Raw genomic sequence first — 57,671 nt, 5'->3', positions numbered from 1 at the left:
TGGCGTTGGCTGAGCTGTTCATGCCGATCAAGCTGGTACCGAAGCAATTCGAAGGCCTGGTTGAGCGTGTTCGCAGTGCCCTTGAGCGTCTGCGTGCACAAGAGCGCGCAATCATGCAGCTGTGTGTGCGTGATGCACGCATGCCGCGTACCGACTTCCTGCGCCAGTTCCCGGGCAACGAAGTTGACGAAAGCTGGACCGACGCACTGGCCAAAGGCAAGGCGAAATACGCCGAAGCCATTGGTCGCCTGCAGCCCGATATCATCCGTTGCCAGCAGAAGCTGACCGCGCTTGAGAACGAAACCGGTCTGACGATCGCAGAGATCAAGGACATCAACCGTCGCATGTCGATCGGTGAGGCCAAAGCCCGCCGCGCGAAGAAAGAGATGGTTGAAGCCAACTTGCGTCTGGTGATCTCCATCGCCAAGAAGTACACCAACCGTGGCCTGCAATTCCTCGACCTGATCCAGGAAGGCAACATCGGCTTGATGAAGGCTGTGGACAAGTTCGAATACCGTCGTGGTTACAAGTTCTCGACTTATGCCACCTGGTGGATCCGTCAGGCGATCACTCGCTCGATCGCCGACCAGGCCCGCACCATCCGTATTCCGGTGCACATGATCGAGACGATCAACAAGCTCAACCGTATTTCCCGGCAGATGTTGCAGGAAATGGGTCGCGAACCGACCCCGGAAGAGCTGGGCGAACGCATGGAAATGCCTGAGGATAAAATCCGCAAGGTATTGAAGATCGCTAAAGAGCCGATCTCCATGGAAACCCCGATCGGTGATGACGAAGACTCCCACCTGGGTGACTTCATCGAAGACTCGACCATGCAGTCGCCAATCGATGTCGCCACCGTTGAGAGCCTTAAAGAAGCGACTCGCGACGTACTCTCCGGCCTCACTGCCCGTGAAGCCAAGGTACTGCGCATGCGTTTCGGCATCGACATGAATACCGACCACACCCTTGAGGAAGTCGGTAAGCAGTTTGACGTGACCCGCGAGCGGATCCGTCAAATCGAAGCCAAGGCGCTGCGCAAGTTGCGCCACCCGACGCGAAGCGAGCACCTACGCTCCTTCCTCGACGAGTGATACCAAAACCCCCGGCCCAGGCCGGGGGTTTTGTTTTGTATGGATTTCTTTGTATAGATTAACTGCCCGCGCACCTCCCCTCCCCGCAATGCCCGTCTACACTCGAAACATTCCCCGTGCCATAACGAGACCGTTATGCCCAGATTGCCGACTGTGTTGCTGCTGTCGCTGCTGACCTGGACCGCAACGGCTGGCGCGTTGACTCTTACCGATGAAGAGCGGAGCTGGCTGGCGGACCATCAGGAGCTGAGCCTTGGGGTGGATGCCTCATGGCCACCGTTCGAATACCGTGATGAGGAAGGCCGCTACCAGGGCTTGTCGGCGGATTACGTGCGCCTGATCCAGGACCGCCTGGGCGTCAGGGTCAAGCTGATCGAACCGCCAAGCTGGGGCGCCGTGCTGGAAATGGCGCGCAGCAACCAGCTCAATCTGATCCCCAGCGTCATGTCGACCCCGGAACGGCAGAATTACCTGGCCTTCACCCGGCCTTACATCGACTTCCCGATGGTGATTCTGGCCCACGAAGGCGGGCCTCGGCCGCGCAACCTCAAGGACCTTTACGGATTGAAGATTGCCGTGGTGGAAAATTACGCCCCCCACGAACTGCTGCGCACCCACCATCCGGACCTCAACCTGGTGGCACTACCCAATGTCAGCTCCACACTGCAAGCCCTGGCCACCGGTGAGGTGGATGCCGTGGTCAGCGACCTGGCGTCCAGCGTCTGGAGCCTGCGCGAACTCAAGCTCGACGGCCTATACGTCAGCGGCGAGACGCCCTACCGCTACCAATTGGCGATGGGCGTGCCGCGCGACGACAAGATGCTGGTCGGCATTCTGGACAAAGTCCTGGCCGACCTCAGCCCGGAAGAAACCAACGCCATCCAGCAACACTGGGTCGGCAGCGTCACCGATAGCCGCACCTTCTGGACTGATTTGCTGACCTACGGCCTGCCCGCCGTGCTGTTGCTGAGCACCGTATTGGCCATCGTGATCCGCATCAACCGCCGGCTCAGCTCGGAGATTTCCCGCCGCGTCGCCCTCGAACAGGAACTGCGCAGCAGCGAATACCATTACCGCGGCCTGGTGGAGAGCCTGTCCGCCATTGCCTGGGAAGCCAGCGTCACCGACTTCACCTACAGCTACGTGTCGCCCCACGCCGAAGACTTGCTTGGCTACCCACGCTCCCACTGGCTGATCCCCGGCTTCTGGCGCAACATCATTCACCCCGGCGACCTGATCCGTGCCGAAGCCTATTGCTACCGCGAAACCCGCGCCAACCGCGATCACAGCATTGATTACCGGGTGATCACCGCCGACGGTCGTTGCCTGTGGGTGCGCGACATCGTCAGCCTCATTGAGCACGGTCATGAGCCCGTGCTGCGCGGCCTCATGATCGATATCAGCGAGGCCAAGCGTACCGAGGAAGCGCTGCAGCTGTCGGAGCAAAAGTTTGCCTCGGTGTTCCAGCAATGCCCGGACATCCTGGTGATCGCGCGCCTGTCCGATGGCTGCCTGCTGGAGGTCAACAAGGCGTTTGAAGACCAGATCGGTCTGTCAGCTGAAGACGTCGTGGGCAAAACCGCCACCGAGCTGAATATCTGGGGCATCGAAGGCGCCGGCCCCGACCTGCTGCAACGGGTGCAGACCACCAGCATTCGTAACCTGGAGATGCGTTTCCGCCGCAGCAACGGCCAAGCCTTCACCGGGCTGATTTCCGCCGAGCCCTTCCAGCTCGATGCGGTCGAGGCCATCGTGGTGGTGGTGCGCGATATCACCCAGCTCAAAGAAACCCAGCAGCAACTGCAAACCTCCGAAGAGAAATTCGCCAAGGCCTTCCATGCCTCTCCCGACGGCCTGCTGTTAAGCCGGCAGCGTGACGGCCTGCTGATTGAAGTCAACGATGGTTTCAGTCGCATCACCGGCTTCAGCGGTGCCGCCTCCCTGGACCAATCCACCCTGGACCTCGGCATCTGGGTCGACCTCAACGAGCGCCAGCACATGCTCGAACTGATGCGCCGTGACGGCTTTGTACGCGACTTTGTCTGCCACATCCGCCGTGCCGACGGCATGATCCGCCTCTGTGAGCTGTCCAGCCGCCCGCTGCCCATTGGCGACGACGACTGCATGCTGACCATCGCCCGCGACATTACCGAACGCCAACAGATGCAGGAAAAACTGCAACAGGCCGCCACAGTATTCGAGAGCACCGCCGAAGGTGTCTTGATCACCGACACCCGGCAGAATATCAGTGCCGTGAACCGCGCCTTCAGCGAAATCACCGGTTACAGCGAATCCGAAGCCCTCGGCCAAACGCCGCGCCTGCTCGCCTCCGGCCTGCATGACAGCGCGTTCTACGCAGCGATGTGGCACCAGTTGACGGCCCATGGCCATTGGCAGGGCGAGATCTCCAACCGACGCAAGAACGGCGAGCTGTACCCTAGCTGGTTGACCATCAGCGCGGTGCGCAACCGCGACCAGTTGATCACCCACTTTGTCGCGGTGTTTGCCGACATCTCCAGCCTCAAGCTGGCCCAGGCCCGCCTCGACTACCAAGCGCACCACGACCCGCTGACCGGCCTGCCCAACCGCACCCTGTTCGAAAGCCGACTGCAGGCCGCGCTCAATGGCCATCAGGAAACCGGCAAACAAGGGGCGGTGCTGTTTCTCGACCTGGATCGTTTCAAACATATCAATGACAGCCTCGGCCACCCCATCGGCGACCTGCTGCTCAAAGACATCGCCGTACGCCTCAAGGACCAACTGCGTGACATCGACACCGTCGCGCGCCTGGGCGGCGACGAATTCATCATCCTGCTGCCCGGCCTGCAACACGCCACCGATGCCGAGCACTTGGCCAACAAGCTGCTGGCCTGCTTCACCCCACCGTTCCAGGCCGGCGAACACGAGTTTTTTATCAGTGCCAGCATCGGCACCAGCCTCTACCCCCAGGACGGTACCGACGTCGCCACCCTGGTCAAAAACGCCGACGCCGCGATGTACCGCTCCAAGGCAAAGGGCCGCAACCGCGTCGAAAGCTACACCCAAGACCTCACCGCCCAGGCCAACGAACGCGTGGCCCTTGAACACGAACTGCGCCGCGCCATCGAGCGCAAAGAACTGACCCTTTACTACCAACCCAAACTGAGCCTGAGCACCCACGAACTGATCGGTGCCGAAGCGCTGATCCGCTGGCGGCACCCCACCTTTGGCGACGTGCCCCCCGAACACTTCATCGCCCTGGCCGAAGAGAACGGCATGATCCTGCAGATCGGCGACTGGGTACTGGAACAGGCCTGCCGGCAAATGCACGCTTGGCAAACCACCTTCGATGACTTCGGCCCACTGTCGGTCAACCTGGCCGGCGCGCAACTGCGCCACCCGGGCCTGCTGGCGCGCATCGAACAGCTCCTGCACGACTACCACCTCGAACCTGGCTACCTGCAACTGGAGATCACCGAAAACTTCATCATGAGCCAGGCCGAAGAAGCGCTGGAGGTCCTGCACCAACTCAAGCGCCTGGGCGTACAACTGGCGATCGACGATTTCGGCACCGGCTACTCATCCCTCAGCTACCTCAAACGCCTGCCACTGGACTTCCTCAAGATCGACCAATCCTTCGTCCGCGGCCTGCCCGACGACCCCCACGACGCCGCCATCGTGCGCGCCATCATCGCCCTGGGCCACAGCATGCAATTCACCATCATCGCCGAAGGCGTGGAGAACCCCGCACAGCAAGCCTTCCTCGCCGCCGAGGGCTGCGAACAGATGCAAGGCTACATCGTCAGCCTGCCCCTGCCGCCGGAGCTTTTTGCTGCGACATTTCTTCGTACAAGCATTGAGGATTTTTCGGATGGCACAGCGGGGAAACCATCGTTATAATCCGCGACCTGTTACAGGGCCTATAGCTCAGTTGGTCAGAGCAGAGGACTCATAATCCTTTGGTCCACGGTTCAAGTCCGTGTGGGCCCACCAAACAAGAAAGCCGCGCATTGCGCGGCTTTTGTGTGTCTGGAAGTCTGTAACATACCCCTCCACCGCCGCCCGCACTGGAGCTTCCACCTTGCCCGCCCTAGACGAAATCGACCGCCAACTCATCGCCGCCCTGCAGCTCAACGCCCGTGAAAGCGTGGCCATGCTCGCCCGGCAGCTGGGTATCGCGCGCACCACGGTCACCTCGCGCCTGGCGCGGTTGGAGAAAACCCAGGTGATCACCGGTTACGGCGTGCGTCTGGGTCAGCGGGTGGTCGATGGGGGGTTGCAGGCGTATGTGGGCATCACCGTGCAACCGCGCTCGGGTAAAGAGGTGTTGCGCAGGCTGAGTGCCATGGCTCAGGTGCAACAGTTGTGTGCGGTGAGTGGCGAGTTCGATTACGTGGCGTGGCTGCGCACGGATTCGCCGGAGCAGTTGGACCAGTTGCTGGACCAGATCGGCAGTGTCGACGGTGTGGAAAAAACCACCACGTCGATCATCCTCAGCAACAAATTGGATCGCGGACAGCCGATCTGACCCGCTGATTCGTCATATTGACTAAAACCAATCCAATTCGACGACACATTGCGTCTTATTAACGAGCGCAACGCTCCCTAAACTGGCTGCCATCTTTTCCTATACTCAGCGGGTCGCTTCCCGCCGAGTCGCCAGTAAGGTCAGCCATGAGCATTCCGTCCAGCACCTTCAGCAAGACCAATCGCCACCCGCCGGCAAACGGTAAGAAACCCATCACCATCTTCGGCCCGGATTTCCCGTTTGCCTTTGATGACTGGATCGAGCACCCGGCTGGCCTGGGCAGCATCCCCGCCGCCAACCACGGCGCCGAAGTGGCGATCGTCGGCGCCGGGATCGCTGGCCTGGTGGCCGCCTACGAGCTGATGAAGTTGGGCCTCAAGCCGGTGGTGTATGAAGCCTCGAAGATGGGCGGGCGCCTGCGCTCCCAGGCTTTTGAAGGCGCGGAAGGCATCATCGCCGAGCTGGGCGGCATGCGTTTTCCGGTGTCGTCCACGGCGTTCTATCACTACGTGGACAAGCTGGGCCTGGAAACCAAACCCTTCCCCAACCCGCTGACGCCGGCGTCCGGCAGCACGGTGATCGACCTCGAAGGCCAGACCCACTACGCGCAAAAGCTTGCCGATTTGCCGGTGTTGTTCCAGGAAGTCGCCGACGCCTGGGCCGATGCGCTGGAAGCCGGTTCGCAGTTCGGCGATATCCAGCAGGCCATCCGCGACCGGGACGTACCGCGCCTCAAAGAGCTGTGGAATAAGCTGGTGCCGCTGTGGGACGACCGCACCTTCTACGACTTTGTCGCCACCTCCAAAGCGTTCGCCAAGCTGTCGTTCCTGCACCGCGAAGTGTTTGGCCAGGTCGGCTTCGGCACCGGCGGCTGGGACTCGGACTTCCCCAACTCGATGCTGGAAATCTTCCGCGTGGTGATGACCAACTGCGATGACCATCAGCACCTGGTGGTCGGCGGCGTCGCCCAGGTGCCCATGGGCATCTGGCGTCATGTGCCGGAGCGTTGCGCCCACTGGCCGGCGGGCACCAGCCTCAGCTCGTTGCACCGCGGTGCGCCACGCGCCGGGGTCAAGGCGATTGCCCACGCGGCCGACGGCCGTTTCGCCGTCACCGACAACTATGGCGACACCCGCGAATACGCCGCCGTGCTCACCACTTGCCAGAGCTGGTTGCTGACCACCCAAATCGAATGCGACGAAACCCTGTTCTCGCAAAAGATGTGGATGGCCCTGGACCGCACGCGCTACATGCAGTCATCAAAAACCTTCGTGATGGTCGACCGCCCGTTCTGGAAGGACAAAGACCCGGAAACCGGCCGCGACCTGATGAGCATGACCCTCACCGACCGCCTGACCCGTGGCACCTACCTGTTCGATAACGGCGACGACAAGCCCGGCGTGATCTGCCTGTCATATTCGTGGATGAGCGACGCGCTGAAAATGCTCCCGCAGCCCATCGACAAACGCGTGAAGCTCGCCCTCGACGCGTTGAAAAAGATCTACCCGAAAGTTGATATCAAGGCGCGCATCATCGGCGACCCGATCACTGTGTCGTGGGAAGCCGACCCGCATTTCCTCGGTGCCTTCAAGGGCGCGCTACCTGGGCACTATCGCTACAACCAGCGTATGTATGCGCACTTTATGCAGAAAGACATGCCCGCCGAACAACGTGGGATTTTTATCGCCGGCGATGACGTGTCCTGGACCCCCGCGTGGGTCGAAGGCGCGGTGCAAACCTCGCTGAATGCGGTGTGGGGCATCATGACCCACTTCGGCGGCAGCACTCACCCCGAGAACCCGGGGCCGGGTGATGTATTTGACGAAATCGGCCCGATCGCCCTGGCCGATTAAGGAGTTGCACATGCGCGTCGCCCTTTACCAATGCCAGCCTATGCCGCTGGATGTGGCCGGCAACCTCAAGCGCCTGCATCAGTTGGCGCACGAGGCGTGCGGCTCTGCCGATTTGCTGGTGCTGCCGGAGATGTTCCTCAGCGGCTACAACATCGGCGCAGAGGCGGTGGGCGCCCTGGCGGAGGCGCAGGATGGGGACTCGGCGCAGGCGATTGCCGAACTGGCGAAAAGCGCCGGCCTGGCGATTCTGTACGGTTACCCGGAGCGCGCCGACGACGGTCAGATCTACAATGCCGTGCAGTTGATCGATGCCCAGGGCCAGCGCCTGTGCAACTACCGCAAGACCCATCTGTTCGGCGATCTGGACCACTCGATGTTCAGCGCCGGGGGCGATGATTTCCCACTGGTGGAGCTCAATGGCTGGAAGCTCGGATTGCTGATCTGCTACGACCTGGAGTTCCCCGAAAACACTCGGCGCCTGGCCCTGGCAGGCGCCGAGCTGATTCTGGTACCCACGGCCAATATGGTGCCGTTCGACTTTGTCGCCGACGTGACCGTGCGGGCGCGGGCCTTCGAGAACCAGTGCTACGTGGCCTACGCCAATTACTGCGGGCACGAAGGCGAAATCCAATATTGCGGGCAAAGCAGCATCGCCGCGCCAAACGGCCAGCGCATCGCCCAGGGCGGCCTGGATGAAGCCTTGATCGTCGGCACGCTGGAGCGCCAAACGATTACCGACGCCCGCGCCGCCAACCACTACCTGCAAGACCGTCGCCCCGAGCTCTACGGCGCGCTGCACAAGCCCTGATCCAGCCGGTTTGTTAACATGGCCACTTCCTACGTTTCGGAAGTGCCCATGCCTGCGCCGGCCCACCCTCATCACCTTCACATGACCCTGGCCAACGGCCTGCAGGTTTCCCTGCGCCATGCGCCGCGCTTGAAACGCAGTGCGGCAACTTTGCGCGTGGCTGCTGGCAGTCATGATGTGCCGCTGGCGTGGCCGGGCCTGGCCCATTTTCTTGAGCATCTGTTGTTTCTGGGTACCGAACGCTTTCCTACGAACGAAGGCCTGATGACCTACGTGCAACGTCACGGCGGCCAGGTGAATGCCAGCACCCGCGAGCGCACCACGGATTTCTTCTTCGAGCTGCCGGTATCGACCTTCGCCGCTGGGCTGGAGCGGCTGGCAGACATGCTCACCCACCCGCGCCTGAGCCTGGAAGACCAACTGCGCGAGCGCGAAGTGCTGCAGGCGGAGTTTGTCGCCTGGTCCCAGGATGCCAAGGCGCAAGAGCAAGTCGCCCTGCTGGAAGGGTTGGCGGCCGATCACCCGTTGCGCGGCTTTCACGCTGGTAACCGCGACAGCCTGCCGGTGGAGCGTGAGGATTTTCAGCAAGCGTTGCAGGAATTCCACACGCGCTTCTATCAGAGCGGGCAGATGACCTTGAGCCTCGCAGGCCCGCAGCCATTGGCAGAACTGGAAGCCCTGGCGCAGCAGTTCAGCCAGGCATTGGCCTCCGGCCCTTACCACCCACAAGCTGCCCCGCCGGCACTGATGCCAGGTCAGGCACGCACCTATCAACACAGCGCCAGTAACCATTTGCACCTTGTATTCACCGGTGAAGCCCCCCGTGAAGCCGTCGACTTCCTCTGCATCTGGCTCAACAGCTCGGCGCCGGGCGGGCTGCTGGCTGAACTGAAAACCCGGAAGCTGGCGACTGCTGTGCAGGCGAGCGTGCTGTACCACTTCGCCGGGCAAGCGTTGCTGGATATCGACTTTTCCCTCGACACCCAAGGCGATTCGGCGACGCAGATCGAAGCGTTGCTGTACGACTGGTTGAGCTTTTTCGCACATAGCGATTGGAGAACTCTGCGCGAGGAGTTCGCTTTGCTGAACGCGCGCCAACAGCAGGTCCAAGGCGCTTTAGCATTGGCCCGAAACGCCACCGAAGACTTGTCGGAACAAAGCATCGTCGCCCTCAAGTCCCTGCTGGACGCGCTGCAACTGCCGCCTTCCCGGCACGCGTGGCAGCTACCCTCGCCCAACCCGTTCCTGCGCCCACCCGCCAAGGACGAACGCGCCGGCCTGATTCGCGGCCAAACCAGCGCCCATCGCGGGTTGCGCACCTTTGCCCAGGATCGCTCGCGAGGCCGGCGAGAGCTGCCCGCGCTGACATTCAGCCAAGCCCTGTCGGATAGCGCCGATGAAGGCGCGCTGTACCTGCACTGGCGGTTTGATGCTCCCGCACCCACAGGCCTTGAAAGCCGGTTACAGCCATTGCGCGAGCAGGCCCGTCAGGCGGGTGTGGAATTGTCTTTCGATGCAATCGGCAATGACGGACTGGTGAAATTGGTCGGGCTGCAAGAACCCATGCCCGCGGTGCTGGAAGCACTGGCGCTGAGCTTGAATCAGCCGCACGCAACGCCCCTCACCCAGACACCGATGATCGCCATCCGGGAACTGCTCAAGGCGTTGCCCGCGTGCTGTGCCGGGGTTATCCCCGACGCCGGCGAGGCTTCGTGGGCCACTGCACGCTGGCAGGGGCTGGGGGCCGGTTTCTCCTCTGCCATGGAAGCGGCGATCAAAACAGCCGCCGCACGCCTGCCCGGGCAACCCGCGAGCTTTCAGCCCGAATACCCGAGCCTTGGCGAGCAACGCCTCTGGCACACAGTGAAGACAGACTCCAGCGACGCCGCCTTGTTGCTGTTTTGCCCCACGCCCAGCAAATCCCTGGCGGACGAGGCCGCCTGGCGACTACTCGGACACGTGCTCCAAGGGCCGTTCTACCAACGCCTGCGCGTCGAGTTGCAATTGGGCTACGCGGTGTTCAGCGGCGTCCGACAAATCAACGGGCAGACCGGTCTGTTGTTTGGCGTGCAGTCGCCTGACGTTTCCCTGGAAGGGATCATCGATCACCTGCAAACCTTCCTGAAGCAATTGCCAGCGCTGATGGACGGCAATGAAGACTTGGGCAACCAGGCCCTTGCGCAACAGTTCGCAATACACGCCTTGCCCATCGCCCAAGCGGCCGAGTTGCTGTGGCAGGCGCACCTGGCGGGCCATCCGTCGGATTACCTCGCGCAGCTGCAAAAGGCGATCCACGCCTGTTCACGGGAAGATATGCAGCACGCAGCCCAACAACTGAACGCCGCTGCAGGCGGCTGGCGCCTCCTCGCCAACGGCCCGCGCATCAACGATTCCTGGCAGGCGGCCGGCTGATCATTGCCGCCCCTGCAAAAGGCTTTTTCCATCAAGACAGCGCTAACTTGAAAAGAATTGCGTAACATTCCCACGCACACCTCTGAACATCTCCGACTGGAGGTGGACTATATGTATTGCTTGGTAGTGAACGTCCCATCCCTTGGTAGGAGTAAGAATATGACCTGGTCCAAACCTGCTTACACAGATCTGCGCATCGGTTTCGAAGTCACCATGTACTTCGCCAGCCGTTAATCCGCTGGGTAATACAACGCCTCGGTTCGCCCGGGGCGTTTTTGTTTTGAGCTTTGCTTGGGAGCTACCATGTTTGTCCAGATTCTAGGTTCCGCCGCCGGCGGTGGTTTCCCGCAGTGGAACTGCAACTGCGTGAACTGCGCAGGTTTTCGTGACGGCAGCCTGCGGGCGCAGGCGCGTACCCAGTCGTCCATCGCGATTTCCGACGACGGCGTGAATTGGGTGCTGTGCAATGCCTCACCGGATATCCGCGCGCAGCTGCAAAGCTTTGCACCGATGCAGCCCGGCCGTGCCCTGCGCGATACCGGCATCAGCGCGATCATCCTGATGGACAGCCAGATCGACCACACCACCGGCCTGCTGAGCCTGCGCGAAGGCTGCCCGCACCAGGTGTGGTGCACCGACATGGTCCATGAAGACCTGAGCACCGGCTTCCCACTGTTTACCATGCTCACCCACTGGAACGGCGGCCTGGCCTGGAACCGCATCGAGCTGGACGCCAGCTTCACCATCCCGGCCTGCCCCAACCTGCGCTTCACCCCGCTACCGCTGCGCAGCGCCGCGCCGCCCTACTCGCCGCACCGCTTCGACCCACACCCGGGCGACAACATCGGCCTGATCGTCGAAGACCTGCGCACCGGCGGCAAACTCTTCTACGCCCCGGGCCTGGGCAAGGTCGACGCGCCGTTGCTGGAGATCATGGCCGGCAGCCACTGCCTGTTGGTGGACGGCACAATGTGGGATGACGACGAGATGCAACGCCGTGGCGTCGGCACCCGCACCGGCCGCGAAATGGGCCACCTGGCGCAGAATGGCCCCGGTGGCATGCTCGAAGTGCTGGAACAGTTGCCCGAGCAGCGCAAGGTGCTTATCCATATCAACAACACCAACCCGATCCTCGATGAAGATTCCCCCGAGCGAGCGGAACTGGTGCGGCGCAATGTCGAAGTGGCTTACGACGGCATGAGCATCGAATTGTAGGAGCAGCCGAAATGACTGACACACCGTTGACCACCACCGAATTCGAAGCCGCCTTGCGCGCCAAGGGCGCCTTCTACCATATCCATCACCCGTATCACGTGGCGATGTACGAAGGCCGCGCCAGCCGCGAGCAGATCCAGGGCTGGGTCGCCAACCGCTTCTACTATCAGGTGAATATCCCGCTCAAAGACGCGGCGATCCTGGCCAACTGCCCGGACCGCGAGATTCGTCGCGAATGGATCCAGCGCCTGCTCGACCACGACGGTGCGCCGGGCGAAGACGGCGGCATCGAAGCCTGGCTGCGCCTGGGCCAGGCGGTCGGCCTCGACCCGGACCAGCTGCGCTCGCAAGAATTGGTACTGCCGGGCGTACGGTTCGCGGTAGACGCCTACGTCAACTTCGCCCGTCGCGCCAGTTGGCAGGAGGCCGCCAGCAGCTCGCTGACCGAGCTGTTCGCGCCGCAGATCCACCAGTCGCGCCTCGACAGCTGGCCGCAGCATTACCCGTGGATCGACCCGGCCGGTTACGAATATTTCCGTACCCGCCTGGGCCAGGCCCGTCGCGATGTGGAGCACGGCCTGGCGATCACGCTGGCGCACTACACCACCCGTGAAGGCCAGGAGCGCATGCTGGAAATTCTCCAGTTCAAACTCGACATCCTGTGGAGCATGCTCGATGCCATGAGCATGGCCTACGAACTAAAACGCCCGCCGTATCACAGCGTGACCGACCAGCGGGTGTGGCATAAAGGGATCCCCCTATGAGCTTTGATCGCAGCAGAACACCGACCTGGCGCCCAGGCTATCGCTACCAGTACGAGCCTGCGCAAAAGGGCCATGTGTTGCTCTACCCCGAGGGCATGATCAAGCTCAACGACAGCGCCGCGTTGATCGGCGGCTTGATCGACGGCGAGCGCGACGTGGCGGCGATCATCGCCGAGCTGGATAAGCAATTCCCCGGCGTGCCTGAGCTGGGTGATGATATCGAGCAATTCATGGAGGTCGCCCGTGCTGAGCACTGGATCACCCTTGCCTGAAAAGCCGGCTATCGGTTTGCCGCTGTGGCTGCTGGCCGAGCTGACTTACCGCTGCCCGTTGCAGTGCCCGTACTGCTCCAACCCGCTGGATTTTGCCGAGCAGGGCAAGGAGCTGAGCACCGAGCAGTGGATCAAGGTGTTTCGCGAAGCCCGCGAGATGGGCGCCGCGCAGCTGGGGTTTTCCGGCGGTGAGCCGCTGGTACGCCAGGACCTCGCCGAACTGATCGCCGAGGCGCGCAAACTGGGGTTCTACACCAACCTGATCACCTCCGGCATCGGCCTCACCGAGCAGAAGATCAGCGACTTCAAGAAAGCCGGCCTGGACCACATCCAGATCAGCTTCCAGGCCAGCGACGAACAGGTGAACAACCTGCTCGCCGGCTCGAAAAAAGCCTTCGCGCAAAAGCTGGAAATGGCCCGCGCGGTAAAGGCGCACGGCTACCCGATGGTGCTCAACTTCGTGACCCATCGGCACAATATCGACAAGATCGACCGCATCATCGAGCTGTGTATTGCGCTGGAAGCGGACTTCGTCGAACTCGCCACCTGCCAGTTTTACGGCTGGGCGCAGCTCAATCGTGTGGGGTTGCTGCCGACCAAGGAACAGCTGGTGCGCGCCGAGCGCATCACCAACGAATACCGCGCCAAGCTCGAAGCCGAAGGGCATCCGTGCAAGCTGATATTCGTGACACCGGATTACTACGAGGAACGCCCGAAAGCCTGCATGAACGGCTGGGGCAGCATCTTCCTTACGGTCACGCCGGACGGCACCGCCCTGCCCTGCCACGGCGCCCGGCAGATGCCGGTGCAATTTCCCAATGTGCGCGACCACAGCATGCAGCACATCTGGTACGACTCGTTCGGCTTCAACCGCTTTCGCGGCTACGACTGGATGCCCGAGCCGTGCCGTTCCTGCGACGAAAAAGAAAAGGACTTCGGCGGCTGCCGCTGCCAGGCTTTCATGCTCACGGGGGATGCGAGCAACGCCGACCCGGTCTGCAGCAAGTCCGAGCAGCACGGCATCATTCTGCAAGCGCGCGAAGAGGCCGAACACGCCACCCAGACCATCGAGCAACTGGCCTTTCGCAATGAGCGCAACTCACGGCTCATCGCAAAAGGCTGAAGGTAACGCGGTCTAAATGTGGGAGGGGGCTTGCCCCCGATAGCGGTGGTTCAGTGAGTGCATGTGCTAACTGATACCCAGCCATCGGGAGCAAGCCCCCTCCCACATTTGAAAGCCTCAGCGCTTGGCGATGATGTACACCGCGTGGATGATGCCGGGGAAGTAACCGCACAGGGTCAGCAGGATATTCAGCCAGAACGCGCCGGCGAAACCCACTTGCAGGAACACACCCAGTGGCGGCAGCAGAATAGCGATGATGATACGAATGATGTCCATGGGTCAGCTCCAAAAAATCGGCTCGTGTGAGCCGTGTAGCTAATCGACCCTGGCCGTTCGTGAGGGTTCAGTGGAATCTGGCACTGGGCCATCCTGAAATGAACAGACAAAAAAACGCCCCCAGCCAAAAGAATCAGGCTGGAGGCGCCGCGTATGCCGCGAGACGGTTCAAGAAATCGGGGGTTAAACGGCGATGCCCTTGCGGCATTGCAGTTGTGCGGTGCGCACGCGGGAGAAGGCGCGGGCCAGGCGCAGGAGCATTTCGTCGATGTTGCTTTTGCTCACCGTCAGCGCGGGAGTGAAACGCAGGCCGTTGGGTTGCGGGGCGTTGAGGATCAGGCCTTCGTGCAGCGCAGCTTTTACCACCGCATCTGCAGAATCATCCGACAACGTGAGGCCCCACATCAGACCGTGGCCGCGCAGTTGGCCGTGGTCGTAGCGGTAGGCCAGGCGGGCGAGGCCTTCGCCCAGGTAAAGGCCGGATTCACGTACCTGGTCGAGGAAGCCGTGCTCCAGCACCGTATCGAGTATCGCCAGGCCGGCCGACGCCATCAGTGCGTTGCCATGATGGGTGCCTTCCAGGTCGCCCACCTCAAAGCAGCAGGCGGTGCCCCGCGCCAGCAGCGCCGCCAGCGGTACGCCACCGCCCAGGCCTTTGCCGAGGGTGATGATGTCGGCCCGCACGCCGTATTGCTGTTCGGCAAGCAGAGTGCCGCAACGGCCGACGCCGGTTTGGACCTCGTCGAAAATCAGCAGGATGCCCAGCTCACGACACAACCGCTCCACACCCTTTAGGTAGTGCTCGGTCGCGGGGATCACGCCGGCTTCGCTTTGGATCGGCTCCAGCAAGATGGCGACGGTTTGTGCATCGACGGCAGCATGCAGCGCCGGCAAGTCGTTAAAGGGCACGTGGCTGAAGCCCGGCAGTTGCGGCTCAAAGCGCGTACTCGCCGACGCGGCCATGGCGGCGAAACTGCGCCCATGGCAGCCACTGCTGGCACTGATGATGCGGTAGGCGCCGCCGCGATGCAGCTGGCCCCATTTGCGCGCCAGTTTGATCGCCGCTTCGCAGGCTTCAGCGCCGCTGTTGAGCAGGTAGGCCTGGTCGCTGCCGGTGCGATGGCACAGGCGCTCGACAAGGTTGAGCTGGGTGCGGTTATGCAGGCCCATCCCGGGGTTGATCAGTGCCTGGGTCTGTTCGCCCAAGGCGTTGATCAGCACCTGCGGACTGTGGCCGAGGCTATTGGCGGCGTTGCCCTGGCTGAAATCCAGGTAGGCGCGGTCATCGCTGTCCCACAACCACGAGCCCTGGCCGCGTACAAACACCTGGGCTGGCTTGGCCACGGTGGGCATCAGCGATTGGCTGGACGGATCCCCCTGCGGCGCATCCAGGATCAGATCGTCAAGGCTCGGGGCGGGGCGACGGAACAGGTTCACAGGCTGCCCCCAATGGCAAGCGGACCTTGGTAGGCCCCCACCGCACACAGTGCCTTGAGGTTTTTTGTGTTGCCTATGTAAATGCCATCAACATAAACGCTATTCATTGCCCGATCCGGCCCTGTAAGCCCTGCGAATAGGCGCTAGACTAGGCGTCCCGGGGGCCAACAGCCATTTCGATTTTCCAGCTTTTTCGATAAGTAAGTCTTATGGATTTCAAGCAACTGCGTTATTTCGTCGCGGTGTATGAAGAGGGCCACGTAGGCCGCGCGGCGGAGCGCCTGTCGATCTCCCAACCGGCCTTGTCCCAGCAGATTCGCCAACTGGAGCAGAACCTGGATGTGAGCCTGTTCGAGCGCAGCAGCAAGCGCCTGTTGCCGACCCTGGCCGCTCACACCTTGTACAACCATGCCTTGCCGCTGATCGATGGCATGCAGCAGGCCGTCGAAGCCTTGCGCAACTTCAAGGGTCAGGCCATGCGCACCTTGGCCATCGGCGTGCTGCAAACCGTGCACACCAGTTTGGTGCCGCAAATGCTTGAGCGCGTGCGCAAGGCGCAGCCGCACTTGGTGGTGCAGATCTACGAATTGACCGGGCTTGAGATTGAACGGCGGCTGCTCAATGGCTCGCTGGACATCGGCATCAGCTACCTACCGCCTCGCCAGCCGGGGCTGACCGGTGCGCTGCTGTATGAGGATGAGTTGAAGGTGGTCATCCCCGAGGACCATCCCCTGCGGGAATTCAAGAAAGTCTCGCTGAAGCAGGCGGCCGAGTTACCGATGTTGCTACTGGGGGAGGAGTTTCAGGTGCGCCAGATCTGGCAAGGGCAGTTGGCCAACCTCGGGCGTCGGCCGCAGGTGCAGGCGGAGCTGAACACCATGGCGGGGATCCTCGACAGCCTGCCCCACACCAAGCTCGCCACCGTATTGCCGGGCCGTTCCCAGGATGAACACAACAGCAAGGCGTTGCTATGGAAACCCTTGAGTGAACCCCGGGTGCCGCTGAAAGTCGGTTTGGTGTGCCGCGATGTGCAGCGCCAGCAGGCGACGGTGGCGTTGCTGCGCACCTTGCTGGAAGACGTGATGAATGCCCCGCAGGCAAGCGCCTGACTTTTTCGCGGGCAAAAGAAAACCCCGCCGAAGCGGGGCTTTGCAGACTGTTTCCCTGACATCCATTTCACTCCGCCATCCTGGCAGAATCCTACGTGTCCCTGTTGTTGCTTTGCGCTTCCTGCGCGACGTCCATGTGAAGTAGATTATCCGTGGATCCAATTTGGCGATAGAGGACGAATAGCAGCACGTGATGTAAGAGAATGCTTACACGGCCTCCAAGCCCTTAGAACAGTGCCTCATCGAGCAAAAACAGCGATTCGCTACCGGCTTTTACCGACCCACTCAGCGAATGAATACGCGGCAACAGGCGCGCAAAGTAGAAGCGCGCGGTGCCCAGCTTGCTGGCGTAGAAGTCTTCCTCAGCCTCTTTGCCCAACGCGGCCTTGGCCATGCGCGCCCACATATAGGCATAGGCCATGTAGCCAAAGGCGTGCAGGTACTCCACCGAGGCGGCGCCGATTTCATTCGGGTTGGTCTTGGCGCGGTCCAGCACCCAGGCAGTCAATTCGTCCAGGTCATCCACCGCCGCGCTCAGCGGCTTGGTGAACTCGGCCAGCTCGGCACCTGAGGCCGCGATGAACTCGCGGATCTCGTCGGCAAACAAGGTGTAGAACGCGCCGCCGCTGCCGACGATCTTGCGTCCCATCAAGTCCAGCGCCTGGATGCCGTTGGTGCCTTCGTAGATTTGCGTGATGCGCACATCACGCACCAGTTGCTCCTGGCCCCACTCGCGGATGTAGCCGTGACCGCCAAACACTTGCTGGCCAAGCACGGTGGTTTCCAGGCCCAGGTCACTGAGAAACGCTTTGGCCACCGGCGTCAGCAACGCCACCAGGTTGTCGGCGCGCTCGCGGGCCGCCGGGTCTTCGCTGAACTTGGCGATGTCCAGTTGCGTCGCCACGTAGGTGGAGAACGCGCGGCCGCCTTCGTTGGCAGCTTTCATGGTGAGCAGCATGCGGCGCACGTCCGGGTGCACGATGATCGGGTCGGCGACTTTGTCCTTCGCCTGGGCGCCTGTCGGCGCGCGGCTTTGCAGGCGGTCGCGGGCGTACTCGATGGCGTTCTGGTAAGAGCGCTCGCCGGACGCCAGGCCCTGAATGCCAACCCCCAGCCGCTCGTAGTTCATCATGGTGAACATGGCCGCCAAGCCACGGTTGGGCTCGCCCACCAGGTAACCCACGGCGCCGTCGAAGTTCATCACGCAGGTGGCGGAGGCCTGGATACCCATCTTGTGTTCGATGGAGCCACAGCTCACCAGGTTGCGCGCGCCCAGGCTGCCATCGGCATTGACCATGAACTTCGGCACCAGGAACAGCGAGATACCCTTCGGCCCCGCCGGCGCGTCCGGCAGCTTGGCCAATACCAGGTGGATGATGTTGTCGGTGAGGTCGTGTTCGCCACCGGTGATGAAGATCTTGGTGCCGCTGATGGTGTAGGACCCGTCCGCCTGAGGCTCGGCCTTGGTGCGGATAATCCCCAGGTCGGTGCCGGCGTGCGCCTCGGTCAGGCACATGGAACCGGCCCACTCGCCGGAATACATCTTCGGCAGGTAGGTGGCTTTCAGCTCTTCGCTGGCGTGGGTGTTGATTGAAACGCAGGCGCCGGACGTCAGCATCGGGTACAGGCCAAACGCTAGGCTCGAGGAGTTGATCATTTCTTCAACCTGGGCCGACACCGCCTTGGGCATGCCCATGCCGCCGAAGATCGGGTCGCCGCCGACACCCACCCAGCCACCTTCGGCGTAGGTTTTGTAGGCCTGTGGATAACCGTCCGGGGTGAACACCGCCGTGTTGTCCCAGCGGCAACCCTGCTCATCGCCACCACGGCTGATGGGGGCGATGGATTTTGCAGTGACCTTGCCGGCCTCTTCGAGGATTGCCTCTACCGTTTCGGCGTCAACGGTGTCTGCCAATGCCGGCAATTGGGCCCAAGTGGTGGCGACCTCAAAAACTTCGTTGAGGACGAAGCGCATATCACGCAGCGGCGCTTTGTAATCAGCCATGGCAAACCTCGTGAGAACGTGAAAAGTAATTCGGTAGGGTCGGTTTTACAGGCTCCGAGTGTACCCGAACAACTTTTCAGACACATAGGGTCCACTTGTGACTGATTGGTATTTTTAAGTCATCACAAGGCAAATGCCTCCGCCGGCAGACTCATCAGGCATTCGCTGCCCGCCTCCACGGCCGCGCGATGGGTTGCCGTGCGCGGCAGCAGGCGCTTGAAGTAGAACTCGCAGGTGGCCAGCTTGGCCTTGGCGAACTCGACATCGTCATGGCTTTGCGCGGCGATGGCCATGCGCAGCCACAGGTAGGCGAGGATGATGTAACCGCTGTACATAAGGTAATCCACGGCGGCGGCGCCGACTTCGTCAGGGTTTTTCATCGCGGCCATACCGACCTGGGTGGTCAGCTCGCCCCATTCCTTGTTCAGCGTGTTGAGCTGCGCCACGTAACCCTTGAGCTGCGGATGCTCGGCATTCGCCTCACAAAACTTATGCACGATTCTGGTAAACCCGCGCAGCAACTTGCCCTGGCTGCCCAGCACCTTGCGCCCCAGCAGGTCGAGGGCCTGGATGCCGTTGGTGCCTTCGTAGATCGGCGCAATTCGCGCGTCGCGGGCCAGTTGCTCCATGCCCCATTCGCGAATGTAACCGTGGCCGCCGAACACTTGCATGCCGTGGTTGGTCACCTCCAGGCCGGTGTCGGTCATAAAGGCTTTGCAGATGGGCGTGAGGAACGCCAGCAGGTCTTCGGCTTCCTGGCGTTGCGTGGCGTCGCTGCCCAGGTGCGCGGTGTCGAGCAGTTGCGCGGTGAAGTAGGTCAGCGCGCGGTTGCCTTCGTTGAAGGCTTTCATGGTCAGCAGCATACGGCGCACGTCGGCGTGCACGATGATCGGGTCGGCGGCTTTTTCCGGGGCCTTGGCACCGGTGAGCGAGCGCATTTGCAGGCGGTCGTTGGCGTACTTGATCGCGCCCTGGAAGCTCGCTTCGCCATTGCACAGGCCCTGCATGCCGGTGCCCAGGCGCGCGTGGTTCATCATGGTGAACATGCAGTTGAGGCCTTTGTTCGCCTCGCCAATCAGGAAGCCTTTGGCGCCATCGAAGTTCAGTACACAGGTGGCCGAGCCCTTGATGCCCATCTTGTGTTCGATGGAGCCGCAGTGCACCGCGTTGCGCTCGCCCGAATCGGCGTGGAACTTGGGCACGATAAACAACGAAATCCCCTTGGTACCCGCCGGCGCGTCCGGCAGCTTGGCCAGCACCAGGTGGATGATGTTGGCGCTCATGTCGTGCTCGCCGGCCGAGATGAAGATTTTGCTGCCGGTGAGCGCGTAGCTGCCGTCCGCCTGGGGCACGGCGCGGGTCTTGATCAGACCCAGGTCGGTGCCGCAGTGGGCTTCGGTGAGGCACATGGTGCCGGTCCACTCGCCGGCGGTGAGTTTGTTCAAGTAGGTGGTTTTCTGCTCGTCGGTGCCGTGGGCGTGGATCGCCGACATGGCGCCGTGGGTCAGCCCTGGGTACATGCCCCAGGAGGTGTTGCTGGAGCCGATCATCTCGCTGAGCACCAGGCCCAGGGATTGCGGCAAACCCTGGCCGCCGTAGGCCGGGTCGGCTGCCACGCCGTGCCAGCCGCCCTCCACGTACTGGGCGAAGGCTTCCTTGAAGCCTTTGGGCGTGGTGACCACGCCGTTATCGAAATGGCAACCTTCTTCATCGCCGCTGCGGTTGAGCGGCGCGAGCACGTTTTCGCAGAATTTGGCGCCTTCTTCGAGGATCGCCGCCACCATGTCCGGGCTGGCGTCCGTGGCGCCCAGGGCGGCGTAGTGGCCGTGGAAATCAAACACGTTGTCGATCAGAAAGCGCATGTCGCGCAGGGGAGCTTTGTATTCAGGCATGACAGTTTCTCCGGCAGCAGATGGTTCCAACCTACTGCCGGCGGCTGCCGCGAACAATCACTGTAGAACCGCTGAATACACCACCATCACTCAACCGGCAGCGCTTTGCATGCGCACCGCGCCACGCCGGGTTTGCCCGGCCGCAACCACGCAGTTACGCCCGGCGCCCTTGGCGGCGTACAGCGCCTGGTCGGCGGTCTTGAGGACTTCTTCGGGGCTGCGCTGCTCGACCTGGCGCTCGGCCACGCCGATGCTGATGGTCACCGACACACTCGACGCCCCGCTGCCGGCGCGGCGCTGACGACCTTGCTGATCGTCCTGCGGGCGGTCCGAGTTACGCAGCTTGATGTCGTAGTCGGCGATGATCTCGCGGATTTCCTCCAGGTGCGGCATGCACTCCTCAAGGGTCTTGCCGGCGAACACCACGGCGAACTCCTCACCGCCATAGCGGTACGCGCGCCCGCCGCCGTTGACCTTGGACAGCTTGCTCGCCACCAGGCGCAGCACTTGGTCGCCGACGTCGTGGCCATGGGTGTCGTTGAAGCGCTTGAAGTGGTCGACGTCGCTCATGGCCAGCACATAGTTGCGCCCCAACCGCTGCATGCGTTCGTTGAGCGCGCGGCGCCCCGGCAGGCCGGTCAGCTCATCGCGAAAGGCCATTTGATAGGCCTCGTGGGCCACACCGGCGGCGATCATCAGCATCACCTGGCTGCACATGATGTTCAGGGTAAACGGCAGGATGAAGGTTTGCGGCAACATCCAGAACAAACCCAGCAGCCCCACCAGTTGCGCCGCATGCAGCGGGCGCGGCTGGTACCAGTACTGCGCGGCCAGGGTGAGGAAGCCGATCAGGAACATAGGGTACGACAGCTGGATCAGGCTCATCCAGGTGCCGTGCAGGGCCGGCCAGCGGATCTCTGCCAGCCAGTTCAGTACGGCCTCGGGGTAACTTTGCTCCAGCGCCAGGGCGACGCTGCCGATGGCCAGCAACACCGCGCCGCGTGCGACGAAGTCGCGAAACAGGTGGGTCTTTTCCTGCCACAGCGCGTAGATGCTGAACAGCAGCGGCAACAACAGGCAACACAGGTGAAACACCACCGCCGCGTCTTCGCGCACGCGGCCGTTGTCGCGGTAGAAGTCGGTCTGGGTATCGAGCAGAAAGTAGACGACGTACACCGTGATCATCAGGAACAGCTCACGCTGGCGCCGATACACCGCGCAATACGAACCGCCGAGCAACAGCACCAGGGTCGGCAGCACGTTGAACAGCGAGGTAAAGAAGACGTTGAGATCCTTGACGTAGGCAGCCGAGAGCCCCGCCAGCAAGAGCAGTAACGAAGGGAAAAAATGACTGAAACGTACAGCGGACACGCGTGACAAGGGTAAAACTCCGACCCGCAAAAAATAGTGGCACAGTGCCTTTATTCGGACAGTTAAGCACACCCTGCCCGTCATGTATCACATTGCCATCACTGTAACGGCCGGCTGAGCCAATCCCTGAGTGCCACGCTGTGGTTTTTTATCGGCCGCTGGATAAGAACGCACGCTGTGTGCCTGGGCACGGCCGAGTCAACTGTCAACCTTGACAGTTTCAATCGAACGTCCTGCGCTGTTTACTAACCTGTACCACTCACCACCCAGCAGGCTTTCGGGACAAGGAGTGCCCTAACCCGCGATGGGAGTGAACACCATGGAAACCGCAACCAACGATCTGGTGCGCACCAGCTCACTGTTTTTGATTCGTAACGCAATCCCCGCCTTGCAGCCGCTGATCGTGACGAATGCCATCGCCGGCACTGACGGCATGGTGGGTCTGTATACGATGGATAGAGACCAGCCACTGACGATTCCGCAACTGCCGCAGCCCGGGCCCGCGGGGGCTCGCGCAACGATCAGGGTGTACGTTGAATCACCCGCGCCGGCTGAATACCAATTGGTGGCCTTCAGGCAATTCACCGGCTATCCGCAGGACGAAGTGGAGGTGTTGGTTCCGCGCCACCTGGTGGGCGTTGAGGGCGACTATCAGCTGACCTATATCCTCGAAGACGGTAACAACGTCCTGCGCGCAACCGCCAGTACGACCTTGCGGGTGCGAAGAACGCCACCGTTTGGCTACCTCACCATTACCCCACCGCGTCCGTTGCTGCCCGCGAACCTCACGACCGCTTTGATTACTGAGGAGTACCTGGCCAACAATGACCCGGTCTTGTTTCGAATTCCCCCGCATCGGGAGATCAACAACGAGAGGGGCCTGGTTTCCATTCCCTACTACGGAACCACCGCCAGCCACATGCAGGTGTCCTATGCCGTGCCACCTGCCACGGTGCTGCCTGACTTTCCGGCGGAGCGAGTTATTCCCCTCCCGGCAGCCGTCATTCGTGCCCGTGGCAACGGCCGGCAACAACTGACCTACCGCTGCATTACCCGGGATGGTCGCCGCGCCATGGACTCGTTGATTCTTGAAATCCTGGTGGCGGTACGCATAACACCCACGAACATTGCAGCCCCACGAGTGACACAAGCAATTGCGCCCGACAACACCGTGACACTGGGGGATATCAACCAGGCTGGCCAGGGCGGGATGGAGGTGTGGCTGGACAGCGCCGATGGCTTGCAAATCGGCGACTTGATAAGCGTTCTCCTGGGCGCGGGCTTCGCGATCGCCTCCCTGGTTTACGCGGGTCAGCCGTTACCCTTGCGGATGATTGTCCCGACGGTACAAATCCAGGCCGCTGTGCCAGGGTCAACCACGAATGATATTGCAGCCCCGGTCAGGTTCAGAATCACCAGCGGCGGCGCAGTTTTCAACGGGCCGGTACGCAACCTGATCTTCAATGTTTCGACCTTGATGACGCTGGCGCCGCCGCAGGTGCAAAACCTGAACAACGGGGCCCTCAATTGCAATTCGCCTCAACCTTTGAACACTCCGTATCCCAACCGCTTCATTCAAGTGTTTATCCCGCCCTCGACCAATTTGATCATTGGCACAACGTTGACGGTCAGCTGCGTATCAAGCCGCCAGGATGATGGTTCAAACCCCATCGCACCTGCAGTCACTGTCCCTGTAGTGTTGGCCGCGAGTGCGACAACCCTGGGCCAGACGGTAAACGTGCCCTACCCCACCACTATGGGAGTGATCGGCAGGGGCATCTTGTATTTCAGCTATTCGGCGCTGAATGCCCAAGGCCAACTGCTACGCTCTGCACCCGTGGCAACTGCGGTCAGAGGCGTTCTGCCCGGCGATACCTATTGCGACGGGTCGCCGTTCACCCCGACACCGTAAGTACGTTGCAGGCGCCCACAAAAAAGCCGCCGCTCCCGGGAGAGCGGCGGCTTTTCAATCAACTCGCCGAGGCTTAGTAGCCCAGGTCGAAGTTCTCTTCTTTCATGTCCATCAGGTTGTTGGCGCCCGACAGCATGGTGGCCACGTGGGTACGGGTACGTGGCAGGATGCGCTGGAAGTAGAAGCGCGCGGTTTGCAGCTTGGCGGTGTAGAAGGCTTCTTCGGTGGTGCCGGCAGCCAGTTTCTCGGCGGCCAGGCGGGCCATGTCGGCCCAGAAGTAGGCCAGGCAGGCGTAACCGGAGTACATCAGGTAATCCACCGAGGCGGCCCCGACTTCTTCACGGTCTTTCATCGCGGCCATGCCGACCTTCATGGTCAACTCGCCCCACTCTTTGTTCAGCGCAGCCAGCGGCGTCACGAACTCCTGGACCGCCTCGACACCTTCGTTGGCCTGGCAGAACTTGTGCACGATCTTGGTGAAGCCCTTGAGCGCTTCGCCTTGGGTCATCAGCACTTTGCGGCCGAGCAGGTCCAGCGCCTGGATACCGGTGGTGCCTTCGTACAGCATCGAAATGCGGCTGTCGCGAACGTTCTGCTCCATGCCCCACTCGGCGATAAAGCCGTGGCCACCGTAGATCTGCACGCCGTGGTTGGCCGATTCAAAGCCGACTTCGGTCATGAACGCCTTGGCGATCGGGGTCATGAAGGCCAGCAGGCCGTCAGCCTGTTTCTTGGCTTCGTCGTCGGTGCCGTACTTGACGATGTCCACTTGCTTGGCGGTGAAGTACACCATCGCACGGTTGCCTTCGGCGAAGGCTTTCATGGTCAGCAGCATGCGGCGCACGTCAGGGTGCACGATGATCGGGTCAGCGGCTTTGTCCGGGGCTTTAGGGCCGGTCAGGGAGCGCATCTGCAGTCGGTCGCGCGCATATTTGAGGCCGCCCTGGAAGCCGATCTCGGCGTGGGAAAGGCCTTGCAGCGCGGTGCCCAGGCGAGCGGTGTTCATAAAGGTGAACATGCAGTTCAGGCCTTTGTTCGCCGGGCCGATCAGGAAACCGGTGGCCGCGTCGAAGTTCATCACGCAGGTGGCGTTGCCGTGGATACCCATCTTGTGTTCCAGGGAACCGCAGCTCACCGCGTTGCGCTCGCCTATCGAGCCGTCTGCGTTCGGCAGGAACTTGGGCACGATAAACAGCGAGATACCTTTGGTGCCGGCCGGTGCGTCCGGCAGGCGGGCCAGTACGATGTGGACGATGTTGTCGGCCATGTCGTGTTCACCGGCCGAGATGAAGATCTTGGTGCCGGAGACTTTGTAGGAACCATCGGCCTGAGGCTCGGCCTTGGTGCGCAGCATGCCCAGGTCGGTGCCGCAATGCGGTTCGGTGAGGCACATGGTGCCGGTCCACTCGCCCGAGACCAGCTTGGTCAGGTAGGCGTTTTGCTGCTCAGGCGTGCCGTGCTCGGAGATGGTGTTCATCGCACCGTGGGACAGGCCCGGGTACATGCCCCACGACCAGTTGGCGGCGCCAACCATTTCGCTCACTGCCAGGCCCAGGGATTCCGGCAAGCCTTGGCCGCCGTGCTCCACGTCGTGGGCCAGGCTTGGCCAGCCGCCTTCAACGAACTGTTTGTAGGCTTCTTTGAAACCAGTAGGGGTTTTTACGCCTGACTCGCTCCAGGTACACCCTTCGATGTCGCCCACGCGGTTCAACGGTGCCAGTACTTGCTCACAGAACTTGGCGCCTTCTTCAAGGATGGCGTCAACCATGTCCGGGGTAGCGTCCTGGCAAGCCGGCAGGCTCTGATAGTGCGCTTCATAGCCAAGCAGTTCGTCACGAACGAAGCGAATATCACGCAAGGGGGCCTTGTAGTCAGGCATAGCGATAAACCTCTGCTGATGTATCTGGAATGAACAACCGCGTGGATTTGTTGTGGCGGTCAAACAGGTGTTTGAAACATACGTTTACGACCTGGGTATGTCAAGCGTCGGTCAGATGCCGTTTGTCATGCCATGGATCAATGGCGCGCACGGCAAAGCCTGCGGCAGGTTGCCACATCAAAAAAGAGTGAGAGATTGATCAGGGTGAATGAATGCAAATGTGGGAGGGGGCTTGCCCCCGATAGCGCAGTACCAGCCAACATCACTGTGACTGACCCACTGCTATCGGGGGCAAGCCCCCTCCCACATTTTAAACTTCAGCAGATTAGGCGTAGGTATCGATCAACGTGCCGAGCATTTCATCCGAAGCCTTGGCGACTTTGACGCCCAGCTCGACCTGAAACTTGCCCTCCGCCAGCTCCACCATATTGCTCGCAGAGTTGGTTGGCTGACCGCGATTGACCGCCTGCAAGCGATCATTCTGGGCATCGGAAGGTTGGCTGGTGGCGGCACTGGCGATTTTGCCGGCGGCCTGGTCGACACGGTTCTGCCCGGTCTGAATGGTATTCAGGCCCGAATAAAACGCGCTGCTTCCAGAGATTTCCATGGCTAAGCCTGCCTTTACAGAATCGTGAGCACTGATTGAAGCAGAGATCCTGGCAAAACGCCCGTCAAAAACACTAATGGCATAGTGCCTTAGCGATAGCCAAAATCAGTCGAGCAGGTCCAGTTGCAGGTAATGCGCCACGGCTTCGGCCCCAGCGTGCTTGAGCTTGGGCACACGCCCCAGGCACGGCGCAGGCAGACGCTCAGCCAGGGTGGCGAGGTTTTCCTCCAGGCGCGAGGTCTTCGGATCGATGATATTCGCCACCCAACCCGCCAGCGGCAGGCCGTCCCGGGCGATGGCCTCGGCGGTGAGCAGGGCATGGCTGATACACCCCAGGCGCACGCCCACCACCAGGATCACCGGCAGTTGCAGTGCCATGGCCAGGTCCGACAGATTGTCCTGATCGGCCAAAGGCACACGCCAGCCGCCCGCGCCCTCAATCAAAGTGAAATCGGCTTGGCGCGCCAGAATCTGCTGCATCGGCTTGAGCAACGACTGCACCGTCAGCGCCACACCCGCCTCCCGCGCCGCCAGGTGCGGGGCGATGGCCGGCTCGAAGGCCACCGGGTTGACCTCGGCATAGGTCAGCGGCAACGAGCATTCGGCCAGCAGCGCCAGGGCATCGGCGTTGCGCAAACCTTTGGGCGTGACCTGGCAGCCGGAGGCCACGGGCTTGCCGGCGGCGGTGCTTTTGCCGGCTTGGCGGGCGGCATGCAGCAGGCCGGCGGCGATGGTGGTCTTGCCCACATCGGTGTCGGTGCCGGTGACGAAATAGGCGGCGCTCATAGCGGTTTCTCCAGTACGGCGTACACCACTTGATAGGTGGCGGGCAGGCCCTGGGCCTGACGGAACTGCTCGTAAGCGTGTACCAGTGCAACAATCCGCGCGCGCCCCGTCAAGCCTCCCGGGCGACCGGGGTTGAGGTTATGCGCGCCCAATGCCTTCAGCTCATGGGTCAGGCTGCGCACATCCGAGTAATGCAGCACATGGGGCCGGCGCTCCAGGCTCACCACACGCAGGCCGCTGGCGGCACACAGCTGTTGATAGGCCTCGAAGGTGCGGAAACGGTTGACGTGCACCAGGCCATCCACGGCGCGCCAGCTGTCGCGCAACTCTTGCAGAGTGCCCACGCACAGGCTCGCGAACGCCAGCACGCCACCCGGTTGCAGCACGCGATAAGCCTCGCTGAGCACCGCGTCGAAGTTCGCACACCACTGCACCGCCAGGCTGGAGAAGATCAGCCCGCAACTGGCGTCTGCCAGTGGCAGACGCTCGGCATCACCGGCAATAAAATACTCGGCGCCACCCAAAGGCCGCGCATGGTTGAGCATGCCTTCGGCGATATCCAGCGCCACGCCCTGGCTGGCCGGCAGCATCTCGCCCAGCGCGCGACTGAAATAACCGGTGCCGCAGCCCATATCCAGCCAGCGTTTCGGCGCGCTTGCGGGCGGCAGGCGCGACAGCAGCGCATGCCCGACCGCGCGCTGCAACTCGGCGACGCTGTCGTAGCTGGCCGCCGCACGGGAAAACGAGGCCGCGACCTGGCGCTTGTCCGGCAAGCCGCCCGGCAGGGCAGGCTGGGATAAATCAGTCATCGACACACTCATGCAAAAAAGCCTGGATGGCCCCCGCCACACCGTGGGGGTCTTCCAGAAGAAACGCGTGACCGGCCTGTTCAATCAGGCCGATTTCAACATCGGGCAGCAAGCTCAACAGGTCGCCTGCTGCTTCGGCGGGCACCAGCCCGTCCATTCCCGCGAACAAGTGCAACTGCGGGCCGCGATAGGCCAGCAAGGCGTCGCGGGTGTCCAGCTGGGCGAGCAACTCAAGGCCGCTCATCAACTGGCTCGAAGGCGTATTCGGCGCGCCACTCACCAGCAGCCGCGCCAGGCCGCGTGGGTCCTCGGCGCCCTTGGCACATAGCAGGCCGAAGCGTTTGAGGGTGACTTGGGAGTCGGCATGGCAACCGGCGAGAAACGCGTCGAAGGTCTCGGCAGGCATCGCGCTGGGCCAGCCCGCATGGGCGACGAAACACGGGTTGCTGGCCAGGGTCAGCAGGCCGCAGCAGCGCTCACCACGCCGCGCCGCCAGCTCGGAGGCGAGCATGCCGCCCAGGGACCAGCCGCCCAGCCAGGCGTTATCGGGCAGCGTGGCGTCGAGTTCGTCGAGCCACTCATTCAAGTCGCTGGACGCCAGCACGGGCAAGGGCTCGATGTGCACCTGCAGGTGCTCGTCCAGGCCCTGCAGGGCGGCGGCCAATGGCTCCAGCGGCGAGACGCCAAGGCCCCAGCCGGGCAACAAGATCAGTCGATCACGCATGGTCGGGCTCCAGGCGGAAACACTCTTCCAATGCGTTTAACAATAGCTGCACCTGCGCCGCGCTGTGGGCGGCGGTCAAGGTCACGCGCAAACGCGCACTGCCGGCCGGCACGGTCGGTGGGCGGATTGCGGTGACCATCAGCCCGCGCTCGCGCAGCCGCTGCGACAGGCGCACCGCCTTGGCGCTGTCGCCGATCAGGATCGGCTGGATCGGCGTAAAGCTATCCATCAGGTCCAGCCCAAGCTGCTCGGCGCCCTGGCGGAACTGGCGGATCAGGCCGTTGAGGTGCTCACGCCGCCAATGCTCGGTGCGCAGCAGCTCCAGGCTTTTAAGTGTGGCGCAGGCCAGCGCCGGGGGTTGGCTGGTGGTGTAGATGTAAGGCCGGGCGAACTGGATCAGGCTTTCGATCAAGTCTTCGCTGCCTGCCACGAACGCGCCCGCGGTGCCGAAGGCTTTGCCCAGGGTGCCGACCAATACCGGCACGTCGTCCTGGCTCAGGCCGAAGTGCTCGACGATCCCACCGCCGTTCGCGCCCAGCGGGCCGAAGCCATGGGCGTCGTCGACCATCAGCCAGGCACCTTTGGCCCGGGCTTCGCGGGCCAGCGCGGGCAAGTCGGCGAGGTCGCCGTCCATGCTGAACACGCCATCGGTGACCACCAGCGTATTGCCGGTGGCTTTTTCCAGACGCTTTGCCAGGCTGGCGGCGTCGTTGTGCAGGTAGCGGTTGAAACGTGCGCCGGAGAGCAAACCGGCATCCAGCAGGGACGCATGGTTGAGGCGGTCTTCCAACACCGTATCGCCCTGCCCCACCAACGCCGTGACCGCGCCGAGGTTGGCCATGTAGCCGGTGGTAAACAGCAGCGCACGCGGGCGGCCGGTGAGGTCGGCCAGTGCTTCTTCCAGCTCATGGTGCGGCGTGGCATGCCCGACCACCAGGTGCGAGGCGCCACCGCCCACGCCCCAACGGGCCGCACCGGCGCGCCAGGCTTCGACTACTTGCGGGTGGTTGGCCAGGCCCAGGTAGTCGTTGTTGCAGAAGGCGAGCAGCGGTTGGCCGTCGACCACCACCTCAGGGCCTTGGGGGCTCTGGAGTAAAGGGCGTTGGCGATAAAGGTGTTCGGCACGGCGGGCAGCGAGGCGCGCGGCGAGATCGAAAGACATGCAGGCCTCGATTTAGCAGGTTCAACTCGGTAAAAAAATGTGGGAGGGGGCTTGCCCCCTCCCACATTTGGATTGCATTTCAATCAGACGGCAGCGTTATAGAACTGCTCACTGATCGATTGCTCCACCAACGCCTGCTCGATCGCCGCCTGGTGCACTTCGTCAGCGTGCTCTTCGCGGGCTTCCGGCAGGATGCCCAGGCGCGAGAACAGTTGCATGTCCTTGTCGGCCTGCGGGTTGGCGGTGGTCAGCAGTTTGTCGCCGTAGAAAATCGAGTTGGCACCGGCGAAGAACGCCAGGGCCTGCATCTGCTCGTTCATGGCTTCACGGCCAGCCGACAGCCGCACATGGGATTGCGGCATCAGGATGCGCGCCACCGCCAGCATGCGGATGAAATCGAACGGGTCGATATCCTCGGCGTTTTCCAGCGGCGTACCGGCGACCTTCACCAGCATGTTGATCGGCACCGACTCCGGATGCTCCGGCAGGTTGGCCAGCTGGATCAGCAGGTTGGCGCGGTCATCCAGCGACTCGCCCATGCCGAGGATGCCGCCGGAGCAGATCTTCATCCCCGAATCCCGCACGTAGGCCAGGGTTTGCAGGCGCTCGCTATAGGTGCGGGTGGTGATGATGCTGGCGTAGAACTCCGGCGAGGTGTCGAGGTTGTGGTTGTAGTAGTCGAGGCCGGCCTGGGCCAGGGCTTCGGTCTGGTCCTGGTCGAGGCGGCCGAGGGTCATGCAGGTTTCCAGGCCCATGGCCTTCACGCCTTTGACCATCTGCAGCACGTAGGGCATGTCTTTGGCCGACGGGTGCTTCCAGGCGGCGCCCATGCAGAAACGCGTCGAGCCGATGGCCTTGGCGCGGGCAGCCTCTTCGAGGACCTTCTGCACTTCCATCAGCTTTTCTTTTTCCAGGCCAGTGTTGTAGTGGCCCGACTGCGGACAATATTTGCAATCTTCCGGGCAGGCCCCTGTTTTGATCGACAGCAAGGTCGACACTTGCACGCGGTTGGCGTCGAAATGCGCGCGGTGCACGGTCTGCGCCTGGAACAACAGGTCATTGAACGGCTGCACGAAAAGCGCTTTGACTTCGGCGAGGGACCAATCGTGACGCAAAGTGGCGGTGATGCTGGCGCTCATGGGCGATTCCTTGATTATGCTTGGGCTTTCGCTGCGGGAAGGGCAATACCCACAGACACGACACGGATGCTCGGCATATTTAAGGAAGATTCATGCACTGTCAACCAGACTACAAACACAAGGTTTACATCTGGCTAAAAAACAACCACACCTGTTTAATCTGCGATGAACCCGCGCAATCGGCCGATTGTGTGTGCAACGCCTGCGAAACCGAGCTGCCCTGGCTGCTGACGCACTGCGCGGTCTGCGCCCTGCCCTTGCCCATGGCGGGCTTGATCTGCGGTGAATGCCAGAAACACCCGCCGGCCTTTAAACAGGTGGTCGCCCCGTGGACCTTCAGCTTTCCCGTCGACACGCTGATCGCGCGCTTCAAGCATCAGGCCCGCTGGCCCCTGGGTCACCTGCTCGGGCGCATGCTGGGCCAGCACGTGCAACATCGCTTCGATAACGCCGAACTCACCCGCCCCGACTGCCTGCTGCCGGTGCCCATGGCCGTCAAGCGCCTGCGCGAGCGCGGCTACAACCAGGCCCAGATGCTGGCGCAATGGCTCAGCCAACAGCTGGGCATCAGCGTTGAAGAACACCTGCTGCTGCGCCCCCACGAAACCGTTGCGCAACAGGCCCTCGACGCCAAGACCCGCCGCCGTAACCTGCTAGCCGCCTTTGCACTCGCGCCTGCCGCCCAAGTGCAAGGCCGCCACTTTGCGCTGGTAGACGACGTGCTTACCACCGGCGCCACGGCCCACAGCCTGGCACGCCTGCTGATGGACGCCGGCGCGCGGCAGGTGGATGTGTATTGCCTGGCGCGCACGCCCAAGCCTGGCACTTGACTCTCTTGCCTTGCGGCCGCAACGTCCGCTCATCCCCACACAGCGTATGCCCATGTCCCTGCCGACTTCCCTCAGCCAACACATCATCCGCCGCCCGCAGCGCATCGCGTTGCTCGGGCATATCGCCGAGCAAGGCTCCATCACCCGCGCGGCCAAGGCGGCTGGCCTGAGTTACAAAGCCGCCTGGGACGCCATCGATGAGCTGAACAATCTGGCGCAAAAACCGCTGGTGGAGCGCAGCGTCGGCGGCAAGGGCGGCGGCGGCGCCAAGCTGACCGCCGAAGGTGAACGGGTGCTGCGCCTCTACCAACGACTGCAAGCGTTGCAAGCCGAAGTGCTGGGCTCGGACGAAGCCGCCAGCGACTTCAACCTGCTCGGCCGCCTGATGTTGCGCACCAGCGCGCGTAACCAGTTGCACGGCCAGGTCATCGCCATCGACAACCATGGCCGCAATGATCTGATTCGCCTGCAATTGGCCGGTGGGCTGAGCCTCGACGCGCAAATCACCCACGACAGCACGCAACGGCTGGAGCTGGAGATGGGCGTGGAAGTGGTCGCGCTGATCAAGGCCGGTTGGCTGGAGTTGCTTGCAGCCGACGCACCCGCAACACCTGGACACAATTGCATGAGCGGCACCGTCGAAGCGATTCTCGCCGCCGACGACGGCCCCAGCGAAGTGCGCATCGTCCTGCCCAACGGCCTGGTTTTATGCGCCCTGGCGCAGCCCGACACGCTCAAGGCCCTGGGCGCGGCCGAAGGCCAGTCGATCCAAGTGCAATTCGCACCGAGCAATGTGCTACTCGGCACGCCGGTCTAGACAGCAGCCGTCTTCAAGCTGCAACAATTTCGTCACGCGCGCTCCTTATGGTGTCTGCAAAAACCGCAGGGAGCCTGAGATGAGCCTATTAGAAGAAAACCAAGCCACCGACCTGGAACAGATGGTCGGCCTCACCCGCCGCCGCTTTATCGGCGCCGGCGCCCTGTGCGGCGCCGCGATGTTCCTGGGCGGCAACCTGCTGACCCGCAGCGCCCTGGCCGTCAACGCCGCCACGGCCAGCCCGTTGCTCGGTTTTACCAGCATCGCCGCAGCCACCAGCGACGCCATCACCTTGCCGCCGGGCTACAGCGCCTCGGTGCTGATCAGTTGGGGCCAGCCACTGAGCAAGAGCGCACCGGCGTTTGACCCGTCCGGCAACGGCACGGCCAAGGCCCAGGAGCAGCAGTTCGGCGACAACAACGACGGCATGAGCCTGTTCGCCTTCCCCGGCGAAGACAACCGCGCGCTGATGGCGATCAACAACGAATACACCAACTACCGTTACCTCTACGCCCACGGCGGCGCGCCGCAATCGGCCGAAGACGTGCACAAGGCCCAGGCCAGTGAAGGCGTATCGGTGATCGAAGTGCGGCGCAAGGGCGACACCTGGCAGTTCGTCCAGGACTCGCGCTACAACCGGCGCATCCACGGCAATTCGCCGATCCGCCTCAGCGGCCCCGCCGCCGGCCACGACTGGCTGAAAACCAGCGCCGACAAGTCCGGCAAAAAAGCCCTCGGCACCTTCCAGAACTGCGCCAACGGCAAGACCCCGTGGGGCACTTATCTGACCTGTGAAGAGAACTTCACCGACTGCTTCGGCAGCAGCAACCCACAACAAACCTTCGATGCCGGGCAAAAACGCTACGGCGTGGTCGCCGCCAGCAAAGAGATCAACTGGCACCTGCACGACCCGCGCTTCGACATCGCCAAGAACCCCAATGAACTCAACCGTCACGGCTGGGTAGTGGAAATCGACCCGTTCGACCCGCAATCCACCCCGGCCAAGCGCACTGCCCTGGGCCGCTTCAAACACGAAAACGCCGCGCTGGCAGAAACCCGCGACGGCCGCGCCGTGGTGTACATGGGCGACGACGAGCGCGGCGAGTTCATCTACAAGTTCGTCAGCCGCGACAAGATCAACCACAAGAACCCCAAGGCCAACAAAGACCTGCTCGACCACGGCACCTTGTACGTGGCGATTTTCGACGCCGGCGACGGCAACGCCGACCACCCCAAGGGCAAGGGCAAGTGGGTCGAGTTGACCCATGGCAAAAACGGCATCGACGCCAGCACAGGGTTTGCCAGCCAGGCCGAAGTGCTGATCCACGCGCGCCTGGCCGCCAGCGTGGTGAAAGCCACGCGCATGGACCGCCCGGAATGGATCGTGGTCAGCCCCACCGATGGCCAGGTGTATTGCACCCTCACCAACAACGCCAAGCGCGGCGAAGACGGCCAGCCGGTCGGCGGCCCCAACCCGCGCGAGAAGAACGTCTACGGCCAGATCCTGCGCTGGAAGGCCGACGCCGATAACCACGACGCCCTGGAATTCACCTGGGACCTGTTTGTGGTGGCCGGCAACCCCGGCGTGCATGCCGGCACGCCCAAGGGCGGCTCGTCGAACATCAACCCGCAGAACATGTTCAACAGCCCCGACGGCCTGGGTTTCGACAAGGCCGGGCGCCTGTGGATTCTGACCGACGGCGACTACAGCAACGCAGGGGATTTCGCCGGGATGGGCAATAACCAGATGCTGTGCGCCGACCCGAGCACCGGGGAGATTCGCCGGTTCATGGTCGGGCCGGTGGCGTGTGAGGTCACGGGGATCAGCTTTTCGCCGGATCAGAAGACGTTGTTTGTGGGGATTCAGCATCCGGGGGAAACCGGCGGGTCGACCTGGCCGGAGCATTTGCCGAATGGCAAGCCGCGGTCTTCGGTGATGGCGATTCGGCGGGATGATGGTGGGGTTGTGGGCGCCTGATAGGGACTCATCGGGGGCAAGCCCCCGATGAGCCCAGTACAGCCACCACCTATCTATCTCAGTGTGCGTTACCATACCGAGCCGGACGCGGCGCCCTGCTGCGCGCAGGAGTTCGCATGGCCCATCCGTTTGAAACACTCACCCCCGACCTCGTACTCGACGCCGTCGAAAGCATCGGTTTTCTCAGCGATGCTCGCGTTCTTGCGCTCAACAGCTACGAAAACCGCGTGTATCAGGTGGGCATCGAAGACTCCGAACCGCTGATCGCCAAGTTCTATCGCCCCCAGCGCTGGACCAACGACGCGATCCTCGAAGAACACCGCTTCACCTTCGAACTCGCCGAATGCGAAGTGCCGGTCGTCGCGCCACTGATCCACAATGGCGAAAGCCTGTTCGAACACGCCGGTTTCCGCTTCACCCTGTTCCCCCGCCGTGGCGGCCGCGCGCCGGAGCCGGGCAACCTCGATCAACTCTATCGCCTTGGGCAATTGCTCGGGCGTTTGCACGCGGTGGGCTCCACCCGCCCGTTCGAACACCGCGAAGCCCTGGGGGTGAAGAACTTCGGTCACGATTCCCTCAACACCTTGCTCGAAGGTAACTTCATTCCCAAGAGCCTGCTGCCGGCCTATGAGTCCGTCGCCCGCGACCTGCTCAAGCGCGTCGAAGAGGTGTACAAGGCCACGCCGCACAAGAACATCCGCATGCACGGCGATTGCCACCCCGGCAACATGATGTGCCGCGACGAGATGTTCCACATCGTCGACCTGGATGACTGCCGCATGGGCCCGGCGGTGCAGGACCTGTGGATGATGCTCGCCGGTGATCGTCAGGAGTGCCTGGGGCAGCTGTCGGAATTGATGGATGGCTACCAGGAATTCCACGACTTCGACCCGCGCGAACTGGCGCTGATCGAACCGCTTCGCGCCCTGCGCCTGATGCACTACAGCGCCTGGCTCGCACGGCGCTGGGACGACCCGGCGTTCCCCCACAGCTTCCCGTGGTTCGGCAGCGAGCGGTATTGGGGCGATCAGGTGTTGGCGTTGCGTGAGCAGTTGTCGGCCCTCAACGAAGAACCTCTGAAGTTGTTTTAACCGCTTTTGCTTTATGTGGGAGGGGGCTTGCCCCCCTCCCACATAAAGCAGATCTCATTGCCAAGCAGGTCCCACTCCCGGACAAATATCCTTACAATCGCGCTTTGTTAGCTGCCTAAGCAAGGATTCTGCAATGCACGCCGCCAACCCCCGCAAGGGGTACATCCTGGGCCTGAGCGCCTATGTCATCTGGGGCCTGTTCCCGCTCTACTTCAAAGCCATCGCCAGCGTACCCGCCGCCGAAATCATCGTGCACCGCGTGCTGTGGTCGGCGCTGTTCGGCGGGTTGCTGCTGATGGTGTGGAAGCACCCCGGCTGGTTCCGCGAGCTGCGTGACAACCCCAAGCGCCTGGCGATCCTGGCCCTCAGCGGCTCGTTGATTGCGGGCAACTGGCTGACCTACGTGTGGTCGGTGAACAGTGGGCGCATGCTCGAGGCCAGCCTGGGTTACTACATCAACCCGCTGGTGAATGTGTTACTGGGCATGCTGATCCTCGGCGAACGCCTGCGCCGCTTGCAGTGGGCGGCCGTCGGGCTGGCGGCCGTGGGTGTGGCGCAACAGGTGTGGCAGGTGGGCAGTTTGCCGTGGGTGTCGCTGGTATTGGCGCTGACGTTCGGCTTCTATGGGCTGATCCGCAAGCAGGCGCCGGTCAAGGCCTTGCCGGGTCTGGTAGTGGAAACCTGGATGCTGGTGCCGATTGCCGTGGCGTGGTTGCTGTTCAACCCGTCGGCCCACAGTGCACAGCTGGCGTTCTGGAGCACCTCCGAAGCCTGGTGGCTGGTGGCCGCCGGCCCGGTGACGCTGATCCCGCTGGTGTGTTTCAACGCCGCCGCACGGCATTTGCCCTACACCGCGCTGGGCTTTTTACAGTACGTGGCGCCGACCCTGGTGCTGCTGGAAGCGGTGCTGCTGTTCGGTGAACACCTGGCCACCAGCACCCTGATCGCCTTCGCGTTTATCTGGGCCGGGCTGGTGGTGTACAGCCTGGATGCCTGGCTGAGCGTACGCAAACGCTGATCAAATAACGTACAAACCTCTGCAAGCCACAGCGGGCGTGGCTTGCAGCGATCCACCCCAAGGTTATCCACAACCTGATCCCCGCCATTTGTGCACAAGCCCTTGAAACTGCTCGTTTTTTGCTCAGCTCGCGAAGAAGCCCGGCCGGCCTGGCCTGGCGCCGGGTCTCTACAGGTTATCCACAGGCCCATGCAAGATTTCCATGCATAACCTTGTGGGCTGATTATTCCTCGTGGTGCAGTTCCACCATCAAATCATCGGCCAGGGTTTCCAGCGACAGCTGCAAGGTATCCAGGGATAACGCCGTCGGCACCTGCAACAGCGCCTCGGCGGTAAACAGTGGATCACCGCTCATGGGCGCCGGGCGCACGTCGGTGCTCAGGCTTTCGAGGTTCACGCCTTGCTGGCTCAGCAGCGCGGTGATTTCGCGCACAATGCCCGCTCGGTCGTTACCCACCAGCGTCATCATGATCGATTTGGATGCCGAGGCCTGCCCGCTGCTGCCCTCGCCCACCAGCACGCGAATGCCGTGTGTGGATAAATCCTCCAGCGCACCCACCAGCGCCTGACGCTGCTCGGTCGGCACACTGACGCGCAGAATCCCGGCAAACTGCCCGGCCATGTGCGCCATGCGGCTTTCCAGCCAGTTGCCGCCGTGGGCCGCAATGTTCTGCGCGATGCGTTCAACCAGACCGGGTTTGTCGGCGGCGATAATAGTGAGTACAAGATGGTCCATGGCGAAGCCCTCTGAATTCAATCTACAAGGTGGACCCGGGGGCCCTCGAAAACAAATCGTGTACCATTTTTATATTTATCTGGAACAATCCAATAGTTTTTTGAGAACATCCCGTTCTCCGCTGTGACCGTACGACCAAAGTGGGTCGCTAAACGACGTATTTAGTCTAATTTTCACAACCGCAAGTCATCCTGTAGTATGCGCAACCGTGCACTACATAATGAAAATCTGAAACAGCGCATAAGCTCCGCAGAGTGAGGCAAGCAATGACTGAACACGTTCAAGTCGGTGGCCTGCAGGTCGCCAAAGTCCTGTTCGACTTCGTGAACAACGAAGCCATTCCCGGTACCGGCATCACTGCCGACCAGTTCTGGGCCGGCGCCGACAAGGTCATCCACGACCTGGCTCCGAAGAACAAAGCCCTACTCGCCAAACGCGATGATTTCCAGGCGCGGATCGACACCTGGCACCAGACCCACGCCGGCCAGGCCCACGACCCGGTGGCCTACAAAGCCTTCCTGCACGATATCGGATACCTGCTGCCAGAAGCCGCAGACTTCCAGGCCTCGACCCAAAACGTCGACGACGAAATTGCCCGTATGGCCGGCCCACAGCTGGTGGTGCCGGTGATGAACGCCCGCTTCGCCCTCAACGCTTCCAATGCGCGCTGGGGCTCGCTGTACGACGCGCTGTATGGCACCGATGCCATCAGCGAAGCCGACGGCGCCGAGAGGGGCAAGGGCTACAACAAAGTGCGGGGCGATAAAGTCATCGCCTTCGCCCGCGCCTTCCTCGACGAAGCCGCGCCGCTCAGCGCCGGCAGCCACGCCGACTCCACCGGTTACAAGATTGTCGATGGCGTGTTGATCGTCAGCCTCAAGGGCGGCAGCAACAGCGGCCTGCGTGACGACGCGCAACTGATCGGCTTCCAGGGCCCAGCGGCCGCGCCGATTGCGATCCTGCTCAAACACAACGGCCTGCACTTCGAAATCCAGATCGACGCCAGCACCCCCGTCGGCCAGACCGACGCCGCCGGCGTCAAAGACGTGCTGATGGAAGCCGCGCTGACCACCATCATGGACTGCGAAGACTCCGTCGCCGCCGTCGATGCCGATGACAAAGTGGTGATCTACCGCAACTGGCTCGGCCTGATGAAAGGCGACCTGGCCGAAGAAGTGGCCAAGGGCGGCAAGACCTTCACCCGCACCATGAACGCCGACCGCGTCTACACCGGTGTCGACGGTAACGATGTGACCCTGCATGGCCGTTCGCTGTTGTTCGTGCGCAACGTTGGCCACTTGATGACCATCGACGCGATCCTCGACAAAGACGGCAACGAAGTGCCGGAAGGCATCCTCGACGGCCTGCTCACCAGCCTGGCGGCGATCCACAGCCTCAACGGCACCAGCAGCCGCAAGAACAGCCGCACCGGTTCCGTTTACATCGTGAAGCCGAAGATGCATGGCCCGGAAGAAGCCGCGTTCACCAACGAGCTGTTCGGCCGCATCGAAGACGTGCTGAACCTGCCGCGCAACACCCTCAAAGTCGGGATCATGGACGAGGAGCGCCGCACCACGGTCAACCTCAAGGCCTGCATCAAGGCGGCCAGCGAGCGCGTGGTGTTTATCAACACCGGCTTCCTCGACCGCACCGGCGACGAAATCCACACCTCCATGGAAGCCGGCGCGATGGTGCGCAAGGCCGCCATGAAGTCGGAAAAGTGGATTGGCGCGTATGAAAACTGGAACGTCGATATCGGCTTGAGCACCGGCCTGCAAGGTCGTGCGCAAATCGGTAAAGGCATGTGGGCAATGCCCGACCTGATGGCGGCGATGCTCGAACAGAAAATTGCCCACCCACTGGCCGGCGCCAACACCGCCTGGGTACCGTCGCCGACGGCGGCTGCGCTGCACGCGCTGCACTATCACAAGGTCGACGTGTTCGCCCGCCAGGCCGAACTGGCCAAGCGCGAACGTGCATCGGTGGACGACATCCTGACGATTCCTCTGGCCAGCAACACCGATTGGTCCGACGAAGAAATCCGTAACGAGCTGGACAACAATGCCCAGGGCATCCTCGGTTATGTAGTCCGCTGGATCGACCAGGGCGTCGGCTGCTCCAAGGTGCCGGACATCAACGATGTGGGCCTGATGGAAGACCGCGCCACCCTGCGCATCTCCAGCCAGCACATCGCCAACTGGCTGCGCCACGGCATCGTCAACCAAGACCAGGTGCTGGAAAGCCTCAAGCGCATGGCGCCGGTGGTGGACCGTCAAAACGCCGGGGATGCGCTGTACCGCCCACTGGCACCGGATTTCGACAGCAACATCGCGTTCCAGGCAGCGGTGGAGTTGGTGATTGAAGGGATTAAGCAGCCTAACGGCTATACCGAGCCGGTGTTGCATCGCCGGCGTCGGGAGTTCAAGGCTAAAAACGGCCTGTAAATGAAAAAGCCCTGATCGTGAGATCAGGGCTTTTTCTTTGGGGCTGGTGGTGGCTGTTAGGGCCTCATCGGGGGCAAGCCCCCTCCCACATTTGATTTGTGAACACATTCAAGTGTGGGAGGGGGCTTGCCCCCGATAGGGCCGGCACATTCACTACAAAATCAGGAGGCCATCCCCAACTCCCGCTTCACCATCTTCGCCAGCTTCACGCTATCAATCGGCTTGAGCAAAAAGTCCACCACACTCAAATGCATCGCATCGATCACATCCGGCGCTTCGGCATCCCCCGACATGATGATGATCGGCAGCGCCGCCCGGGTAGAGCTGCGCACTTGTCGGATCAGTTCCAGGCCATTGCTTGGGGCCATGCGCAGGTCGGTAATCAGCAAACCGATGGAGCTGCTGGAGCTCAACAACTCCCACGCTGTCTTGCCACTGTCGGCGGTCATGCAACGAATACCGTCCAGGCCCAGGATTTCCGCCAGCAGTTCGCGCGCGTCCTTGTCGTCGTCGACAATCAACACGCGTTGCGGTGGCAAATCAGGCTCCAGCATCACGGCGCTCAGCGCCTCGCGCTCGGCATCGCTCAAAATATCGTGGTCGGACATACGGTTCTCAGCAGTTCTCATCAATCTCCCAGCACACTCGTCAGACATCTGCGGAAGGGCGATCAATGTGCACTTCGTCGGAAAGTTTGACTAGTGGGTGTTCTACGGGGTTTGGACGATAGTCATGTAAGGTTTTTCCTTAGTTGTACGATGTTTTCATCGACCTAGACTTACGTCCAATGGGCACCCGCCGCGCGGGAGTCGACCATGCAGGACGATAACGACAAAAAAATGCGGTCTTGTTTATGAGTAAAGCTGATGCCTTCGCCCAGGCGGGGAAAACTGCTGTATTGCAGAACATCCACGGCACCCTGCAGTTCCTGCAACGCTTCCCGCCGTTCAACCAGATGGAACACGCGCACCTGGCGTTCCTGGTCGAGCAGTGCCAACTGCGCTTTTTCGGCCCCGGCGAGAGCATTCTCAAGCCGTCGGGCGGGCCGGTGGAGCACTTTTACATCGTCAAGCAGGGCCGCGTCGTGGGCGAGCGGCCGGATTCAACCCAGACCACCTTCGAAATCACCACCGGCGAGTGTTTCCCCCTCGCCGCGCTACTGGGTGAACGAGCGACCCGCACCGAGCACAAGGCCGCCGAAGACACCTTCTGCCTGCAACTGAACAAGCCGGCATTTATCAAGCTGTTCGCGCTGTCCAGCCCGTTTCGCGATTTTGCCTTGCGCGGCGTCAGCAGCCTGCTGGATCAGGTCAACCAGCAAGTGCAGCAAAAAGCCGTGGAAACCCTCGGCACGCAATACTCCCTGAACACCCGCCTGGGCGAATTGGCCATGCGCCACCCGGTCACCTGCAGCCCGCAGACGCCGCTGCGCGAGGCGGTGACGCTGATGCACGAGCAGCAAGTGGGCAGCATTGTGATCGTCGATGAACACAAAGCGCCGCTGGGGATTTTCACCCTGCGCGACCTGCGCCAGGTGGTGGCGGACGGCACCAGCGATTTCAGCCAGGCCATCGACGCCCATATGACCCAGGCACCGTTCTTTCTCACCCCGGACCACAGCGCCTTCGACGCGGCCATCGCCATGACCGAGCGGCATATCGCCCACGTGTGCCTGGTCAAAGACCAGCGCCTGTGTGGCGTGGTGTCCGAGCGCGACCTGTTTTCCCTGCAACGGGTCGACCTGGTGCACCTGGCGCGCACCATCCGCAACGCGCCGCGAGTGGACAACCTGGTGGCGATTCGCGGCGAGATCGGCCAACTGGTGGAGCGCATGCTCGCCCATGGCGCGTCCTCGACCCAGATCACCCACATTATTACCCTGCTCAACGATCACACCGTGTGCCGGGTGATCGAGCTGAGCCTCGCCGAAAAAGGCGACCCCGGCGTACCCTTCAGCTGGCTGTGCTTCGGCAGCGAAGGCCGGCGCGAGCAAACGCTGTTCACCGACCAGGACAACGGCATTCTGTTCGACGCCAAGGACGCCGTCGACGCCGCGATGATCCGTGGCCGCCTGCTGCCGTTGGCGCAGCACATCAACCAGAGCCTGGCGCTGTGCGGCTTCAGCCTGTGCAAGGGCAATATCATGGCCGGCAACCCCGAGCTGTGCCTGTCGCGAGCGGAGTGGGCGCGGCGTTTCGGCGCGTTTATTCGCGAGGCCACGCCGGAGAATCTGCTGAGTTCGAGCATCTATTTCGATTTGCGCGTGGTGTGGGGCGAGGAACGTGGCTGCGAGCAACTGCGCCAGGGCATCCTCGACCAGGTAGCCGACAATCGTCTGTTCCAGCGAATGATGGCCGGGAACGCCTTGCGCCAGCGCCCACCCGTAGGACGTTTCCGAGAATTCGTGCTCACACGTAAAGGCGGCGAGAAAGCCACCCTCGACCTCAAGGTCCAGGGCCTTACGCCCTTTGTAGACGGCGCACGCTTGCTGGCCCTGGCCAATGGCATCCACGCCAACAACACCCTGGAGCGCCTGCGCCAGCTGGTGGTCAAGGAAGTTATCGAGCCGCTGGACGGCGCAGCCTATGAAGAGGCTTACCACTTTATTCAGCAAACCCGCATGCAGCAGCACCAGTTGCAGACGCGCGAAAACCAGCCGTACTCCAACCGCGTCGACCCCGACAGCCTCAACCACCTCGACCGACGCATCCTGCGTGAATCCCTGCGCCAGGCCCAACGCCTGCAAAGCAGCCTGACCTTGCGGTATCAGCTGTGAGTTTGTTCAGCTGGTTGCGTACGAAAAAACCCGGGCTCGACGCGACGCAGCAACAGCGACTGGCGCAACTGCCCAAGCCCGGCGTATTGGGCGACGGCCCGTTACAGGCTCAACGCTGGGTCGTGGTCGACCTGGAAACCAGCGGCCTGAACCTCAACCGCGACCAGGTGCTGTCCATCGGCGCGGTGGTGATCGAGGATGGCGCGGTGGATTTCTCGCAGCTGTTCGAACGCACCCTGCACCGTGCCGAGAGCAAACTCAGACCCAGCGTGCTGATCCACGGCCTGGGCCCCAGCGCCATCGCCGCCGGCAGCGACCCGGTAGAGGCGCTGCTGGACTTTATGGAATTCGTTGGTGACAGCCCGTTGCTCGCGTTCCACGCGCCGTTCGATCAACACATGCTCTGCCGCGCGCTCAAGGACAGCCTGGGCTACCGGCTGGCCCACACTTTTCTGGATGTTGCCGAGGTCGCCCCGCTGCTGTGCCCCGAGGCGCACATTCGCGAAGCCGGGCTGGACGACTGGATCAACCATTTCAACCTGCAGGTGGGCGAACGCCATCACGCCAGCGCCGATGCCCTGGCCACGGCGGAGCTGATGCTGATCCTGTTGAGCCGCGCACGCAGCCAGCAAATCGACTCGCCCCAGGCGCTGCAAGAGCGCTTGAGCCAATGGAAACGGCGTAAACAAGCGCCATCGTTTTAATGTCATCTCCCGACAGACGCCAATTGCGCCCTGCCTGTGCCTCTGACACAATCGCGAATAATTCTCGTTAGTTTAAACCTATTGTTTATTCGGTGATGCCTTGTCGTCGGTCCCAAACCCACACAGTGAGCTGGTTGGCGCGTTGTATCGCGACCATCGTGGCTGGCTGTTGGCTTGGCTGCGGCGCAATGTGGCCTGCCCGAGCCGCGCCGAGGACCTGAGCCAGGACACCTTCATGCGCCTGCTCGGCCGTGACGAGCTGCGTACACCCCGCGAGCCACGCGCGTTTCTGGTGGCGATCGCCAAGGGCTTGCTGTTCGACTACTTCCGCCGCGCCGCGCTGGAGCAGGCGTACCTCACCGAACTGATGCTGATCCCGGAAAGCGAACACCCCTCGCCGGAAGAACAGCAACTGATCCTCGAAGACCTCAAGGCCATCGACCGCCTGCTCGGCAAGCTGTCGAGCAAGGCCCGCGCAGCCTTCCTCTATAACCGCCTCGACGGCCTGGGCCATGCAGAAATCGCCCAGCGCCTGGGCGTGTCGGTACCGCGCGTGCGCCAGTATCTGGCCCAGGGCATTCGCCAGTGCTATATCGCGCTGTATGGCGAGCCGTCGTGAGCGTGATCAGTTCCAAGCCGGTGTCGGCCCGTGTGCTGGATGCGGCGATTGCCTGGCAACTGTCCCTCGATTCGGGCGACGGCAGCGCCATCGAACGCGAAGAGTTCAGTAAATGGCTGGCCAGCGATGAAGAGCACGCCCGCGCGTGGCGCCAGCTGGGCATGCTCGACCAGCGTTTCAGCATCGCCTCGGGCCCGGCGCGGGTGGCACTGTTGCAGTCGCGCGAAGGCATTCGCCAGCGTGTGCGCAAGCTGGGCAGCGGCCTGGCGAGCATCGCGCTGGTGTGCGGCCTGGCGTTGTTTGCCGGCGAGCGCTACGTGCCGATCCACTATTGGCTGGCTGACCAGCGCACCGCCACCGGCGAACAGCGCACGCTGAAGCTGGCGGACGGTACGGTGATCAACCTCAATACCCACAGCGCCATCGACGTGCGTTTCGACGATAAGCGCCGGCTGATCGTGTTGCAGGAAGGCGAAATTCTCGTCGAAACCGGCCACAACGATGCGCGGCCATTCTATGTACAAACCCGCGACGGCAGCCTGCGGGCGCTGGGCACGCGGTTTATCGTCAAGCGCGAAGACGACGCCACGCGCCTGAGCGTGCTGCAATCGGCGGTGGGCGCGCAGCCCGAGGCGCTAAAGCAGGAACAGATCTTCAAGGAAGGCCAGCAAGTGCTGATGCGCAGTGATGGCCTCGGCCCGCTGCTGGCCGTTACCCCGGCCACCGACGCGTGGACACGCGGCATGCTGGTGGTCGACAACGCCCGGCTGGGTGATGTGGTGGCAGAACTGAGCCGTTATCGAACGGGTTATTTGGGTGTGGATAAACAGGTGGCCGACCTGCGCATCACTGGCAGCTTCCCGTTGCATGACACCACGCTGGCGCTGAATGCGCTGTTGCCGACGTTGCCGGTGCAGATTGAGCAGCACACGCCGTGGTGGGTGACGGTTAAAGGAAAGCCTTAGGTTATTGGGTGTCAGGTCTATAGCCATCGGGGGCAAGCCCCCACCACAAAAAAATATTTTCACGCTGCCCTATCACTTTTCAATTCTCATTCGGCACATAGGCAATTGCGAATTACTTCCATTCAGGAGCCGCCCTATGTCCCGCACGCTAGACACCCTGTTGCGCCCCAGCCTGTTAGCCATGGCCATTGCCCTCAGTGCCCCGCTGGCCAGCACCTCGCTGATCGCCGCCGAACAGGCCTCCAGCGTGCGCGCCTACAACCTGCCGGCCGCGCCGCTGGCGAGCACCCTGAACCAGATCGCCAGCCAGGCCGGCCTCGCGCTGACCCTCAACCCCGCGCTGGCATCGGGCAAGACCTCGGCCCCGGTGCAGGGCCAGTTCGACGCGCCGGGCGCGCTGCGTGAGGCGTTGCGGGGTACCGGGTTGCAGCTGGAGCAGAGCAGTGCGGGGACTTATTCCCTGGTGGCGGTTCCGGAAGGCGTGATGGCGCTGCCGGTGACCAACATCACCGGCCAAGGCAGCTATGAAAGTGCGTGGGGCCCTGTGCAAGGCTACCTCGCGTCGCGAACCGCCGCCGGCACCAAGACCGACACCGCGCTGGTGGAAGCCCCGCGTTCGATCTCCGTCGCCACCCGCGAGCAGATGCAAGACCGCAACGTGCAGAACCTGGATGACGCGGTTAAATACATGCCGGGCATCGTGTCCGCCAGCTACGGCAGCGACACCCGCTATGACTGGATGCGCGTGCGCGGCTTCGAACCCACACAGTTCCTCGACGGCCTGCCACTGCCACGCGGCGTTTACGCCAACCCCAAAGCCGAAACCTGGAACCTCGACCGTCTCGCCCTGCTGCGCGGCCCAGCCTCGTCGGTGTATGGCCAGACCCCACCGGGCGGCCTGCTGGACATGGTCAGCCGCCGTCCCAGCGCCGAACAAAGCAGCGCCATCCAGGTGCAATACGGCAGCGACAACTACCGCCAGATCAATTTCGCCAGCACTGGCAAGATCGACGATGAAGGCCAGTTCCTCTATGGCGTCAGCGGTGTGGTGCGCGATGCGGGCACCCAGGTCGACCATATCGATAACAAGCGCTACAACATTGCGCCAAGCCTGACCTGGAACATCGACCCGGATACCAAGCTGACTTTCCTGTCGCAGTTCACCCGCGACGATACAGGGGCCACCAGCCAGTTCATGCCGATCCAGGGCACCAAGATCAAGCTCCCGCAGGGCGACGTTTCCCACCACAAGAACCTCGGCGACCCGGACTACGAGTTCTACGACCGGACTTACTACGCCTTGGGTTACGCGTTTGAACACCGCTTCAACGACACCTGGCAGTTCCACCAGAACCTGCGCTATACCAAATCCGAGCTGTCGTTCCAGCAATTGACCGTGGGCTCATATATCTATTCCCCGGCTAACGCAGCGGGCGATATCAGCCGCTCGTCTACCAATGTTGACGAGAACATCGGTCAGTTCGCGGTGGACAACAACTTCCAGGCTGACTTCGCCACCGGCGACATCACCCACACCGTGTTGCTCGGCCTGGATCACCAGCGCACCGACACTTCCTTCCGGACGATCTACGGTACTGCGTCGAACATCAATATTTTCGACCCGGTCAACACCACGCCCACCCTGCGCCCGGTCGGCGTAACGCCTTATTACGACTACAACCAGAAAACCGTCCAGACCGGCCTCTACGTGCAGGACCAGATGGCCCTCGACAACTGGCGCCTGACCCTCGGCGGGCGTGAAGACTGGGTGCACCAGGGCACCACCTACTTCAACAAACTGGACGCGACCAACACTGATCGCAGCAAGAACTTCAGCGGCAACGCGGCGCTGAGCTATGTGTTCGATTCTGGGTTTGTGCCTTACCTGTCCTACGCCGAATCCTTCCAACCAGCGAGCAACGCCAGCGTTGACCCGGTCAAGTCGTACAAGCCCACCGAAGGCAAGCAATGGGAACTGGGGATCAAGTATCAGCCGCCCGGTTCTAATACCCTGCTGAGCGCGGCGGTCTACGACCTGACCCAGAAAAACGTGCTGGTAACCCGAATCGGCTCGGGCAACCAGTCGATCACCGATCAGGCAGGCGAAGTGAAGGTCAAGGGCCTGGAGCTGGAAGCGGTGTCTGACGTGACCGAAAACCTCAAGGTGATCGCCGCCTACACCCTATCCAAGTCCGAGGTGCAAACTGGCATCTACAAAGGCAACCGCCTGCAACTGATCCCCAACCAGCAAGCCTCGCTGTGGACCGACTACACCTGGCACACCGGCGTGCTTGATGGCTTCGGCATTGGTTTCGGCGCGCGCTACACCGGCAACACCTATGGCGATCAAGGCAATACCTGGACCGGCAAAGCCAATGCCTACACCATCTTCGACGGCGCGGTGCATTACGACCTCGGCCGCCTGGATAACAGCCTGAAGGGTGCGTCGGTAAAACTGAACGCCACCAACCTGTTCAACAAGGACTACATTTCCACCTGTGACGGCTCCTACTGCTACTTCGGCGACCAACGCAGCGTCGTCGCCAGCGCCACCTACCAGTGGTAATCGGCTGAGTTAACAACCAGGCCGCCCCAGTGGGCGGCTTTGGTGTGTCTGAAGGCTAGAAAATGAAAAGCAAAACCATCCGCCGCTGGTCCTTCGTCCACACCTGGACCAGCCTGATCTGCACGGTGTTCCTGCTGCTGCTCGCCCTCACCGGCCTGCCGTTGGTGTTTCACCATGAGATCGACCACCTGCTGGGCAACGAGCCGCAATTGGCGCAGATGCCCGCCGACACGCCGCAGCTGAACCTTGAGCAGCTGGTGGCGAAAGCCGAGGCCCATCGCCCCGGCGAGGCCATGCAATACCTGGCGTGGGACGAGGACGACAAAAACGGCGTGATCGCGATCATGGCCACCACGGCCGGTACCGAGCCCAACTCGTCCCACACCTTCATGCTGGACGCGCGCACCGGCGAGTCGGTGGAGTTGCCCTCGGCGAATGGCGGCTTGACCCTGTTCCTGTTGCGCCTGCATGTGGATATGTTCGCCGGGCTGCCGGGCAAGTTGCTGCTGGCGTTCATGGGTATTTTGTTTGTGGTCGCAATCGTCTCGGGCACGGTGCTGTACCTGCCGTTCATGCGCCGGTTGAAATTCGCCACCGTGCGCCAGGACAAATCCACCCGCCTGCGCTGGCTCGACCTGCATAACCTGATCGGCGTGGTCACCCTGACCTGGGCCCTGGTGGTGGGCGTGACCGGCGTGATCAGCGCCTGCGCCGACCTGATCATCGCCGCCTGGCGCCAGGACAGCCTCAGCGCCATGATCGAGCCGTACAAAACTGCGCCGCCGCTGACCCAACGCGCACCGGCCACCGAACTGCTGACCATCGCCGCCAAGGCCGCACCAGGCATGCAGCCGGACTTCATCGCCTTCCCCGGCACACGCTTTTCCAGCGAGCACCATTACGCGGTGTTCATGAAGGGCAGCACCCACCTGACCTCGCACCTGCTGACGCCGGTATTGATCGACGCCAGCACCCTGGCCGTCACCGCCATCGCCGAACGGCCGTGGTACATGGACGCCATGGGCATGTCCCAGCCGCTGCACTTTGGCGACTACGGCGGCATGCCGATGAAGATCCTCTGGGCGGTGCTGGATGTGCTGACCATCATCGTGCTGGTCAGCGGGATTTACCTGTGGATCGTGCGACGCAAGGCGGGCAAGGCATGAAGCCGCGTCAGTCGAATTTCTGGAAGGTGTTCGGGATTCCGCTGGGGATCGGCGTGCTCAGTGCGGCCGGGTTGTTTGCGGCGTTGCTGGGGGATGGGTGGTGGGATTCGCTGAGTTGGGTGGGGTTGGGTGTGCCTGCTGCAATTGGGGTTTGGTCCTTGTTCAAACGGCGCTGCTGAAGGCCTCATCGGGGGCAAGCCCCCTCCCACATTTTGATTTGTGAACACCTTCAAGTGTGGGAGGGGGCTTGCCCCCGATGAGGCCCTGAAAAACACCCACAACCCCTCGCCAGCCACCGCGCAACCCTCTAGGCTAGCCCCAGTCTATTCAGAGGAATGCCCATGGCCGCTCCCAGCATGACCCTGTTCCACAATCCCGCTTCACCCTTTGTGCGTAAAGTCCGCGTGCTGCTGATCGAGACCGGCCAGCAGGACCGCGTAGCCCTGCAAAGCTGCATGCCGACCCCGGTAAACCCCGACGCCCAAGTGGTGCAAGGCAACCCCGTGGGCAAGATCCCCGCCCTGCGCCTGGCCGATGGCTCGGTGCTGCACGACAGCCGGGTGATCCTCGATTACATCGATCACCAGCACGTCGGCAACCCGCTGATTCCTCGCGACGGCTCGGCCCGCTGGCGGCGCCTGACCCTGGCCTCGATGGCCGACGGCATCATGGACGCCGCCGTGCTGGTGCGTTATGAGTCGGCCCTGCGCCCCGAGGAAAAACACTGGGCGCCGTGGCTGGATGAGCAGCGCAACAAGATCCGCCGCACCCTCGCCGAGCTGGAACAGGACGCGATTGCCGAACTGGCCAGCCACTTCGACGTCGCCGCCATCAGCGTCGCCTGCGCCCTGGGCTACCTGGACTTCCGCCACCCCGATATGCAATGGCGCGCAGACAACCCGCAGCTCGCCGCCTGGTACGCCGAGATCAGCCAGCGGCCTTCGATGCAGCAGACCCAGCCGCCGGTTTGACCTTGTGCAGTGGTGGTGGGGCAAGCAAGGCCGCAATCCTCGCCACCAGTTGCCTCTTCATGTGCTGATCCTCGCGCAAGCCAATCATTGCACCACCCCCAGATCAAACTGCAACGGCTCAACCACCTTGCGTTTGCCCACCCCATACCAATCCAGCTTACGGGTCAGCACCATCACCGTGCCCAGCAGGCCGAACAGCAGCAGCGAGCCCATCAGCAGCGCGTAATCCTCGGCACTCAACAGCCCGTACAACAAGCCATACAGCGCCGCCAACCCCGCCGAAAAGCCCAGGCCGTGGCTGACACTGCGCAGCACGTGGCACACGTAAAAACCGATCAGCAATACACAGGCACTCGCCGATATCAGGTAGGCCAGCGCAAAGCCCAGGTGCTCGGACAACGACAACAGCAGCAGGTAGAAGAACGCCAGGGCAAAGCCCACCAGCGCATATTGGATCGGGTGCACCGCCAGGTTTTTCAGCACTTCGAACAGGAAGAAGCCGGCGAACGTGAGGGCGATAAACAGCAGCGCGTATTTGATCGCACGGTCGCTCTTGAGGTACTGGTCCACCGGGTCGATGAAGTTCACGCCGAAGCTGCGGCCGTTGAAGTCTTTGCAGCCCTGGCCGTCCAGGCAGGTTTGCAGGGCTTGCTCGAGGTTGGTGGAAAAGAACGTGGTCTGCCAACTGGCCGTAAAGCCGGTGTCGGTAACTTCGCGCTGGGCTGGCAGGAAGTTGCCGATAAAGCTCGGGTGCGGCCAGTTGGACGCGAGCGACACCTGGCTGGTCTTGCCCACCGGCACCACTTGCAGTTGCTCGGTGCCTTGCAGGCGCAGGTCAAAGGCGAACTCCAGAACGGCTGGTTTTTTGCTGTCCTGCTCCGGCAGCGCCACGTGCACGCCCTCCCCCAGCCAATCCACCTGGGAGCCCGGTTCGAACTCCAGGCGCTGGCTGCCCAGCTCCAGGCTCAGGGCGTTTTCAATGCCGCGAATATCGCTGATGCCCACCGCCAGAAACGCCGGCTCAAAGCGGTAATCGGCAAAGTTTTCGGTGATACCCAATTGCGCAGGCAACTCGAAACGCCCGCTGATGCGGTTGTCGGCATGGAACAGCCGCGCCTGGTAGATGCCGCGTGCGCGCAGTTCGGTCTGCACTTTGCCGTCGAGTTCAAAACGGTCCGGCAGGAAATACAGACGACCACGCTCTTCGCGGGTTTCCTCGTAGCGTTTGTTGAGCTTTTCATTGAGTTTCCACTCGCGCACGGTCTTGCGGTACGGCACCACCATCACCGGGCCAGTGAGGCGTTGGCTGAAGCTGGAACTGCGGGCGATGTCTTCCAGTACCGCGTCGCGGGTGAGCTGACGGTCGGCAATGATGCCGTTGATCATCAGCAACGGAATCAGCAACAAAAGAATCAGCAGCGCAATCGCGCCAAGTTTGAAAAGCAGGCTGCGGTTCATGGGTCTCTCCCTGTTTGGATGGGGAGAGTCTGGGCAGCCTGTGTGGGGGATTTATGTGGGCAATGTGGAGACTGTGTGGAGATGCAGCACCGCCTGCACGCCGCCTGGCACGTTGCCGATCTGCAGCGCGCCGCCGTGCAGCTTCATCACTTCTTCGACAAAGTTGAGGCCCAGGCCGGTACTTTTGCGCCCGCTGGCCGGGCGTGGCAGCGAGTAGAAACGCTCGCTCAGGCGCGGCAGGGCGTAGTCCGGAATCGGCGCGGCCTGGTTGAACAGGCTCACCTGCACGTCGTTATGCCGCGTCTGCGCGCTGAACCTTAATGCGCCGCCCGGCGGGGTGAAATCCAGGGCATTCTCCAGCAGGTTGCCCAGGGCCTGGCGCAGCAGGAAGGGTTCGCCGAATACCTTCACGTCCGGCGCAATATCCTGCTCCACCCGCAAGCCGGCGCCTTCAATGCGTGCGCATTGGGCCTTGAGTACATCTTCGACCAGGGCGGCCAAGGGCATGCTGATTTGTTCTTCCAACCCCTGGCGCTGCTCCACCTGCGCCAGGTTCAGCAGGCGTTCGATCAACTGCTGCAGGCGTGCGCTTTCGCTGTCGATATTGCCGACAAAACGCTGCTGCTGCTCGCGGGTCATGTCGCCCTGCAACAGCTCGGCCGCGCCGCGAATAGCCGCCAGCGGGCTTTTCAATTCATGGGTCAAGGTGTGCACGTAATGCTCGACGTAGGCCTTGCCCTCCAGCTGCGTGCGCATGTGCTCCACAGCGGTGGACAACTGCTTGAGCTCGCCGCCCCGGTAATGCGGCAACTCGGCGCGACGGCCTTCGCTGACGGCTTCGGCATAGGCCGTCAGCCGTCTTAACGCAACGCTCAGCCACCACGACAGCAACGCGCCGAGCAACAGGCCAAGAATCACCAACCCGGCGCCGTACCACAGCAGGCGGCGTTCCGTGCGGTCCACATACGGCTGCAACGAGCTGTTGGGCTTGGCCACCGTGACCACGCCGATGATCTGGCCGTTGTCACGGATCGGCGCGCCCACGTGCATCACCGAGGAGGTGGGGTCGTCCAGTTCGCTGCGGGTGGAGCGCGCGCCGTATTCGCCGCGCAGGGTCAGGTACACGTCGTTCCACTTGGAGTAGTCCTGGCCCACGGCTTCGCCCGAGGAATCGAGCAGCACGCTGCCCTTGGCGTCGGTCACATAGATGCGGTGATTGACCTGATTTTTCGGCAGCCCCCAGATGGTCGCGCCCGGCTGGCGATTGCCGTAGGCCTTGAGCAGCTCCGGCCAGTGGCTTTGGCCGAGGGTGCCGTTTTTCACGTCGTCGCGCAGGATCTCGGCCAGCAGGTTGGCGGTGTCCACCAGGGTTTCTTCGGTGGACTGGCGCACGCCGGGGCGGATTTCCTTCATCACGGTGCTGAGCACAAAGTAGCCGGTGAGGCCGATAAACAGCGCGTACACCAGGAAAATCCGCAGCCCCAGGCGCATCAGCTGTTGCTCGGGCTGTAGCTGTAGCCGAGGCCGCGATGGGTCTGGATCGGTTCGGCCTCGGCGGCCACGCTGCGCAATTTGCCGCGCAGGCTTTTGATATGGCTATCGATATTGCGCTCGTAGCCGGCATCCGCAGCCACGCCCACCGCGTCCAGCAGTTGCTCGCGGCTGAACACCCGCTCGGGTTGTTCCAGCAGGCTTTGCAGCAAACGGAATTCGTGGCGCGTAAGGCTCAAGGGCTGGCCGCGATAGCTGATTTGCATGCGCTCCAGGTCCACCTGGAATACGGCAGGCGCAACACCTGGGCCGACGCGCTTGAGGATAGCCCGAACCCGCGCCGCCACTTCCCGTGGGCTGAAAGGCTTGACCACATAGTCGTCTGCACCGATCTCCAGCCCCACCACGCGGTCGATCTCGCCATCCCGGGCACTGAGGAACATCACCGGCACTTCACTGAAGCGTCGCAGTTGCTTGCAGGTTTCAAAGCCGCTGATGTCGGGCAAGCCGATGTCGAGGATGATCAGGTCAGCCGGGGTGGCGCGCTGATGGGCCAGCGCCTCCTGGCCGAGGCTCAGCCAGGTGGTGGTAAAGCCTTCGCCTTGCAGGGCGAATATCAGCGTGTCGGCTATCGCCGCTTCGTCTTCGACAATCAGGATGTGGGGCATTGTGTGGTTCGTCAGCAGTCCGGTTTGTCGGCAGTGTAACGACGTGCCGGGTTTACCGCTGCGCCGAATTCACGCAGGGCCTTGGCGCCGATCAGCAGCGGGTAGTTGAAGCTGCTGCGGTCGGTGAGGTTGACCTCGACGGTGCGCTTGACGTCGCCCAGGCACATTTCCAGGTCGATCACCGGGCGCTTGGCCACGCTGGCTTCGTCCTTGTCGTCGTCTTCGTCGGCGCGGCTCTTGATTTTGCTGATGCGCGACACTTTGTGTTCGTAGACCTTGTTGGTCGCGTCCTTGCCGCCGAGGCGGAAGCGCACCCAATCGTCGCCGTCACGGGTGAAGGTTTCGATGTCGCGGGCCGACAGCGAGGCGGTCAGCGCACCGGTGTCCATCTTGGCCTTGAAGGTTTCGCCGATCTCCGGCAATTGAATGTATTCGTAGCGCCCGTAAAGGGTCGGTTCGGCGGCCATGACCGGCAAGGCAGCCAGGGCGAGGGAGGCAAGGAGCAGTTTCACGAAGTGATTTCCTCGGAAAGAAGTAGGCGGATTCTAGACCGCAAAAGCCATCGTTAGTTAGTTCTCAACCCTACCAGCCACATTGTGAAACATTCGTCCGACGCTTTGCGATTTGGCCTCTAGACTCAGCTTGCTTATGATGGCCCGCCCACAAGATTCCAAGAGTTGCTTATGCGCCGCCTGCTCACCGGCTGTTTTGTCTCACTGCTGCTATTGCTCAATACGCTGATCCTGATCGGCCCGCTGCTGGTGTTCGCGCTGCTCAAGCTGGTGGCGCCAGGCCGTACGCGTGACTACATGTCATGGGCGGTGATGTGGATCGCCGAGACCTGGGCCGAGATCGACAAGCTGATTTTCGCGCTGTGCATCCCCACCCACTGGGACATTCGCGGCGGCGCCGAGCTGCGCGGCGATACCTCTTACCTGGTGATCAGCAACCACCAGTCCTGGGTCGATATCCCGGCGCTGATCCAGGCCCTTAACCGGCGCACGCCGTTCTTCAAATTCTTCCTGAAAAAAGAACTGATCTGGGTGCCATTCCTGGGCCTGGCGTGGTGGGCGCTGGATTACCCGTTCATGAAGCGCTACAGCAAGGCGTTCCTGGCCAAGCACCCGGAGCTGGCGGGGCAGGATTTGAAGATCACCAAGCAGGCCTGCGAGCTGTTCAGGCGCCAGCCGGTGACGGTGGTCAACTACCTGGAAGGCACGCGGTTCAACGAGGCAAAGCGCAAGCAGCAGGATTCACCCTTCACCCGTTTGCTCAAGCCCAAGGCCGGTGGCGTGGCGTTTGTGCTGGCCGCAATGGGCGAGCAGCTGGACGCGGTGCTGGATGTGACCGTGGTGTATCCACAGGACAGGATTCCGGGGTTCTGGGACTTGATCAGCGGCGCGGTGCCAGAGGTGATCATCGATATCCAGACCCGCGAGCTGGACCCAGCGCTGTGGCAAGGCGATTACGAGAACGACCCGGCGTTTCGCCAGACCGTCCAGAACTGGGTCAACCAGCTCTGGAAGGACAAGGACGCGCGCATCGAGCAACTGCGCGCGGGGCAGCCTTAGCTGCCAGTACCCCAGGCCTGGGCCAATTTGCCCAGTACCGAGCTGCTGGCGCCCTGGCCGCCCAGGTATTGCAGGATCACCGGGGCAAACTGGCCGATCATGCCGCTGTCCATGCCCAGGGCGCTGAACGCGGTGTTGAGGTCGTTGGTGTTTTTCACGTTACCCAGCAGGCCGTCGAGGCCGCTGGTCTTGCTGCCGCCGGTCTGGCCGAGCATCCCGCTCAAGGCGCCGAGGCTGCCCAACGCATTGTTACCCGACAACTGGTCGAGGCCCGGCACGCTGTTGCCCAATTGCGAATAGTCATTGCCGCTGAGTTTGTTCTTCGCCAGGCCGAGCATGGCGCCGGTGCCGCCGACGGCCTGTTCGGGGGTGATGTTCAGTTGCGAGGTCAGTGCGCTGAGCAGGCCGGCCGTCTCCGACGACGGCGCGGCAGCAGCGGCCTTGTTGTTGCCACCCTGCATGCCGGAAATCGCATTGGCCGCGTCGCCAAGGCTGAAGCCTGCGGCGAACACCGGGCCGGCTGCCAGGGTCATCAGGCAGGAAAGGGCGAAACCGCGTGAAATCTTCATCGAAACAACCTCTGGGTGTAGGGGTGAAAGCAGGCGTTGGACTGGCGATTACGGGGCTTGTTCCCCCGATACACAAGCAGTGCATCCGAATCGCCCTGCCTTGCGTATATCCCTACACGTCGCCCGGAGTTGGATGGAATGAATGCCCAAGCTGAACTACCCTCAGCCTACCGTGCGCAGTCCCGTCGCCCTCGTTCGAGGGCCTGGAGAAGCCCTATTTCCACCCACGACGATCCGTTGCAGCCGCTGCTTGCCCAATGCGCCCTGGGCAACCGCCAGGCGTTCGAAACCCTCTACCGTCGGGTGTCCCCGCGCCTGCACGGTGTGGCCTACCGCTTTATGGGGCGCTCGGACCTCGCCGAAGAAGTGCTGCAGGAAGCTTTTGTGCGCATCTGGTACAACGCGTCGCGCTACGAGCCGCACCTGGCGGCGCCGATGACCTGGATGGTGAACATCACCCGCAACCTGGCCATCGACCAACTGCGCAAACGCCGCGAGCAGCCGTTGGCCGACGGCCAGCTCGAGGCCATGCTCGACGACGGCCCCAGCGCCCACGAGCAACTTCACAGCGAACGCGAAGCCCGCGCCCTCAACCGCTGCCTCGATACCCTCGACGGCAAGCAGCGCCAGTCGATCACCGTGGCTTACTTCCAGGGCCTGTCGTGCTCGGAGCTGGCCGACCACTTGGCGGCGCCCCTGGGCTCGGTCAAATCCTGGATTCGCCGCGGCATGGAGCGTCTGCGCAGGTGCCTTGAATCATGAACTACCAGACCACCGCCCTGCGCCGCGCCCTGGCCGCCGACTACGCCATCGGGCTGATGCCCGCCACCGCGCGTCGGCGCTTCGATGCCCTGTTGCTGGACGACGCCGCGCTGCGCGTGGAACTCGGCCATTGGCAAGCCGCCCTCGCCAGCCTCACCGGCGCCCTGCCCGAGCGCCCGGTGCCTGCGCATGTGTGGGCGGGCATCCAGGCGCGGATCGAGCCGCAGGTGCTGCACGTGCCGGAGAAAAAACCATGGTGGCAGAACCTGCGCCTGTGGGCGGCGGCGTTCGGGGTGGTCATCGCCGTGCTGGTGGGTGTGCTGTACCAGCGCGACCTGGGCGTGGAATACAACGCCACCCTGGTCGCGGCCGATCAGCAACCGGCGTTGCAGATCAAGGCGTTTGCCGACCACCTGCAAATCGAACCGCTGGCCTTGGCTGCCGTGGAGCCTACGCGTGATCTGGAATTGTGGGTCATTCCCGCCGGTGGCAAGCCCATTTCTCTGGGGCTGGTGCCGGCTGCCGGCAAGGGGCGGATCCAGTTGAGCAAGGAACACCAAGCGCTGCTTTCTGCGCCGCTGACCCTGGCCGTGAGCCTGGAGCCACGCGGTGGTTCGCCGACCGGCCAACCGACCGGGCCAGTGTTGTATCAGGGCCAATTGGCATCACTTTGAGCGGACTCGGAGCCAGGAACCGATCGCGCCCGTCGGGGTCCATGACAAGTCTGAAAGCCCTGTCAGGAATATCCCAATGAGCGCGACCCGCCCCACCATCATTGAGCCCAAGCCGCCTTTCTGGAGCCGCCCGCGCGTATTTATCGGCGTGTGCGTGGCCATCCTCAGCGGCCTCGGCGGCGCGCTCTACACCCAGGACAACGTCAAATCCGCCGCCACCCTGGTGACCACCACCCAGCAGCCGGCCGCGCAGATCAGAGCGCACAAGGATTACCTCGAAGTCGAACCCATCGCCACCACCGCCCCGGCACCCGACCAAAGCCTGGAACTGTGGGCCATGCCCGAAGGCGGCAAGCCGGTGTCACTGGGACTGTTGCCGGAGGATGGCCAAGGCATAATCGGCCTCAACCCGCGCCAGCAGGCGAGCATCAGCCAGCCGGTGGAGTTGATGGTGAGTTCGGAGACAAAAGGCGGCTCGGTGACCAAACAGCCCACAGGCCCGACGGTGTACCAGGGTGCACTGGCTACCCGCTGACAACACAAAACCAATGTGGGAGGGGGCAAGCCCCGGTACAAACCGGGGACATCGTTTACATTTCTAACCGGGGACATGGTTTACAGGTTAATACGCATGATCAGGA

The 57,671-nt window shown here is 62.4% G+C and carries 50 protein-coding genes and 1 tRNA gene (1 of these 51 running past the window's edge); 32 read left to right on the top strand and 19 right to left on the bottom strand.

All coding sequences use genetic code 11. From position 1 onward, the window contains the following. The 12 genes from rpoD to pqqE all read left to right on the top strand — a co-directional run. Positions 1-1,094, top strand: partial view of an RNA polymerase sigma factor RpoD gene (rpoD, locus tag AC0IYH_RS24110; protein ID WP_116626693.1) — the 3' portion only. 757 nt of this gene lie to the left of the window's left edge; 1,094 of the gene's 1,851 nt are visible here — the last part of the coding sequence; the start codon falls outside the window, past its left edge; it ends in the stop codon at positions 1,092-1,094. Positions 1,095-1,229: 135 nt separating this feature from the next. Continuing rightward, positions 1,230-4,973, top strand: coding sequence for an EAL domain-containing protein (locus tag AC0IYH_RS24105; RefSeq protein WP_471836550.1), 3,744 nt, complete (start codon positions 1,230-1,232; stop codon positions 4,971-4,973). A gap of 16 nt (positions 4,974-4,989) precedes the next feature. Beyond that, a tRNA-Ile gene (locus tag AC0IYH_RS24100) sits at positions 4,990-5,066 on the top strand. Between the two features lie 88 nt (positions 5,067-5,154). Continuing rightward, a complete protein-coding gene (locus AC0IYH_RS24095) occupies positions 5,155-5,601 on the top strand; it encodes an Lrp/AsnC family transcriptional regulator (protein WP_116626695.1) in 447 nt (148 codons plus the stop codon). A 146-nt stretch (positions 5,602-5,747) separates the two neighbouring features. After that, positions 5,748-7,454, top strand: a complete 1,707-nt coding sequence (locus AC0IYH_RS24090) for an NAD(P)/FAD-dependent oxidoreductase (RefSeq protein WP_116626696.1) — start codon at positions 5,748-5,750, stop codon at positions 7,452-7,454. Between the two features lie 10 nt (positions 7,455-7,464). Beyond that, positions 7,465-8,262, top strand: coding sequence for a carbon-nitrogen hydrolase family protein (locus AC0IYH_RS24085; protein ID WP_471836548.1), 798 nt, complete (start codon positions 7,465-7,467; stop codon positions 8,260-8,262). A 48-nt stretch (positions 8,263-8,310) separates the two neighbouring features. Beyond that, entirely contained in the window at positions 8,311-10,674 is a 2,364-nt protein-coding gene (pqqF, locus tag AC0IYH_RS24080; protein ID WP_471836591.1) for a pyrroloquinoline quinone biosynthesis protein PqqF, read from the top strand. A 159-nt stretch (positions 10,675-10,833) separates the two neighbouring features. Then, complete coding sequence (gene pqqA / locus AC0IYH_RS24075; RefSeq protein ID WP_003194766.1) at positions 10,834-10,908, top strand: pyrroloquinoline quinone precursor peptide PqqA; 75 nt, start codon at positions 10,834-10,836, stop codon at positions 10,906-10,908. A gap of 69 nt (positions 10,909-10,977) precedes the next feature. Continuing rightward, positions 10,978-11,889 carry a pyrroloquinoline quinone biosynthesis protein PqqB gene (pqqB, locus tag AC0IYH_RS24070; RefSeq protein WP_471836546.1) on the top strand — a complete coding sequence of 304 codons (912 nt, stop codon included), beginning with the start codon at positions 10,978-10,980 and terminating at the stop codon, positions 11,887-11,889. An 11-nt stretch (positions 11,890-11,900) separates the two neighbouring features. Further along, positions 11,901-12,653, top strand: coding sequence for a pyrroloquinoline-quinone synthase PqqC (gene pqqC, locus AC0IYH_RS24065; RefSeq protein ID WP_122774682.1), 753 nt, complete (start codon positions 11,901-11,903; stop codon positions 12,651-12,653). Then, positions 12,650-12,925: a pyrroloquinoline quinone biosynthesis peptide chaperone PqqD gene (gene pqqD / locus AC0IYH_RS24060; RefSeq protein ID WP_101273278.1), complete on the top strand. Its 276-nt coding sequence runs from the start codon at positions 12,650-12,652 to the stop codon at positions 12,923-12,925. Before pqqC ends, pqqD begins: the two co-directional genes overlap by 4 nt. Beyond that, a complete protein-coding gene (gene pqqE / locus AC0IYH_RS24055) occupies positions 12,918-14,048 on the top strand; it encodes a pyrroloquinoline quinone biosynthesis protein PqqE (protein WP_095185055.1) in 1,131 nt (376 codons plus the stop codon). The genes pqqD and pqqE overlap by 8 nt, the downstream gene beginning before the upstream one ends. Before the next feature lie 117 nt (positions 14,049-14,165). Here the strand turns inward: pqqE and AC0IYH_RS24050 are convergent, their stop codons facing one another. Continuing rightward, positions 14,166-14,324 (bottom strand): YqaE/Pmp3 family membrane protein, encoded by a 159-nt coding sequence (locus AC0IYH_RS24050; protein ID WP_010207008.1) that lies wholly within the window; start codon positions 14,322-14,324, stop codon positions 14,166-14,168. Between the two features lie 183 nt (positions 14,325-14,507). Continuing rightward, positions 14,508-15,761 (bottom strand): aspartate aminotransferase family protein, encoded by a 1,254-nt coding sequence (locus AC0IYH_RS24045; protein WP_471836544.1) that lies wholly within the window; start codon positions 15,759-15,761, stop codon positions 14,508-14,510. 209 nt (positions 15,762-15,970) lie between these two features. On the opposite strand from AC0IYH_RS24045, the gene AC0IYH_RS24040 reads away from it, so the two are divergent. Then, entirely contained in the window at positions 15,971-16,870 is a 900-nt protein-coding gene (locus tag AC0IYH_RS24040) for a LysR family transcriptional regulator (RefSeq protein WP_116626703.1), read from the top strand. 226 nt (positions 16,871-17,096) lie between these two features. Here the strand turns inward: AC0IYH_RS24040 and AC0IYH_RS24035 are convergent, their stop codons facing one another. The 3 genes from AC0IYH_RS24035 to AC0IYH_RS24025 form a co-directional block, all read right to left on the bottom strand. Next, the gene (locus tag AC0IYH_RS24035) at positions 17,097-18,875 is read right to left on the bottom strand and encodes an acyl-CoA dehydrogenase C-terminal domain-containing protein (RefSeq protein ID WP_471836542.1); all 1,779 of its coding nucleotides are present in this window, start codon (positions 18,873-18,875) and stop codon (positions 17,097-17,099) included. Between the two features lie 122 nt (positions 18,876-18,997). Continuing rightward, complete coding sequence (locus AC0IYH_RS24030; RefSeq protein WP_471836541.1) at positions 18,998-20,767, bottom strand: acyl-CoA dehydrogenase C-terminal domain-containing protein; 1,770 nt, start codon at positions 20,765-20,767, stop codon at positions 18,998-19,000. A gap of 90 nt (positions 20,768-20,857) precedes the next feature. Then, the gene (locus AC0IYH_RS24025; protein WP_116626706.1) at positions 20,858-22,147 is read right to left on the bottom strand and encodes a GGDEF domain-containing protein; all 1,290 of its coding nucleotides are present in this window, start codon (positions 22,145-22,147) and stop codon (positions 20,858-20,860) included. Positions 22,148-22,457: 310 nt separating this feature from the next. Between AC0IYH_RS24025 and AC0IYH_RS24020 the strand changes: the two genes are divergently transcribed. Beyond that, positions 22,458-24,050, top strand: coding sequence for a hypothetical protein (locus AC0IYH_RS24020; protein WP_471836539.1), 1,593 nt, complete (start codon positions 22,458-22,460; stop codon positions 24,048-24,050). 73 nt (positions 24,051-24,123) lie between these two features. On the opposite strand, the gene AC0IYH_RS24015 is transcribed toward AC0IYH_RS24020, so the two are convergent. The 7 genes from AC0IYH_RS24015 to bioB all read right to left on the bottom strand — a co-directional run bounded on the left by AC0IYH_RS24015 (position 24,124) and on the right by bioB (position 31,156). Further along, a complete protein-coding gene (locus tag AC0IYH_RS24015; RefSeq protein WP_101273287.1) occupies positions 24,124-25,929 on the bottom strand; it encodes a phenylacyl-CoA dehydrogenase in 1,806 nt (601 codons plus the stop codon). A gap of 325 nt (positions 25,930-26,254) precedes the next feature. Next, positions 26,255-26,536 carry a pyrroloquinoline quinone biosynthesis protein PqqE gene (locus AC0IYH_RS24010; RefSeq protein WP_116626708.1) on the bottom strand — a complete coding sequence of 94 codons (282 nt, stop codon included), beginning with the start codon at positions 26,534-26,536 and terminating at the stop codon, positions 26,255-26,257. Positions 26,537-26,641: 105 nt separating this feature from the next. After that, positions 26,642-27,322 (bottom strand): dethiobiotin synthase, encoded by a 681-nt coding sequence (bioD, locus tag AC0IYH_RS24005; RefSeq protein ID WP_471836536.1) that lies wholly within the window; start codon positions 27,320-27,322, stop codon positions 26,642-26,644. After that, positions 27,319-28,131, bottom strand: a complete 813-nt coding sequence (gene bioC / locus AC0IYH_RS24000) for a malonyl-ACP O-methyltransferase BioC (RefSeq protein ID WP_471836534.1) — start codon at positions 28,129-28,131, stop codon at positions 27,319-27,321. Before bioC ends, bioD begins: the two co-directional genes overlap by 4 nt. Continuing rightward, positions 28,124-28,855 carry an alpha/beta fold hydrolase gene (locus AC0IYH_RS23995; RefSeq protein WP_471836532.1) on the bottom strand — a complete coding sequence of 244 codons (732 nt, stop codon included), beginning with the start codon at positions 28,853-28,855 and terminating at the stop codon, positions 28,124-28,126. Before AC0IYH_RS23995 ends, bioC begins: the two co-directional genes overlap by 8 nt. Beyond that, the gene (gene bioF / locus AC0IYH_RS23990; protein WP_122774675.1) at positions 28,848-30,017 is read right to left on the bottom strand and encodes an 8-amino-7-oxononanoate synthase; all 1,170 of its coding nucleotides are present in this window, start codon (positions 30,015-30,017) and stop codon (positions 28,848-28,850) included. The genes AC0IYH_RS23995 and bioF overlap by 8 nt, the downstream gene beginning before the upstream one ends. An 83-nt stretch (positions 30,018-30,100) precedes the next feature. Continuing rightward, the gene (bioB, locus tag AC0IYH_RS23985) at positions 30,101-31,156 is read right to left on the bottom strand and encodes a biotin synthase BioB (RefSeq protein WP_122774674.1); all 1,056 of its coding nucleotides are present in this window, start codon (positions 31,154-31,156) and stop codon (positions 30,101-30,103) included. A 92-nt stretch (positions 31,157-31,248) separates the two neighbouring features. Between bioB and AC0IYH_RS23980 the strand changes: the two genes are divergently transcribed. The 5 genes from AC0IYH_RS23980 to rarD all read left to right on the top strand — a co-directional run bounded on the left by AC0IYH_RS23980 (position 31,249) and on the right by rarD (position 36,890). After that, the gene (locus AC0IYH_RS23980; RefSeq protein ID WP_122774673.1) at positions 31,249-31,986 is read left to right on the top strand and encodes a ComF family protein; all 738 of its coding nucleotides are present in this window, start codon (positions 31,249-31,251) and stop codon (positions 31,984-31,986) included. A 52-nt stretch (positions 31,987-32,038) separates the two neighbouring features. After that, a complete protein-coding gene (locus AC0IYH_RS23975; protein WP_471836529.1) occupies positions 32,039-32,803 on the top strand; it encodes a TOBE domain-containing protein in 765 nt (254 codons plus the stop codon). Positions 32,804-32,882: 79 nt separating this feature from the next. Next, positions 32,883-34,781, top strand: coding sequence for a PhoX family protein (locus tag AC0IYH_RS23970; protein ID WP_471836528.1), 1,899 nt, complete (start codon positions 32,883-32,885; stop codon positions 34,779-34,781). Between the two features lie 116 nt (positions 34,782-34,897). After that, positions 34,898-35,872 (top strand): serine/threonine protein kinase, encoded by a 975-nt coding sequence (locus AC0IYH_RS23965; RefSeq protein ID WP_116626717.1) that lies wholly within the window; start codon positions 34,898-34,900, stop codon positions 35,870-35,872. A gap of 133 nt (positions 35,873-36,005) precedes the next feature. Continuing rightward, the gene (rarD, locus tag AC0IYH_RS23960; protein WP_116626718.1) at positions 36,006-36,890 is read left to right on the top strand and encodes an EamA family transporter RarD; all 885 of its coding nucleotides are present in this window, start codon (positions 36,006-36,008) and stop codon (positions 36,888-36,890) included. Between the two features lie 223 nt (positions 36,891-37,113). On the opposite strand, the gene AC0IYH_RS23955 is transcribed toward rarD, so the two are convergent. Continuing rightward, a complete protein-coding gene (locus AC0IYH_RS23955) occupies positions 37,114-37,626 on the bottom strand; it encodes an ACT domain-containing protein (protein WP_116626719.1) in 513 nt (170 codons plus the stop codon). Positions 37,627-37,892: 266 nt separating this feature from the next. Between AC0IYH_RS23955 and AC0IYH_RS23950 the strand changes: the two genes are divergently transcribed. Beyond that, positions 37,893-40,070, top strand: a complete 2,178-nt coding sequence (locus AC0IYH_RS23950; RefSeq protein WP_471836526.1) for a malate synthase G — start codon at positions 37,893-37,895, stop codon at positions 40,068-40,070. A 161-nt stretch (positions 40,071-40,231) separates the two neighbouring features. Here AC0IYH_RS23950 and AC0IYH_RS23945 read toward each other — a convergent pair whose 3' ends face one another. After that, on the bottom strand, positions 40,232-40,678 hold the full coding sequence (locus AC0IYH_RS23945) for a response regulator (protein ID WP_116626721.1): 447 nt from the start codon (positions 40,676-40,678) through the stop codon (positions 40,232-40,234). A gap of 245 nt (positions 40,679-40,923) precedes the next feature. Here AC0IYH_RS23945 and AC0IYH_RS23940 point away from each other — a divergent pair, with 245 nt between their 5' ends. The 8 genes from AC0IYH_RS23940 (at position 40,924) to AC0IYH_RS23905 (ending at position 49,837) form a co-directional block, all read left to right on the top strand. After that, positions 40,924-42,846, top strand: a complete 1,923-nt coding sequence (locus AC0IYH_RS23940) for a putative nucleotidyltransferase substrate binding domain-containing protein (RefSeq protein ID WP_471836525.1) — start codon at positions 40,924-40,926, stop codon at positions 42,844-42,846. Further along, positions 42,843-43,550: a 3'-5' exonuclease gene (locus tag AC0IYH_RS23935; RefSeq protein WP_471836523.1), complete on the top strand. Its 708-nt coding sequence runs from the start codon at positions 42,843-42,845 to the stop codon at positions 43,548-43,550. Before AC0IYH_RS23940 ends, AC0IYH_RS23935 begins: the two co-directional genes overlap by 4 nt. A 100-nt stretch (positions 43,551-43,650) precedes the next feature. Beyond that, positions 43,651-44,169 carry an RNA polymerase sigma factor gene (locus AC0IYH_RS23930; RefSeq protein WP_116626724.1) on the top strand — a complete coding sequence of 173 codons (519 nt, stop codon included), beginning with the start codon at positions 43,651-43,653 and terminating at the stop codon, positions 44,167-44,169. Further along, the gene (locus AC0IYH_RS23925; RefSeq protein ID WP_471836522.1) at positions 44,166-45,134 is read left to right on the top strand and encodes a FecR domain-containing protein; all 969 of its coding nucleotides are present in this window, start codon (positions 44,166-44,168) and stop codon (positions 45,132-45,134) included. Before AC0IYH_RS23930 ends, AC0IYH_RS23925 begins: the two co-directional genes overlap by 4 nt. A 136-nt stretch (positions 45,135-45,270) precedes the next feature. Continuing rightward, complete coding sequence (locus AC0IYH_RS23920; RefSeq protein ID WP_471836521.1) at positions 45,271-47,700, top strand: TonB-dependent siderophore receptor; 2,430 nt, start codon at positions 45,271-45,273, stop codon at positions 47,698-47,700. A 62-nt stretch (positions 47,701-47,762) separates the two neighbouring features. Further along, complete coding sequence (locus AC0IYH_RS23915) at positions 47,763-48,866, top strand: PepSY-associated TM helix domain-containing protein (RefSeq protein WP_471836519.1); 1,104 nt, start codon at positions 47,763-47,765, stop codon at positions 48,864-48,866. After that, the gene (locus tag AC0IYH_RS23910; protein WP_116626728.1) at positions 48,863-49,045 is read left to right on the top strand and encodes a hypothetical protein; all 183 of its coding nucleotides are present in this window, start codon (positions 48,863-48,865) and stop codon (positions 49,043-49,045) included. Before AC0IYH_RS23915 ends, AC0IYH_RS23910 begins: the two co-directional genes overlap by 4 nt. Positions 49,046-49,207: 162 nt before the next feature. Next, positions 49,208-49,837, top strand: coding sequence for a glutathione S-transferase (locus AC0IYH_RS23905; RefSeq protein WP_116626729.1), 630 nt, complete (start codon positions 49,208-49,210; stop codon positions 49,835-49,837). A gap of 84 nt (positions 49,838-49,921) precedes the next feature. Here the strand turns inward: AC0IYH_RS23905 and creD are convergent, their stop codons facing one another. Genes creD through rloA2 form a run of 4 tightly spaced genes read right to left on the bottom strand, consistent with a single transcriptional unit; the run spans position 49,922 to position 53,966 of the window. Further along, positions 49,922-51,295 (bottom strand): cell envelope integrity protein CreD, encoded by a 1,374-nt coding sequence (gene creD, locus AC0IYH_RS23900; protein WP_122774662.1) that lies wholly within the window; start codon positions 51,293-51,295, stop codon positions 49,922-49,924. 51 nt (positions 51,296-51,346) lie between these two features. Beyond that, positions 51,347-52,786: a two-component system sensor histidine kinase CreC gene (creC, locus tag AC0IYH_RS23895; protein ID WP_122774661.1), complete on the bottom strand. Its 1,440-nt coding sequence runs from the start codon at positions 52,784-52,786 to the stop codon at positions 51,347-51,349. Then, positions 52,786-53,454, bottom strand: a complete 669-nt coding sequence (creB, locus tag AC0IYH_RS23890; protein WP_471836517.1) for a two-component system response regulator CreB — start codon at positions 53,452-53,454, stop codon at positions 52,786-52,788. The genes creC and creB overlap by 1 nt, the downstream gene beginning before the upstream one ends. A gap of 11 nt (positions 53,455-53,465) precedes the next feature. Next, the gene (gene rloA2, locus AC0IYH_RS23885; protein WP_116626733.1) at positions 53,466-53,966 is read right to left on the bottom strand and encodes a retropepsin-like aspartic peptidase RloA2; all 501 of its coding nucleotides are present in this window, start codon (positions 53,964-53,966) and stop codon (positions 53,466-53,468) included. 171 nt (positions 53,967-54,137) lie between these two features. Between rloA2 and AC0IYH_RS23880 the strand changes: the two genes are divergently transcribed. Continuing rightward, positions 54,138-55,025 (top strand): acyltransferase, encoded by an 888-nt coding sequence (locus AC0IYH_RS23880; protein WP_471836515.1) that lies wholly within the window; start codon positions 54,138-54,140, stop codon positions 55,023-55,025. Here AC0IYH_RS23880 and AC0IYH_RS23875 read toward each other — a convergent pair. Continuing rightward, positions 55,022-55,594: a DUF2780 domain-containing protein gene (locus tag AC0IYH_RS23875; RefSeq protein ID WP_010207073.1), complete on the bottom strand. Its 573-nt coding sequence runs from the start codon at positions 55,592-55,594 to the stop codon at positions 55,022-55,024. The two genes, AC0IYH_RS23880 and AC0IYH_RS23875, sit on opposite strands and share 4 nt — an antisense overlap. A 138-nt stretch (positions 55,595-55,732) precedes the next feature. Here AC0IYH_RS23875 and AC0IYH_RS23870 point away from each other — a divergent pair, with 138 nt between their 5' ends. The 3 genes from AC0IYH_RS23870 to AC0IYH_RS23860 all read left to right on the top strand — a co-directional run bounded on the left by AC0IYH_RS23870 (position 55,733) and on the right by AC0IYH_RS23860 (position 57,565). Next, positions 55,733-56,356 carry a sigma-70 family RNA polymerase sigma factor gene (locus AC0IYH_RS23870; protein ID WP_116626735.1) on the top strand — a complete coding sequence of 208 codons (624 nt, stop codon included), beginning with the start codon at positions 55,733-55,735 and terminating at the stop codon, positions 56,354-56,356. After that, on the top strand, positions 56,353-57,030 hold the full coding sequence (locus tag AC0IYH_RS23865) for an anti-sigma factor (RefSeq protein ID WP_471836513.1): 678 nt from the start codon (positions 56,353-56,355) through the stop codon (positions 57,028-57,030). Before AC0IYH_RS23870 ends, AC0IYH_RS23865 begins: the two co-directional genes overlap by 4 nt. Before the next feature lie 76 nt (positions 57,031-57,106). Continuing rightward, the gene (locus tag AC0IYH_RS23860; protein WP_471836511.1) at positions 57,107-57,565 is read left to right on the top strand and encodes an anti-sigma factor; all 459 of its coding nucleotides are present in this window, start codon (positions 57,107-57,109) and stop codon (positions 57,563-57,565) included. Positions 57,566-57,671: the final 106 nt, after the last annotated feature.

This window comes from Pseudomonas sp. AC463, from assembly GCF_979253585.1.
This window is presented reverse-complemented; position numbering and strand designations above follow the sequence as displayed.

Bases quoted from the DNA above. Each gene is read 5' to 3' on its own strand.
- AC0IYH_RS24010 (WP_116626708.1), bottom strand. From the start codon at position 26,536: ATGGAAATCTCTGGAAGCAGCGCGTTTTATTCGGGCCTGAATACCATT.
- AC0IYH_RS23945 (WP_116626721.1), bottom strand. From the start codon at position 40,678: ATGTCCGACCACGATATTTTGAGCGATGCCGAGCGCGAGGCGCTGAGC.
- pqqD (WP_101273278.1), top strand. From the start codon at position 12,650: ATGAGCTTTGATCGCAGCAGAACACCGACCTGGCGCCCAGGCTATCGC.
- AC0IYH_RS24105 (WP_471836550.1), top strand. From the start codon at position 1,230: ATGCCCAGATTGCCGACTGTGTTGCTGCTGTCGCTGCTGACCTGGACC.
- AC0IYH_RS23965 (WP_116626717.1), top strand. From the start codon at position 34,898: ATGGCCCATCCGTTTGAAACACTCACCCCCGACCTCGTACTCGACGCC.
- AC0IYH_RS24035 (WP_471836542.1), bottom strand. From the start codon at position 18,875: ATGGCTGATTACAAAGCGCCGCTGCGTGATATGCGCTTCGTCCTCAAC.
- bioF (WP_122774675.1), bottom strand. From the start codon at position 30,017: ATGTCTTTCGATCTCGCCGCGCGCCTCGCTGCCCGCCGTGCCGAACAC.
- AC0IYH_RS23915 (WP_471836519.1), top strand. From the start codon at position 47,763: ATGAAAAGCAAAACCATCCGCCGCTGGTCCTTCGTCCACACCTGGACC.
- AC0IYH_RS24040 (WP_116626703.1), top strand. From the start codon at position 15,971: ATGGATTTCAAGCAACTGCGTTATTTCGTCGCGGTGTATGAAGAGGGC.
- AC0IYH_RS23875 (WP_010207073.1), bottom strand. From the start codon at position 55,594: ATGAAGATTTCACGCGGTTTCGCCCTTTCCTGCCTGATGACCCTGGCA.
- creC (WP_122774661.1), bottom strand. From the start codon at position 52,786: ATGCGCCTGGGGCTGCGGATTTTCCTGGTGTACGCGCTGTTTATCGGC.
- pqqF (WP_471836591.1), top strand. From the start codon at position 8,311: ATGCCTGCGCCGGCCCACCCTCATCACCTTCACATGACCCTGGCCAAC.
- AC0IYH_RS23940 (WP_471836525.1), top strand. From the start codon at position 40,924: ATGAGTAAAGCTGATGCCTTCGCCCAGGCGGGGAAAACTGCTGTATTG.
- AC0IYH_RS23950 (WP_471836526.1), top strand. From the start codon at position 37,893: ATGACTGAACACGTTCAAGTCGGTGGCCTGCAGGTCGCCAAAGTCCTG.
- AC0IYH_RS23955 (WP_116626719.1), bottom strand. From the start codon at position 37,626: ATGGACCATCTTGTACTCACTATTATCGCCGCCGACAAACCCGGTCTG.
- AC0IYH_RS23970 (WP_471836528.1), top strand. From the start codon at position 32,883: ATGAGCCTATTAGAAGAAAACCAAGCCACCGACCTGGAACAGATGGTC.
- AC0IYH_RS23905 (WP_116626729.1), top strand. From the start codon at position 49,208: ATGGCCGCTCCCAGCATGACCCTGTTCCACAATCCCGCTTCACCCTTT.
- AC0IYH_RS24050 (WP_010207008.1), bottom strand. From the start codon at position 14,324: ATGGACATCATTCGTATCATCATCGCTATTCTGCTGCCGCCACTGGGT.
- AC0IYH_RS23920 (WP_471836521.1), top strand. From the start codon at position 45,271: ATGTCCCGCACGCTAGACACCCTGTTGCGCCCCAGCCTGTTAGCCATG.
- AC0IYH_RS23910 (WP_116626728.1), top strand. From the start codon at position 48,863: ATGAAGCCGCGTCAGTCGAATTTCTGGAAGGTGTTCGGGATTCCGCTG.
- AC0IYH_RS23995 (WP_471836532.1), bottom strand. From the start codon at position 28,855: ATGCGTGATCGACTGATCTTGTTGCCCGGCTGGGGCCTTGGCGTCTCG.
- AC0IYH_RS23860 (WP_471836511.1), top strand. From the start codon at position 57,107: ATGAGCGCGACCCGCCCCACCATCATTGAGCCCAAGCCGCCTTTCTGG.
- AC0IYH_RS24090 (WP_116626696.1), top strand. From the start codon at position 5,748: ATGAGCATTCCGTCCAGCACCTTCAGCAAGACCAATCGCCACCCGCCG.
- AC0IYH_RS24015 (WP_101273287.1), bottom strand. From the start codon at position 25,929: ATGCCTGACTACAAGGCCCCCTTGCGTGATATTCGCTTCGTTCGTGAC.
- creD (WP_122774662.1), bottom strand. From the start codon at position 51,295: ATGAACCGCAGCCTGCTTTTCAAACTTGGCGCGATTGCGCTGCTGATT.
- bioD (WP_471836536.1), bottom strand. From the start codon at position 27,322: ATGAGCGCCGCCTATTTCGTCACCGGCACCGACACCGATGTGGGCAAG.
- rarD (WP_116626718.1), top strand. From the start codon at position 36,006: ATGCACGCCGCCAACCCCCGCAAGGGGTACATCCTGGGCCTGAGCGCC.
- AC0IYH_RS23870 (WP_116626735.1), top strand. From the start codon at position 55,733: ATGAATGCCCAAGCTGAACTACCCTCAGCCTACCGTGCGCAGTCCCGT.
- AC0IYH_RS24030 (WP_471836541.1), bottom strand. From the start codon at position 20,767: ATGCCTGAATACAAAGCTCCCCTGCGCGACATGCGCTTTCTGATCGAC.
- bioB (WP_122774674.1), bottom strand. From the start codon at position 31,156: ATGAGCGCCAGCATCACCGCCACTTTGCGTCACGATTGGTCCCTCGCC.
- AC0IYH_RS23865 (WP_471836513.1), top strand. From the start codon at position 56,353: ATGAACTACCAGACCACCGCCCTGCGCCGCGCCCTGGCCGCCGACTAC.
- AC0IYH_RS23880 (WP_471836515.1), top strand. From the start codon at position 54,138: ATGCGCCGCCTGCTCACCGGCTGTTTTGTCTCACTGCTGCTATTGCTC.
- creB (WP_471836517.1), bottom strand. From the start codon at position 53,454: ATGCCCCACATCCTGATTGTCGAAGACGAAGCGGCGATAGCCGACACG.
- bioC (WP_471836534.1), bottom strand. From the start codon at position 28,131: ATGACTGATTTATCCCAGCCTGCCCTGCCGGGCGGCTTGCCGGACAAG.
- pqqC (WP_122774682.1), top strand. From the start codon at position 11,901: ATGACTGACACACCGTTGACCACCACCGAATTCGAAGCCGCCTTGCGC.
- AC0IYH_RS23975 (WP_471836529.1), top strand. From the start codon at position 32,039: ATGTCCCTGCCGACTTCCCTCAGCCAACACATCATCCGCCGCCCGCAG.
- AC0IYH_RS24020 (WP_471836539.1), top strand. From the start codon at position 22,458: ATGGAAACCGCAACCAACGATCTGGTGCGCACCAGCTCACTGTTTTTG.
- AC0IYH_RS24085 (WP_471836548.1), top strand. From the start codon at position 7,465: ATGCGCGTCGCCCTTTACCAATGCCAGCCTATGCCGCTGGATGTGGCC.
- pqqB (WP_471836546.1), top strand. From the start codon at position 10,978: ATGTTTGTCCAGATTCTAGGTTCCGCCGCCGGCGGTGGTTTCCCGCAG.
- AC0IYH_RS23980 (WP_122774673.1), top strand. From the start codon at position 31,249: ATGCACTGTCAACCAGACTACAAACACAAGGTTTACATCTGGCTAAAA.